Consider the following 57,671-nt stretch of genomic DNA (forward strand, 5'->3'; position numbering starts at 1 on the left):
GGTGCTGCGCAAGTTGTGCAATATGCTCGACGCCAATACCGCAGCAACCGCCAATGATAGTTGCGCCAGAGGCCTGCCAGAGCTTGGCCCACGTCAAATAATTCTCAGGGGTAGTGTCTTCACGTATTTGGCGCAGTTGAGCATTTGCTTGTTTATGGGTTTGTTTTGATACAAAAGCATTGGCATAAACGCCCAGCTGCAGCGGATTTGACGTTTTATCAATAATCTCTTTCGCAACTTGCAATGCTGAATCCATGACTTCAGGTTGACTACAGTTAAATAGTATGGCGTCGACATTCAATGCCATCATAGCCTGTACCGCTTCTGCTACTGAATCACCAGAACGCAGCATGGGCGTGCTAATGCCATCAGCGAGGATATCTAGTTGACCGTCGTCTAGCGTAAATGCGATCCAAATGGGTTTCTGTGCGGTCTCTTTTTGAGCAGCTGTGAATTCAGTAATCAACTTATGCCACGTTGACGCTTCAATGATACTGCTTTGAGTCTCCACTAGCCATATATCGGTATAGTCCACTTGTGCGGATAATAATGGACGCGCGATAGCAGACGCTGCCTTGGCATCGAACAAATCTGGGCGGTAGGAGCCAAACAGTGGCGGCAAACAGCCAGCGATTTGTACGGTTGCTGGACTATTATGCTCATTGCTGGCTGGCTTGTTACTTATTTGGACGGCTTCGAATGCGAGTTTCGCTGCCGTTTTTATGAGCTGTTCACCTTCAGTAAAAAACTTATCGCCTAAATGATAAGGGGTTACCGCATAGCTATTGACGGTGATGACCGCGGCACCAGCTTTTATGTAGTCTAAGTGGATATCACGAACACTAGTTGGCGCTAGACTCAATGCCAGCGCTGACCATTCAGGTTGGCGAAAAGGGGCACCGCGTCGCTCAAGCTCACGTCCCATCCCACCATCTAATATAGTCATTGGCGCTGTGGTTATGGATTGAACATCAGACTGAGCATTCATCACCTTAGGAAATATTTGAATGTCCATCATAACCTCACTTATAAAATAATTTAATAGACCAAAAGCTGCCACCATAACGTCTTATATTAAGGCAACACCACATCAATGATTTTCCAATCAATCAAGCCTTGGCGCTGCATTTTAATCGTGATCGGATAGCTTTTTACTTGCCCACTTATCGTAAAACAATTGATGCCACAATAGCTGAGGGTTGGTTTCTCGCTATCTGTCCCTTGGGCAGCTTGTTGCTCTAGCTGAGTGGCTTGTTTTGCCATCATTTGCTGCATTTGATTTTTAACCACCGCATTGACATCCCCGCGCTGGATAATCATATCGCGAATCAGCGTTTTTAAGTCGACTTGATTGCTCGCAATTGCCCATGCTGCTGCCAGCTCCTTAGTAGCTGTATTGGCTTGGCCTTGGGTATCGATCAATTGTTCTATATTTTCTGGGGTGATAGCACCGTCTACCGCTTGCATGATAAATTCATTGGCTGCTTGCGTCAGCGGCTCACCACCAAGCTGGGCAACTCCTAGATATTGCCCCATTGTATTGGCGAATTTGTCGGTCAATTGTGTTTTCATACTTGGGCGCAGCTGTTCGTAGTCAATTGCAGCCGCAACGGTCGCACCATCTTTGCCGTCATAAGCTTTTTTGAGCTGATAGGCGGTGTAATAAGGGGAGCCAGCATATATTGCCACTGCGATGACGACCAGCAACAAGAGTAATGTGGTCAGCTTTTTCATAAATATTCATACCTTTACAGAGTTTTCTAGCGTATTGATCACCGTTATTAAGGCGACAAATATTACCACGACTTAAGCGTATGTAGATATGAGAATATGACGTTGGCTTGTCGTTCTTATAAAAACTTATCAATATTATTATAAAGTTTTATAGATGTGTCTTACTATTTCCTTATAGATATAAGACAGGTAAAACTGATCGTATGAATTTTGCTGGTGAAGAGCTTGATAAATCACCATATCATCTCCATTAATAGCGCAAACTTTTATTAATTGATTTGGTTAAACAGTATCCCGCCGTTTTAGCTTGCAACATCCCGTTATCCCTTACTCTTTTCTTATCATTGTTTGCCACGTTTCATGTGAAACACGTGCTTGCGAATAACCATAAAAGATAGGCGTGATTATCGATAAGATTGCGAGCAGGCTGCGCTGTGAAGACGATAGGAGAACCCATGAGTAAGCGCGATTTTTATGAGATATTAGGCGTCAGCAAAACCGCAGATAGCAAAGAGATTAAACGATCTTACCGTAAACTAGCGATGAAATATCATCCCGATCGCAATTCTGACGACCCAAAAGCTGACGATAAATTCAAAGAAGCCTCTATGGCTTATGAAGTGCTCAGCGACACCGACAAGCGTTCAGCCTATGACCGTATGGGCCATGCTGCTTTTGAAAACGGTATGGGTGGTGGTGGCGGCGCTGGCGGCGGTAACTTCCAAGATATCTTTGGTGATATCTTCGGTAACTTTGGCGACATCTTTGGTCAATCGCGTGGTGGCGGTGGTGGTACTCGCTCACGTCGTGGTTCAGACCTACGTTACATGCTAGAGTTAACATTAGAAGAGGCCGTTCGTGGTTGCAAAAAAGAGATTAGCTTTACTGCGCCCGCGCCTTGTAATACCTGTGATGGCAAAGGTGCCAAAAAAGCTTCGGATGTGGTTACCTGCCAGATGTGTCATGGTCAAGGCCAAGTGCGCATGCAGCAAGGTTTTTTTCAGGTACAACAAGCGTGTCCTCAGTGCGGTGGTAGCGGGCAACAAATCAAAAACCCATGTCCCGACTGTCACGGTAGTGGCGTTAAAGACAAGTCGCGTAACTTAGAAGTTTCGATCCCAGCAGGCGTTGATGATGGTGACCGCGTACGTTTGGCCGGTGAAGGCGAAGCGGGCGGTGCTGGCGTACAAAACGGCGACTTATACGTCGAAGTGCGCGTCAAGCCCCATGATGTCTTTACCCGCCAAGGCGCAGACCTTTATATGGATGTGCCGGTTAGCATCACGGATGCTGCGCTTGGTAAAGAGGTCGAAATCCCAACCCTTGATGGCAAAGTAAATATTAAAATCGCTGAGGGTACACAAAGTGGTAAAATGCTCCGCGTTCGTGGTAAAGGCGTAACACCAGTGCGAACTACCATGAAAGGGGATTTAATCTGCCGCGTAGTTATTGAAACACCAGTCAATCTAACCCGTGAGCAAAAAGATTTGCTACGCCAGTTCCAAGATACGCTTGATGGCGATAGCAAGCATCAGCAATCACCGCACAAAAAGTCTTTCTTTAAAAAGATTGGCGACTTGTTTGATTAATTAAATAACCGATAACAGTTCCTTTTAAAAGCCCGTTTTATTAGTCTAAAGCAGTTAATCTAAGTCCATGAGTTTCACGTGAAACTTATGGACTTTTTTATGGTGGTCAATAAGGTACCAAAATCAATTCATGCTATGATATTAAAAGCGTTCAGCAACCGCTATCACCTTACAAAATCAGAAGTTGAATAATAAAAATTTTAGGATAAAAAAATGACTCAACAAGTAGATAATAAAATGGAAAATAAGATTATAAATATTGGCGTTATCGGTGCCGGTGGTCGGATGGGTCGTATGCTCATCGAAGCGGTACAGGACAATCCACAAACCAAGTTGAGCGCTGCTATTGAGCGTCAAGGCTCAAGTTTGGTCGGCGCTGATGCTGGCGAAGTCGCAGCTGTAGGGCTTTTAAACGTAAAAATAGTTGACGATTTAACCGCAGTAATTAATGATATTGATGTGCTGGTAGATTTTAGCTTGCCCGCTGCCACTGAACAAAATATGCAGATTTGTGCTGAGCATAAAGTCGCTATGGTCATTGGAACTACCGGCTTTAATGAGCAGCAAGAACAAGCCTTAGCCGCAGCCAGTAAGAAGATTGCTATTGTCTATGCGGGTAATTATTCTACAGGCGTTAATTTATCATTGAAGCTGTTAGAAATGGCGGCCAAAGCTTTTGGTACTGATGCTGACGTTGAAATTATTGAAGCCCACCATAAGCATAAAATTGATGCGCCATCTGGTACTGCTTATATGATGGCAGAAGCCGTAGCGCAGGCGCGTGGTCAGAATTTAAAAGATGTAGTGGTATATGGTCGCGAAGGACAAACGGGCGCACGCGAAACGGGCACCATTGGTATTCACGCGATTCGTGGCGGCGAGATTGTCGGTGACCATACAGTAATGTTCATCGCTGATGGTGAAGTGGTCGAGATTACCCATCGCGCGCGCGAGCGCATGACTTTCGCTGCGGGTGCCATAAGAGCCACCACTTGGATAGTTCAACAAGAAGCTGGCCAATATGACATGCAAGATGTGTTGGGCTTGAATAAGTAGGGTTTAAATGAGTAGGGTTTAAATGGCTATGGTTTATATAAGTAGTTAAGTTCACTAACTGTAAGCGAGATTGTAATGATAGATAACGCCAGTATCACCATTAAAAACTTTAAAAGCTATAAGGATGCAACCTTACCGCTGTCCCCTCTGACTTTATTAATAGGCGCAAATGCGTCAGGTAAGAGTAACGCTATTGAAGCCTTTCGTTTTTTGAGTTGGGTGGCTGGTGGTGAGCGTCTGTCTACGCTAAAAAATAGGGTCAATGATAGTGATAAGGTTGTTCGAGGCAGTATCAAAGATTTGGCTTTTAATTATGAAAATAGCTTTTCTCTATCATTCAATTACGGGTCTGACACTAGTTACTGTGGTGTATTCTTAAATGAAGACAATCAACTCTATCTAATAGCAGAGACTTATCAAGAGAAAGACAACAAAATTTTCTTTCATAGAAGTGGTAAGTATACGAAACTAGCTTTAAGGTATCTCGATGCCTCTGATGTTGTAAAAATGGCGTTTGTTAAAGATATTCTTGAGGTAAATAACAATAAAGACAGTTGGATGTTTCAAAGAGTTGATAACTTTGAAGTAGCAGCTAATTTTCCGGAACGTGATTTATCTGTTTTATCTATGAGAAGTTTCTACGAAGTCATTTGGAAAGGTTTTTATGATAAAACTAAGGTTAGTCCCATTAATATAAACTCTCTTGATGATTTATCGCATTTTTTAACTCATACATTTTTTTATGATTTTGTGCCTAGCGCCATGCGTCAGGATAGCGTAATGGAGAAAATACTAAGTAATAGTGGTTCAAATTTGGCAGGTGTTTTATCTTACCTTTGCAAAGAAAACTTAGGGTATAAAGAAAAAATTCTACAACTGGTACAAAGCCTACCTGAGCAAGATATTACTGATATTAAGTTTTATACCGATAAAAGAGAGCGTGTGGAATTCTTATTATATGAAAATTTTGGCGATACATCTACTGAACGCACGATGGATTTATTATCCGATGGTACTTTAAAAGTACTAGGTATTGCAGCGGCGCTACTGTCTGTGCCTGAAGGTTCAACGGTAGTCATAGAAGAGATTGACAATAGCATTCATCCTACGCGAGCTCATGAAATACTAAGCTTGCTGCGCCAATACGCCGAAGAGCGTCAGCTTAATTTATTACTATCGACGCATAATCCTGCCTTAATGGATGCGCTACCTGATGAAGCGCTCGCAGATGTTGTATTTTGCTATAGAGACCCTAATGAGGGCGACAGTAGATTGGTGCGTTTAGGTGATTTAGATGATTATCTTGGTTTAGTGGCTCAAGGAACGCTTGGTGACTTAGTGACGCAAGGTATTGTTGAGCGTTTTGTTAAGCATCCAACCACCCCAGAGCAGCGTAAAAAACAAGCATTAGATTGGCTAAATCAGCTACAAGGAGCTGATTAAATGGCGGATATCTGCTTATTGGACACTAGTATATTATTAAATATTTTAGATGTTCCCAATAGAAACCAACAAAGAAAACCAGTTCTTGACGATTTTGAGGTCTATATTAGTACTGGATGTAAATTTATTATACCGTTAGTGGTGGCAGTAGAAGTCGGTAATCATATTAGTCAAAATGGTGATGGCACAATGTGACGCGAAACTGCCAAGCGTTTTGTAGATATGATGCAAAGTACTTTTAGTGGTCAATTACCGTTTAAAATTAGCGACTTTGACTTAAAAGTAGAATGGCAAACTTGGATTACTGAATTTATTAATAAAGCAGGGCAAAATAAAACAGCTACTAAGCCCAACGAAGGTATGAGTCTGACAGATTTATCTATCATAAAAGAATACGATGCCTTACAAGCCAAAAATAGAGCTAACAGAAGCAAGCACGTTAACGTATTTATTTGGTCGCTTGATTCGGATTTAGAAGCTTATGGACACTCTTATTGAAACCTTGCAAATCCTAGTGTTAACAGTAGTTGTAAGCCTTACCCTCTTTTCCCCAGCCCAAGCTGCTACTTATCAAACTTACGTCATCCACACTTACGGCGGGTCAGCGCTGCTCCCTGCCGTCCGCCAACAGTTAAATGCGAGTCATGATGGCGGTACGGTTGCCACTTACCAAGATAAACTGGTGCTAAATACGACTCCTACCAATTATAAAGCCGTACAGCAGCTACTCACTCAGATTGATGGTCAGCCGCAAGCTTTAATGGTTTCTATAAAAGTAAGCAATAATAGCAGCGCCCAAAGTAATATCAATCAAGGCCGCGTGATTATCAGTAATCGAGGCATTCAAGGCGCAGGCATTATTAACCAAAGTAATAACCAGCAGCAAAATAATAGCTTATACCAAGTACAGACTTTGTCCGGCAGTGCTGCCAGTATCAGTACTGGCACTTTATGGTCACTGACTCAAAATTATAATGATAATTACTATTCATCCTATAATCGCCCGTCAGGACAGATTATTATTCAACAGCAAATTTTATTACCAACAACGCAAGGCATCCAAGTCAAACCAAGACTGCTACCTAATGGACAAGTCGAGGTTAATTTAGCACAAGTTGAAGAAAAGTTAGTAAGCGCTAATTCTTCTTATAATCAGAATAGCCCTAACCGTAATGGTTATTCTAATAATGCCATTAACCGTCAAAGCTTAAATAGTACTATTATTGTCTCGCGTGGACAATGGGTTAATATTGGGCAGATATTACAAAATGCGCAAAATCAAAGCTCAAATTATGGTGGTAACAGTACTTCATCTGCGAATAACAGCACGCCCATTTGGTTATTAGTGCAGTAGTTTTATATCAATAAATAATTAATATTTCACAAAAAAGCGCCGTACTGTTATTCGCAGTACCGCGCTTTTATTTTGCAAATGATATTGAGATTGACCCCAATTTACTTACTTAATATAAACGACTTCTAACGGTGGAAAGCCATTAAATTCTATGGCAGAGTAAGAGTTGGTATAAGCGCCAGTTGTTAGCCAGTAGATTTTATCACCAATCTCAAGCTCTTCGGGCAGTTGATAGCCCGTGTCTTCATACATGATGTCGGCTGAATCACAGGTGGGTCCTGCCAATACGACCGTCCCTGGACTGTTTGAGGTTTCCATCTTCGGAGTATAAACTGGGTATTTAATCGCCTCACCCAAAGTTTCAATTAACCCTTGAAATAGCCCAACATCGGTATAGACCCAACGCTTCAAATCAGTATGCGACTTACGTGAAATGAGCACCACCTCACTGACCAACACCCCTGAACCACCTACCAAGGAGCGCCCGGGCTCAAGGATAATCTCCGGCATCTCGTCAGCATTGTAATCATCGCTCAAATAGCGTTTGATTTCTTCTGCATAGACCTGCACAGGGTTGACTTCACTAAGATAATTAGCAGGGAAGCCACCACCCAAATTAATCATTTTTAGCTTGATATTTTCTTCGTTGCGCATCCAATCAAACATATATTTAACTTTGGCCAACGCATCGTCCCATGCTGCCACATCTCTTTGCTGGCTGCCCACATGGAAAGAGATACCGTAGGGTACCAGACCCAAATCACGCGCTTGAATGAGCAAGTCAATGGCCATATTCGGATGGCAACCAAACTTACGGGACAGCGGCCATTCAGCAGTATCTGAGCCTTCTACTAAGATGCGGACAAATATCTTCGAGCCGGGTGCATATTTAGCAATATTCTTCAAATCCAGTTCCGAATCGGTGGCATATAGCTGCACGCCTTTGCTATAAGCGTATTCAACGTCACGGGCTTTTTTAATGGTATTGCCATACGAGATACGCGCGGCATCAACGCCGCAGGCGAGTACCCGATCAAGCTCGTAGACGGAAGCACAATCGAAGTTTGAACCCAAATCTGCCAGCACGTTAATCACTTCAATGGCAGGGCTAGCTTTCATCGCATAGTGAATTTTTGCCGTAGGAAACAGTCCTACCATCTCGTTATATTTAGTTTTGATACGCTCTAAGTCCACCACCAAAAAAGGAGTTTCACGACCTTCGGCAGCTTGAGTAAATTTCTGCCAGCTGGCAGGGTCAAAATATTGGTCAATTTTGATCATGATAATGAACCTTTACTATAAACAATAAATGAGGTGGGCAGTGAATATCTAAAGCAATACCCTAAGCATTGACAGGTTGTGGCTGCTTATTGGCTAATCTTTCGTCCTGTTCCTGCTTTTCTCGTATTTTAATAACTTTGCGCACTTTATCGCGGGCGCGGGTTTGTTTTAGTTTCGATAAATAATCTACAAATATCACCCCATTCAAATGATCCATCTCGTGCTGGATACACACTGCTAGTAAACCCTCTACCTCTTTATCAATTTCTTTGCCATTCTCATCTAAAGCTTCAATACGTACTTTATTAGGGCGATCGACTTTATCATAGACATCCGGTACCGACAGGCAGCCTTCTTCATAGGGCTGCTTCTCTTCTACCAAAGGCGTGACCTTTGGATTAATAAATACCATTGGCGTGTCTTTGTCTTCTGACAAATCCATGACAATCAGTTGGATATGCTGATCGACCTGGCTGGCGGCAAGACCGATACCTTGCGCGTCATACATAGTGTCAATCATATCTGTAATTAAAGTTTTGATGTCGTCAGTAATCTTTTTGACCGGCGTGGCAATGGTGCGCAAGCGCGGGTCAGGATAGTTCAAAATAGGGAGTAATGCCATATGGCTCACCTCAGGAATACGTATAGAATAGGAAGATTATTATAGGATAAATGGGGACAAAAGTAATATTTATCAATGATTTTCAGAACGTATCACTATAAATGTTATTGATTTGACGCTTACGAATTATAAATGTTATTGAACAGGATTTGAAATCAGTCCTTATCTATTACAATCACAACAACTGGGTTCAGTCATTAAAGTTAGTATGACGGAGTACAAAATTATAAAGTGCCTAGCAGTGTCAAATTGACAAGATATAAAAAAAGGCCTTATAAGAAATAAGGCCTTTTTTGTTTATGCTATGAGTACCAATGAGATATGTCTTATATACGACGTTTGCTCATGATCATCTCGTAGATGAAGAGGATGATAATTGCACCAATCACTGAGAATATGAGTCCAGTAAAGCCACCATCAGCATTGATACCTATGAGACCTGCTACAAACCCACCCAGCATCGCACCCACGATACCTAGAACAATGGTCATAATCCAACCCATTGGGTCGCTGCCTGGTTTAATCGCACGGGCTAATAGACCTGCAACCAAGCCTATGATAATCATCCAAATAAAGCCCATTAGTATTCTCCTAAAGTATTCATTGTAAGTTATATTTTTATTTATCATGTACTGCTTACTTGATGAGTTCATTGTAATCAATCAAGAAGCCAGAAAGTACGCGCGAAGTGTTATCTGTGTAGGTGCTATGTCATGAAATTAAGTCATTTGCTATTATTCAGATAGTTTAGGTAAATGAAAGGTTACCAAGGTAGGCTTAAGGATAACGGAAAAAATATTATTTCCTTATTTCTCAATCATGGAATATGAAAATAGCGCCGTACTTTCAATCGAAAAAGGCGCTATTCATAGTTTTGGTATCAGTCATTTTCTTAGAGCGTTATAACGCTTAAGTAAATTGTTTATGTAATGCTGTTAATAAGCGTTCATGAATCCCTTCAAAGCCACCATTAGACATGATAATAATCGCATCGCCTAGTCGTACATGAGCGCTCATATGCGCAATGATGGCATCGACACTAGGCATGACTTGTTGATGGCTCATATCTTTACTTCCCGTATTAGCACGGTCAATTACCTCTTTTAGTCCCCACTCAAGACCGGTGGGCTCATACCAAAGTGTCTGATCTGCCAGTGCTGCTGACTGTGCTAGGCTATCTTGGTGGATGCCCATTTTCATAGTATTGCTGCGGGGCTCGATAATCGCCCAAATACGTCTGCCTGCCAGTTTCTTTTTAGCACCGTCTAAAGTGGTGGTAATGGCGGTCGGATGATGAGCAAAATCATCAAATACCAAAATGTCATTAACGTTACCGATAAGCTCCATCCGGCGTTTAATACCTGCAAATGCTGATAGAGCAGCACACGCCGTCTCGATACTGACACCAATATTATAAGCCGCAGCCACGGCTACTAAAGCATTATTCACATTATGAACACCACTCATCGACCAATCAACGGTGGTTGCCGTATTAATAAGAGTATCAGTGTCATCAATAACAAGGTCAGTAGTGAAAAGGTCACTATCCGTATTTTCATTAAAGTGAATCTTAAACTGACTGCCATCTTCGGCAATTAGCTCAGCTTGCCAGTCGCTACTACCCGTCTCTATAGAAACGTTGTCGTCGATAGATGATTGAATGTCAGTGACCGCCGTGCGCCAAATAGGTGTCCAAACGCCTTTAGCCAACGTCTCCTCTAAGCTAATCGTTGCCGCTGGCATAATGATTTTGCCCGTGCTTGGAATCATGCGTACCATATGATGGAATTGTGTCTGGATAGCATTAAGGTCGGCAAAAATATCGGCATGGTCAAATTCAAGGTTATTTAAAATAGCGGTACGCGGACGATAATGAACAAATTTTGAGCGTTTATCAAAAAAGGCCGAGTCGTACTCATCCGCTTCAATGACGAAGTAGCCTGACGTCTTTGCACCTGTATTTTTATCCTCAATAGTATGAGCACCCAAATAGCTGCTATGTGCAAACACCTGTTGCAAGCGCTTATCAGTGGTATCAACCAACGGCACGCCGCCAATTAAAAACCCCGCATCGATGCCTGCATAATGGAGTATCCATGCGAGCATGGTAGTAGTGGTGGTTTTACCATGCGTACCAGCAACGGCTAAGACGTGACGCGACTGCAAAACTTGCTCAGATAAAAACTGCGGTCCTGAGGTATAACGCAGGCCTTGGTCTAACATATATTCAATCACTTCCATACCACGCTTCATCGCATTACCGACTACGATTAAGTCTGGTGCGGGCTGCAGGTGCTGAATTAGGTAACCTTCTTCAATTGTAACGCCAGCATTCTCAAGTTGGGTGGACATTGGCGGATAAATATTGGCATCCGAACCGGTTACGGTATGTCCAAGTTCCCGCGCCAGCAACGCAAGCGATCCCATAAATGTGCCACAAATGCCAAGAATATGAATATGCATAGACGTTCCGCGCTAGGTGAGAGAAGTATAGAAAGTAAAAACGAATCGCACTTATTGTAAAGTAAAGCCTAACAGATGACCAATAAAAAACGCCTAATAATATAGGCGTCAATATGGGGTTATTATTTAAAATCTGATGTCATTTACGCGATAAAGTGTAGTCAGGATCGGGTGTTTTATTCTTATCCAGCATCACCAGATGATTGTCCTGTATATGATAGATTTCGATAGCCTTGTCTTGATAAACAATGGTAATAATAGTGTTGTCTTGACGATAAACGCCTGATTCAACCAAAGGCACATGCGGAGACTGTGGATTTTCATAGATACTGGTTTTCAATACTGAACCATCAGCGAACAAATTAAGTGTCAGAGAGATCCCATCACAGAATGAGCAAGGCAACATTCCCTTATAGTCCCCAATCAACGTGGCCTGTAATGTACTATCACTGCCTTTCTCTGAAACCATCGGCACACGCCGCGTACGAGCACTATCATCGGTTTTAGCAATAGCAATCAGTGATTGACCTTCGTCCTTATCATCCCTATCTTCATCAGCGTCAACATTATTATGTTGCTGCAACTCTGGCGAAACGTCTCCAGATTTAAGCGTTCGTATTATAGAGTCGTTTGCTACTTTAGTATTTACTGAGGTATCAGCAGTAGATTGGCTATCGCAACCCATCAGCATAATACAAAAAGACAGTGGCAGCACTAAGCGTCCACAATAACGAGAGGATATCCCAACGGCAGTAGATTTAGAGAACGTAGGAAGTGTAGAAGCGGAATATATCATTATCATACCAACAGCAAGTAAATATGACGCTTATATTCAGCCAAAGCATAATATAAGTCCAAATTTAGATAACTCGTAGAAAGTGTTACAAGGTATCAAACACTGAAAGCCATTATGTGGCCTTTTTGTTGTCGGTATGAAAAGTTTGTATTAAATAGTCTATTAGCTTAACTAGTAGACTACTTAATATCATAAAAGCCAAACAGTAACGGTTAACGTGTATGCAGAGTAGGAGAGATAGGACGCAGGATACGCCAAAATATCAGTACATGGACAATCAATAACGCGCTGAAAAATATCAAAGACTGCTCAGGAATACTGAGTCCTAAAAAACGCCACTCGACCAAAGCGCATTCACCAGAGCCAGCAAGTACTTCATTTAACACTTGTTGCATGGGCAAGGTATCAATCCAATAGTCCAAACCTGGGCCACACGAGGGTACTTGATCGGCTGGTAAATGCTGCAGCCATACGTGCCGAGCTGCGACCCCAGTTGCCCAAACAATACCTGCTAAACTGCCAAGCCACAACAGTAGCTTGATGAGTGTCGATTTAGGATGCCATAGCGCGGCAATCAAGGCAAAACCGCCCATGACCATGAGTCCGATTCGCTGAAAAATACATAGCGGACAAGGTGAGAAGCCCATATAACGCTGCAAAAAAAACAGCGCAAAGCTCATGCCTATGATGGTTAGCAGGACCAAAAGCATTTGTAAATGGCGGTAAGTGGTCAGTTGTGACATCAGAAAAATGCTCTCAGAATAGGGTTACGATAAGCTTACCGTTTAGAATTCTATAGCCGTATTAACGATATTGTTGTAAATACTCCATAAAATCTTCGGTTTCTGCCTCTTCGATTTCTGCTTGTTGCAAGATTGATTTTTCTGCTAACACCTCATACTTCGCTTGAGTTTTTGGGCTGAGCGTTTGCTGCAATAGTGAGTTACGATGCTGCTGTGCTAAGGTAAATCCAAGCTTCCACAGGCTGCCTAAGCGCTCGCTATCAGCGGTCACTTGGGCAGAAATAGTGGATTCGGAATGGCCGGCTTTGCCTTGCATTAAAGCGACTGCCGCCCGATAGTCGTTACCGCCATAATGAGCATCTAGCATAGCGGCTAGTGGGCGCATACGACTTAAATGTTCCAGCATCCAACCTTCTAACGGTTGCTCAACGCCATTATTGAGGATATGCAGACCATCGCGGCGGCCTTCATTGACGACACGCTCAAGGTTAATTGCTATCTCTTCTTCTTCTGCTGGGAACAACTCTGGTGACTCATTAAGCAGACAATATAATGCCATTACTTCTAAGAAACAGGCACTAGATAAGCGGATACCGACATCACTATAAGGATCTAAATCAATGGCGCGGAATTCAACATAAGCAATACCGCGACGCTCAAGTGCTTCGGTTGGCGTTTCACCGCGCTCAGCAATTTGTTTAGGACGAATAGGGCTGTAGTATTCATTTTCTATTTGTAGAATATGATCATTAATTTGAATCGGATTGCCATCGCTGTCATTTAAGCCCAATTTTTGGAAGCTTTCATGCGGCGTTTGAATCGCGCGGCGTAGACCTGCAACGTATTCAGGGAGGTGGTTATAACGGATATCAAGATGTTCTTGCACACTATTAGTATAGCCAAGCTTACCCATGCGCAGACTGGTGGCGGTAGGCTTATAATAGGTTGAGTTATTCATCAATATCAGATCATGCTCGCGTCCCGCGATAAAGCATGGACACACACTAGGGCTTGCCCCTAGTAAATACAGTACCAAGCTGGTTAGGCGCTTAAAGTTACGAATGAGCCCTAAATACTTATCATTTTTAAATTCTGTTAGGGTCTGTTTATCAGTTTCTAGTGCTTGGGTTTGCCATATCTCAAATAAGCCATCACCAAAGGACAAGTTATAATGTAGTCCCGCAATCGTTTGCATCCGGCGACCATAACGAATGCCAAGCCCACTCCGATAAAGGGTTTTAAGCTTACCTGTATTCGAGCTACCATAATCCGCCAGTGGAATATCTTCATCATTAGCCGATAACATGCAGGGCATAGATAGGGGCCACATCAGCTCTTCTTCAGGCAACGCTTGATAGACCAACACGTGCAATTGACGTAGCATATTTAACGTGTCTTTCGGTGTTTCTTTTGGGTCGGTAATGAGCTCAAGCAAACTTTCAGAATAATCAGTCGTGATAGACGGATGAGTCAACTTCGAACCAAGTTTTGCCGGATGCGGTGTCTGTGCCAGATAGCCATCTGGTCTAACGCGTAGCCCTTCTTTTTCGATACCGCGCAACATACCCATCAAATGCTTGTTATCAAACCAGCTGGGAATCTTAAAATTAGCAAACGTAGGGGCAAAATTACTCATAGTAGTCATCTATTGTTATTTATTATGGTAGAGCAACGATTGGTTAGCACTTGCTCTGAATATTTGGGCTTTAAATATTTGGGCTTTAAATATTTGGACTCTGAATAGTTGAGGCTTACTCAGGATAGAGGGCAATACAGTATAATTGATGTACTCAGTTTAGCCCAAAGCAGGGTTAAAAACTACGCGCAATTACAAAATCAGTAACCTTCACTTACGGTGTGCTTACTGATGTCTAGTCCATCATACTCACCTTATTAGACCGTAACGCTATTGGAAAAGACAACTCATAAAGTTAAGAAAGGCGGTGGGTTGAATTCATGAATAGCTATATAAAATACTAGAAATATTCCAGCTGTAAATTAACCTACAAAAAAGCATCTACCTTAAGATAGATGCTTTTTCTATTATCGCATAGCCTAGTATTAAGGCAATATTGCACTAAGCTTACGAGAAGTCGAGTTCAGTCTCAAAGCTTTTTAGGTTGTGACGCGCCATAGCAAGGTTAGATTTTTGGCGATCGAGTACCAAATATAAGAATAAGTTACTATTACGTACGAGCGGACGCAGCAAATGATACTGCTTACCTAGCGTAATTAAGATGTCTTCAATATTCTCATTAATACCCAAAGCATCAGATACTTTACGTTTGGCGCGGAGTACTTCTGTGTTACCAGCCGCAGCAAGCTCAAGGTCAATACCCGTGCCTGTCGTGGCCAGCGCCAATCCAGATTCGCAATCAACCAGAGCCGCTGCAATAAAGCCGTCAATTTCGTTTAATGGATCGAGTGATAACTTAGCCATCGTGCTGTTCCTTGAAGAATATATAAAAGAGTATTGAGTTTTTTTGAATCTTCACTAATGAGTAGTAACTTTTAATATTTATAGAATAAATATTAAAAGTTACTACTCATTAGTATCGCTAATCAATTCGTGGCAATATTTAAGCACAAAACAACAATAACACAAACAATTACCGACTAACTGCGCTTTTGTTTGGTTAGTCGGTCACAAATAATGATAGTCAGTGCGATTTTAAACCAAAGAATTCTGTTTTTGCTGCTATGCCGCATCCAAAGCAACCATCATGACAAAGGGTTGTTAATAGACAGAATAATAATTACTAGCACTGTTGATTACATAATAACTGTTAGACGCAGAGTGATGACTTAAATAGAGAAGGATGAGCCACAGCCGCATGTAGTCGTGGCATTAGGGTTTTGTACTACAAAGCGCGCACCCTCTAACCCTTCAGTATAGTCAACGGTAGAGCCTTGCAAATATTGATAGCTGAGAGAGTCGATAACTAAGGTCACATCACCATTATCGAAATTAGCATCATCTTCATTGAGCTCATTAGCAAAGTTAAAGCCATAAGAAAACCCTGAGCAGCCACCACCGGTGACGTACACACGCAGCATTAAATTACTGTCGCCTTCTTCTTCACGCAGACGGCGTACCTTTTGCGCGGCGCTGTCAGTCAGATTTAAAATGGTGGGATCTACAGGCTGGCTGGCGCTTGGATTGTATTGGTCGGTTGCTGCGTTCATATTTACCTCAGTGTCTGTTATCAAATACGGCTATCAATCAAATATGGTCGTTCTTTACTGTTATTTTCTATTAATGCGAATTCTTTTTAATGATAAGTCGTCTGCTGACCTTAAATAGGTGCTATTTATAGAGAGTAATTTACGGCTAGATAATTGCATTGATTAGGGGCGGTGTTCATCATGAAAAATTATGAGAAAGAAGTTAGGCTAAAAATAAGGCTACTGGCCTTTAACTGCCTGATGTCAATAGTGTTTTGACAGTATATCATAATTGGGGTGCTGATTGATTTGTCAAGGATAGTAGCGCTCTTGGTTAAAAGAAAAGAATAAGATGGTTACGATATGAGCTTAGTTTATCTATAATAAACGCTTAATTATGAAATACTTATTTAATTGTTTGCCTATCGTCTAGGGGTTTGAAATAATAGCGCGCAGTTAATACGCGTTATGCGTATTTTATTTATGAACTTGTTATTGTTAACCATACATTTTACAAAAATCTTGAGATGAAAAAACCCTATGATCGAATTTAAAGACGTTGGTGTTCGCCGTGATGGTCGTGAATTATTTGCTGGTGCTAGCTTTCAGTTGCATCCAGGTCACAAAGTTGGCTTAACGGGCAACAACGGAACCGGTAAATCCACTTTGTTTGCCTTGTTATTAACGCGGATGGGCACGGGTGATACGGAGGTCACGGTAGATCGCGGTGAAGTAAGTATTCCAGATAGCTGGCATGTGGCGCACATGGCGCAAGAAGTGGGTGCAAGCACACAAACAGCAATTGACTATGTGCTGAGCGGTGATGAGCAATGGTATAAAATCAATGAAGCGTTAAGTGATTTAAGCACCGTTAGTGATGACCAAATTGGCGTATTGCATCAGCAATTTGATGAAATTGATGGTTATCGCACCCCAACCAAAGCGGCACAAATTATGGCGGGTTTGGGCTTTAATACCAGTCAGCATGAATTGCCAGTAGAAGGCTTTTCTGGTGGTTGGCGTATGCGCTTAAATCTAGCCAAAACCTTGATGAGCCGTGCAGATTTAATGTTACTCGATGAGCCGACCAACCATTTGGACTTGGATGCTATTCTTTGGCTTGAGACTTGGATCAATGCATTTACTGGTCTGGTTATCGTTATCTCGCATGACCAAACTTTCTTGGACAATACCGTTGGTCATATATTGCACGTTGAGCAAAAGAAAATCACTTTGTATACCGGCAATTATCAACAATTTATTCGTACCCGTCATGAACGGATGGCGCAGCAGCAGCAGGCTTTTGAGAAGCAAGAAGCGACGAAGGCACATCTAGATGACTTTATCCGCCGTTTCCGCGCCAAAGCCAGTAAGGCTAAGCAAGCGCAGAGTCGTATCAAACAGCTTGAGCGTATGAGTGAGCTATCACCAATGATGGCGGATAATCCGTTCTCGTTTCAGTTTTATGAGCCGGCCAACATGAGCTCGCCATTGATTGAGCTCACCAATGCTGATATTGGTTACACCGACACACCGCTACTGCATAACGCGAATGTGCAAGTAACGCCTGATACCCGTATTGGTCTACTTGGGATGAATGGTGCAGGTAAATCGACTTTAATTAAAGCACTGGTCGGTGAGCTTGGCGTACTATCTGGCACTTATAATGTCTCAGATACGCTTAAATTAGGCTATTTTAATCAGCATCAAATGGATGCTTTAGACGCTGTCGCCACCCCGTTACAGATGATGCGCCGTTTGGCTGGTAAAACATCAGACGCTGAATTGCGCTCATTTCTGGGTGGTTTTGATTTTCGTGGCGACCGTATCGATACGCCAAGTGAGCTGTTTTCAGGTGGCGAGCGTGCGCGTTTAACCTTAGCTTTGATTGTTTGGCAACGCCCTAACGTACTAGTGCTTGATGAGCCCACTAACCATTTAGACTTACAAATGCGCCAAGCCCTAACCATGGCATTACAAGGTTTTGAGGGTGCTGTAGTACTAGTCTCGCATGATCGTGAGCTGATTGCTAACGTCTGTGATGAGCTGTATCTGGTACATGACGGTATCATCGAAGAGTTCGATGGCGATATCAATGACTACGGTAAATGGTTATCCGATAAACGCAAGGAAGCCAACAGTTCAGATAAAGGCGCTGATAAAAAAGGCAAGAATAAAAAAGCCAAGAAAAAGTTCGTGAATAAAGACGACGTTTCACGTGAAACAGATGCTAATACGAACGGTTCTGAACCTGATAACTCAAAGCACGCTAAAAAAAAACTAGCAAATCCTAAGTCAAATACAAGCACGACCACTGAATCATCGCTTACAAAAGAAGAGCAGCGCAAACTGGCCGCTGACCAGCGCAAGCTTACGGCGCCTGTTCGCCGTGAGATTGAGAACACAGAAAAGGCTTTGACTAAAATTGACGATAAGCTAGCAAGTTTAGAGGATAAGCTTGCTGACACTGACCTTTATGAAGAAAGCCGTAAAGCTGATTTAATGAGCCTACTTGATGAGCAAACGTCATTACAGCAGCAGCATAGCGACCATGAGGAAAGCTTATTGCTGGCAATGACGACCTTAGAGGATATGGAAGCTGAGTTTAGCTAAGCGGATAAATAGCTAAAATTGAGGAAGTGAGACATAAAAAGGGGAGAGCGCAAGCTCTCCCCTTTTATTACTTTATGACGCTACCCAGTTATTGTCTACGGTATTTGCCATCACCGTAAGATAATACCTGCAAACTGGTCGTACAAAGTTGACAGTTTATTTTACCAGCAGCGGCTCTAGATAAATCAAGAATTCGACCGCGAATAAAAGGTCCTCTATCTGTAATTTTCACTATCACGCTCTGCTTTGTCTTCTGGTTGGTCACTTTCACCTTTGTACCAAACGGCAGCGTTTTATGCGCGGCAGTTAAGGAATTCATATTAAAGATACTACCACTAGCGGTACGTTTACCATGAAATTTCTTGCCGTAATAACTGGTGTTAGCGGCAAAAACGCTGGTACTTAATAATAGTGATAAGGTGATAGCCAAAGACTTGATCAAATAAGACATTTAATACCTTTTTGTAATGTATGAGATAGACAGATGGGCTTGCCTATGTTATCCATATTCGCTATGAGTATGAATAATATACATATTTTACAACAGCAAGCTTACCATGGCCTTACAGACGTGTAAAAAACCGCCAAGTTCAAATGCTCCTTTCTTATTGACTAAGCTCACATTGTGGCAACAATGATTAAAAAGTAATGATGCTAGAATTATCATGACTTACTCTGGTGATAAGGTTACAAACACCCAAAGTCACCTACATAAATTGAATAGATGAACCGCTGATGTTGCTTAGCATTACTATTAGTAAGGCTTCATCAGCAATAGTTTTAATATACAGACTATAGCTATATAGACTTTAGTATCATATCGTTGAAAATTTGCATAACCCCATAATTAAAAAGCTTGCACCTATCTTAAGGGAAAACCACAATGGCAGAAAAAAACTACTATGACATTCTAGGCGTTAAAAAAGACGCGACAGATGCAGATATTAAAAAGAAATACCGTAAGTTAGTGCGTCAATATCATCCTGATGTCAGTGATGATCCTGATGCTGATAATAAGATTGCCGTGATTAACAACGCTTATGAGACCATCAGAGACAAAGAAAAGCGCGCTGAATACGATGCTATGCTTGCCAATCCATTTGCAGGCCAAGGCGGCGGTGGATTTGGCGGACAAGCTGGCGGTGGTCAACGCTGGAATGATATGAAAGGTCAGTTTGGTGAAGGTGAAGCCTTCGGTGGTGGCGGATTCCGGTTTGATGATATCTTTTCAGCTTTTGGGGGTGGTGCACGCGGTCAAGCTGGTGGTCAATCACAGCGTGGCGGTTTTGATCAGTTTGGCGGTGGTTTTAGCTCGCGGGACAGCAAAGGCCAAGACCAACATGCGGAAATTAATGTTGATTTGGCATCGGTTTACAATGGCGATGAATATAGCATTAAGTTGAATGTCCCTGTCCGTCAGATTAATGGTAGCGTGGACTATGAAAATAAAACGCTTAAAATCAAAATTCCTAAAGGCATCACTGACGGCAAACAAATTCGCCTGACAGGACAAGGGGCTGCTGGCAGTGGTAGCGGCAAAAATGGCGATTTGTTTTTAAAAGTTAAAATTATCCACGCCAGTAATATGCGTTTAGATGGTGCGAACGTGTACCAAACGGTAAATATTACCCCGTGGGAAGCGGCGCTCGGTGAAAAAATTAACGTCACTACCCCAGCAGGCACTTTAGGCGTTAATATTCCAAAGAATACAAAATCTGGTAGCAATTTGCGTCTCAAAGGCAAAGGTATTCCTGCCAAACAAGCGGGCGATTTATACTTGACGTTGAATATCGTTAATCCGGACGTCAGCACTGATGCGGCAAAAGAAGCTTATGAGCAACTCAAACAAGCCTTTTCTGACACCACTATTAGCCGTTAAAAAAAGTCCTTAACAATAGCTTTAATAGCCATAATAGAGATAACGAGCACACGCTAACGATGACATAAAGAGCAAACGAGGATAATAATGATGAAACACTCGCCTGAATTAACTGACATTATCATGAGCTTAGATGAGCTGATATCCGCCTGTGGTCAAGAGCGCCAATGGGTTATCGCTTTGATTGAGGAAAGTATTATTGAATATGACGTGCCCGATAGTGAACAGTTTAGTGGTTATCAGCTGACCACGGTTCGCCGTGCGTCTCGTCTTAGCCGTGATTTTGACGCCAGCGTCCCCGCTCTCGGTCTTATAATTGAATTATTAGATGAGATTGAGCAGCTGCGCCAATTCAAGCGCCAGTATGACGCTGATAACGCCATGATTGAAGTAGAAGTCAGTAGTTTAAAGTAGGATGATTAATCTATCGTTAATATTCAAATAGATTAAAAGCTGATTTCAAACTTTATTCATAGCTATTGCTTTAATAAAAAAATTATCAATAACGGACAACATAAAAGGGCAATCGATGCCCTTTTTATTTTATCAATAACTTATTCAAATTGTTACTTAAACCATTCCGGTCCTCGTTAAATCATAGCGTTCCGATGATTACTTCGCCCTAAATCCATTGTTTTTGGCGGTCCACACGATTGATAAGCCAAGTAACGCCAGCGCGAGCACTGCCCACGGAAAGGACACTGCGCCAATACGCTGCAATAGCAGCGCACCTGCCACCCCGCCGCCCGCGACTGCTAAATTAAATATCGTCACAAACATCGACTGTGCCACATCGGCATTCTTACCCGCTGCCCCTGCCAAAGCGGTTTGTAGTAGTATCGGTGCGCCGCCAAAGGTGAGCCCCCATATCGCAATGCCCACTAGAACAAGTGCCGTTGAGCCGCTGGAAAAGCCCAATATTAAAGCCGCTACTGCAAATCCGCTCAGACTTATCAAAGCCATGGCACGTAGCCAGTGATCGACTAATAATCCAGTCAGCCAGATTCCTACCATAGCCGCAATGCCGAACAGTAGTAGCACTACATCCACGCGCTCTGCCAGCCCGACTGATACTAAAAATGGTTCGATGTAGGTATAAAGAAGATTATGAGCGGTTATCCAGACGAATAACGTTAGCAGCACTGGACGGATACCTGGCATCAAAAAAATGCGCTTAATGGGTAAGCGCTGTTTAACTGACTGACCTTCAAAGTCCGGTATCGCTAACCGTATCCAGAATAGCAATAACAAGGTTAGCGCTGACATGATCCAAAAGACCCCACGCCAGTCAAATAGCAGACCCAACCAAGTTCCTAATGGAATTCCGAGGGCCAGCGCAATAGGTTGACCCACACCTGTAATGGCCAATGCCCGCCCGCGCATATTGTCTGCCACCATACGAAGCACATAACCAGGTAACAACCCCCATATCACCCCAGCTGCCATCCCTGCGGCAAAGCGTGCCACTATAATAATGCTATAGCTACTGGATAAAGTTGTGACAATATTAAATACTAACAAAGCCCCGACCGCCAACATGAACAGCCGCCTGCGGTTCCAACTGCGGGTAGCAGCGATAACGGGGATAGCGGCTAGCACTGAGCCTAGCGCATAGAAAGTTATTAGCTGACCAGCAAGCGCTTTTGATACGCCTAAGGACTCACTTATTTGTGGTAGTAGACCTGCTGGCATGGTTTCGGTCATGATAGCGAGGAAACCTGCCAAGGTGAAGGCCAGTAGCTTCCAGATAGGTAAACCAGAAACAGCAGGGGCGGACACTTTATGATCGTTGTTACTCATATAGTCAGCGCTCCTATTGTTATAGCGACTATAGAAGTTATACCGTTTGTTTTCATGCGGATAATATAAGGCATGTGGGTTATACGAGTAATACAGGATATATTGAAAGTGAAGCTGGCAATGTTCATTTTTCTATTAATGCTCATGTTAACTTCTTTTAATAATAGGTAAAAACCCCTTTCCATAACTGGTTAGGGTAGCAAGACATTATGGTCTTTTATAAATAGAGGATATTAAGCACTAAAATTGACGCCGACAAAGCTATAGAAGCTAAGAGTAAGGTAGGCTAGTCCGTGTAACCAGAATCTGTAAACAGATTTTATAAACAGACTTGGTAAATATAGTATGTATTGTCAAAACAGGTGCAGTATAACTGTGTTTTCAAAACTTACCCACTATGTCCTGTACCATTTTGTTAAGTACGAAACCCTTACTACATATGATGATTTGTTTATTTGTTACAATAGTTTTGGATTAAATACTAGTAAGAGAATTACGAGTTTTAGGCAAAAAAAAGGGCAGTTAGTGCCCTTTTTTTTATTAATTTTTTATCACTATAAATAATAGTTTGTTAAATATTAAGTCTACTTAACGCGCATATTTAGGGTCAGCTGCTGCCGTGAACAGCACATCAGTCGATGAGTTCAGCGCCGTTTCAGCTGAATCTTGCACCACACCAATGATAAAGCCAATCGCCACTACTTGCATGGCAATATCGTTAGGGATACTAAATAAGCTACTGGCAAGTGGGATTAATAATAATGAACCGCCAGCCACACCCGATGCACCGCACGCGCTAATGGTCGCGACGATACTTAATAATAAGGCGGATGCAAAGCTCACTTCGATACCCAGTGTATGCGCAGCTGCAAGCGTTAACACGTTAATCGTAATTGCCGCGCCTGCCATATTAATAGTCGCACCCAACGGAATAGTGACTGAATACGTATCTTCATGCAGACCAAGCTTGCTTGCAAGGTTCATATTAACTGGAATATTTGCCGCTGAGCTACGGGTAAAAAATGCCGTGATTCCTGATTCACGCAAGCAGGTAAATACCAGCGGATATGGGTTTTTACCCGTCTTAACAAAGACGATTAATGGATTGGCTACTAAGGCGATAAATAGCATACAGCCTACCAATACCTCTAATAATCGCCAATAGGTGGTCAACGCATCAAATCCGGTTACCGCCACAGTATTGGCAACTAAGCCTAAAATACCGAATGGTGCTAAGGCAATCACCCATTTCACCACTTGTGAGATGGCGTCGGCAAAATCGCCGACCACTGTGCGCGTAGCGTCACTAGCGTGCTTGAGAGCAAAACCAATAATAATTGCCCACGCTAAAATACCAATATAATTGGCTTCAGCGATGGCGTTGACGGGATTGGCGACCAAGTTAAGTAGTAAATTGGTCAGCACTTCTTGTAGGTCAGCAGGTGGCACTTGCTCAATAGTAGCATTGATTAATACCAGCTTGGTGGGAAATAACATACTTGCGACCACCGCAGTCAGCGCGGCTAAAAACGTGCCGAACATATACATAATAATGACGGGTTTGACATAGACCTCATTACCACTACGATGCTGGCTAATCGCCGCCATGACTAAGACAAACACCAGTACCGGTGCCACAGCTTTTAGCGCCCCGACGAATAAAGTACCGAGCAAGCCCAAGGCAATGCCAATATCGGGCGCCAGCCAACCGATTAACACCCCTAATATTAAGCCAAGAATAATCAGCGGTACTAGCCCTATTCGCTGGTACATCGCAATCAATGAACGCATCACTCCACCTTTAACTGAGTTAGTAAAAGTTTGATAAAGACCATTAACGAAAAATAAGTCATATCAATACTATAATAATCGGCAGATGGTAGCATTATTTCAGATATTCGCCTACTGTAATAAGGCAGGTGCATGCGTTCAAAGGCCGTGATGGCAAGTTTGAAATGTGAGATGAAAGAGTCTGTTAGAGAACGAGTTAAATAAAAAATATAGCTAGATAGAAAGGGAGTTAAGTATCGTTATGGAAGACAGGAAAATATGTCAGCTATACTTTAAAATGCGTTAGCTCATAGTTTAAATTTTGATAGTGCTTATATTTATCGCGTCCTTCTTGCACACTTGTGGTATCAGGCTTGATAATCTCAAGCACCCGCGTTGGTTGGGCATAGTTGGTGGCGCTCATAAAATCATTGACTGGACGCGCCGTGGTATTAATCACAATACCTTTAAATGCTTCTGGCATATAAGTGCTGAGTAGCACCGGTGCTAAAGGCTGTTCTTTAATAATGACTTCTGTTTCTGTATCAATAGCCTCAGCATCGTCTGTAGACCTGTCACTTTTATCATCTATTAAACGTTGATGGGGAATAAAGCTGGTAGCATTCTGTGCCCAAAGCGCTTCATCAAGTTCACCAAGCAACATCTCATCATCAGCAAGGATGAGTAGCGATTGGCTGCTTTTGTTCAGGGCAGTTTGGGTTAGCTGACAAATAAAGCCCAAGATATCTTGGGCTTTACTGTTGCTTAATACATAAAAACTAATTTGCATGAAAGTTTAAGCCATATCAGCGCTGTTTTTTAAGTATTGCATGAATAACGGTACAGGACGACCGGTTGCTGCTTTATCAGCGCCAGAGATCCAAGCCGTACCCGCAATATCCAAATGCGCCCACGCTTGACCGTCTTCAATAAAACGCGCTAAGAAGCAAGCAGCAGTGACGGCACCAGCGGCTTTACCACCGATATTTTGGATATCAGCAATCGGCGAGTCGATTTGCGGCTGATAAGCATCATCTAACGGCATGTGCCAAATCAAATCACCCGACTGCGCACTGGCATTTTCTAGGGCAAATAACACATCTTCATCATTACTGAATACCGCTGAACGCACGTGACCAAGGGCAACCACACAAGCACCAGTCAATGTTGCAACATCGATAATGGCGGATGGGTTATAACGCTGTACGTAGCATAAGGTGTCGCACAACACCAAGCGACCTTCTGCATCAGTGTTTAGGATTTCAACGGATTTGCCGTTCATAGCTTTCACGATATCACCGGGACGGGTGGCGTCACCTGATGGCATATTTTCTGCACACGCAAGAGCGCCAACCACGTTAATCGGTAGACGTGCTTCGCATAGGGCTTTAATCGTACCTAATACTGAGGCTGCTCCACCCATATCAAATTTCATCTCATCCATCGCCGCACCCGGTTTGATGGAGATACCGCCTGAATCAAAGGTCACGCCTTTACCGACTAATACGATAGGCGCATCGTCATTGTCGTTATTGTCAGCTTTTTTACTTGCACCTTTAAGTGGTAGTTTATTGGTAATCGCTTTTAAACCACTGCTAACTTTTGCGGCATTGGTGCTGGCTTTTTTATTAGCAAATGGCGCACTGGCGTTGGCGCTGAATTTAGATTTGCCTTGATACTCCATAATGACCAGCTGACCTTCTTTGGTTGAGCCTTGAGACACGGATAAGAAGCAACCCATACCTAGCGCTGACATTTCTTTTTCACCCAGTACCGTTACCTTTAATAGGTCAGGATAGGTTTTGGCCAATTCTTGGGCTTGCTCTGCCATATAGGCTGGGAAGCAGATATTGCCCGGCTCATTGGCGACGTCGCGGGTCAGACTTTGACCAGCAAATACTGATTCAGCAAAGTCTAAGGCAGGTTGCAGGGCTTTGTCAGCTAGCAAATAAGTATCTGTTAATACTGGTGTGGTTTGCTCAGATTTGTATTTCTCAAAGCGGTAGCTTGCTGCCAATAGGTTAAGGGCAAACTGACCGAACTCGTCTTCTTCTAACGCGTTACCTAAAGCAACGGTGATAGAAGCCACACGTTTTTGTGTCGAGGTATAAATAGTTTTAGCGATTTTTTGCAGAACCGTTTGATTGAGTTTGTTTTGGCAACCGACGCCCACCAATAATAACTGGACTGGGTTTTGTTTGGCCGTTTTTTTATCACCAGCTAAGGCATAATCAGCAACGGTCTCACAGGCTTTGCCCTTAAAATGAGAAACCTCAATCAGCTGTTCAATACGGGCTTGATAGTCAGTTAAAGCCGTTTCAGCAAGTATATTTTTTTTATCGTCAATTAAAACTACGAGGCAAGAGGCGTCTTTATCGTTGGCTTCTTTTTTAAGAATTTTTTTAGTATGGGTTTGGGGCAAATGCTGCGTTAATTTAATATTCATATGTTGTTATCCTTATTAGATGAATGTGTTTTTTAAAAGCGTGGGCAGGCTACCTACGGTATGGAAGTTAAATAGGTCAGCCTATCAAGCAAGCATCGTAGTGTAGCATATCAGTGCTAAGTGCGCAGTGAGCAAGGGTTAGGTAATGTTTCCAGAGCCTGTTGCTCTCCTATTTTCTTTAGTGTCATTTATTATTAACTTTCTTATTCGGCAGCAGCGATTAACCGTTAACCAGCTTATCAGTTGTTACTAAAGCTGCAAATCTATCTTGCAGTGCGGCCATAGCCGCATTATGTACAGCATCCGCTTTTATCACGTCGCCTTTAACATCAGGTAGGTCGCGAGTGGCGCAGGCATCGTGGCAAACAAAACTTTCAAAGCCCAAATCAAAGGCTACACGTACACTGGAGCTGACGCACATATGACTCATAAAACCGGCAAAGACAATTTGCTGTTTGCCAGCAGATTTTATAAGTTCTTGCAGAGGGGTGTCATAAAAGGCATTGGGATGCATCTTGACGATGGTTTCTTCGCTATCAAGTGGTTGCAGGCTATCAACAATATTTACCTTTGATGATAACGGGTCAAATACGTTGTCATTATCCTGACCATGATGGGCAATATGGAAAACAGGAATGCTATCTTGGCGGGCTTTATCAAGCAGCAGTCGCGCATTGGCAGTCGCGCTGGCACCTAATTCCCCTAAAGGCATCGCACCATCAACGTATTCATTCTGAAAATCAATTAAAACCAGCGCGCAGTTTGACCAGTTAACGGTGCCAAATTCACCACCGCCAAGTTTAAGTAAAGTAGAAGGAGTAGACATTGTATTCTCCGTTAAGTAATTCATATCATAGGAAGCAATAAGTGCTATGGGTCTAAATTCTAACAATTAATCGTAATACTATGCAGTGCATGATACGTACAATATACAAAGCCGCTTGTATGGTAGGGAATAAAATACAGTGAACCCTTAATGGTGACCTCCTTATTCGTACCGCAATGCTTTAACCCTTGCCGTTAGGTTTTGCCTCAATCAAGTTAACTGTCCGCCAATAAGTGCGCAGACGGCAAGGCTTAGGTAATGTTTTCAAACACATTGCAGCGTCATTTTTCACAAAAACATGCTAGCATTAGCAGTTATGCCTATTAGCCTTTTTTGTGTCCTGATAGCGCTTTAAAATCCAACCAAAATTTCTGACAATTTCCACCAATTTTGATATAGGCGCGACTAACCGTGTCATTGCCCACTGCTAAGAGTACCTATCGTGATATTACGCCGCTATATGACCCAACAAGTTGCTTCAACCACCGCTTTGGTATTGGGGTTTTTGGTGGTACTCATGCTTGGCGGTCGTCTGATACGCTATTTCGGTATTGCCGCTGAAGGCAACTTAGATATCAGCTTATTATTTACCATTATTGGCTATAATTTGCCGTACTTTTTAGAGCTAATTCTACCATTAGCATTTTTTATTGCGCTGATGCTGGTATTCGGGCGCTTATATGTCGATCAAGAAATGGCGGTTATCAATGCCAGTGGGGTTTCACGCGGGAAGCTTGCGCGGTTAATGGTACCGCTGATATCAGTATTGTTTGTAGGTGAGGCGGCATTATCTATAGTCGGTAAACCTTGGGGCGTGCGCTCCTCTGAGACCATCTGGCAAAAACAGGCTTTGACCAGTGCCTTTGATTTAATCCGGCCGAATGAGTTTATTAGCAGTGGCAATTATCATCTGTTTGTGGGCAGTCTGAGTGAAGATAAAACCCAGCTACAAGACGTGATATTGATTCAATCCGAACCAAAAGAAAAAGGTTCGGGCGCGAAAAATACCGACATAAACAGCAGCAATGCTGACAATACTGATGCAGACCTTACTACCACTAATTTGGATGATAAGTTACCTAAAGAATTGGTTGAGCGTCTTGATGGCAGTAGTACATCGATTAGTAAAGATACCATTACCTTAGCTAAGCGGGCGGAGCAAGTTGAGAATGGCGCAAGCGGCGTGACTCAGCTGGACTTATTTCAAGGGCGCCGTTATGAGGTAGGGGCAGGCAGCCGCAAGTATAATCAAGTTGGCTTTGATCGCTATCGCATTACCTTATCGGAATCCTCTAAAGAGGTAGTGACCGAAGACAACATCGAAACCCAAGCCATTATACCGTTATGGCAAGCCGCGACTGGTAACGCAGAAGTGGGCAGTGTCAATGCCATGCGTGCTGCCCAATCTGAGCTGGGTTATCGCTTGGCGTTACCATGGCTGATGATTATTGCGCCGATGCTAGCTGTGCCACTGGCGCAAGTACGTCCGCGTCAAGGGCGTTGGCTGCGTTTATTCCCATCGATTTTATTATTTGTCAGCTGTGCTTTAGGGGTTATCTCACTGAAAAATGCCGTGAGTAAAGGTAGCGTTAATGTATGGGCATATGCATGGCTGATAGTAGGGTTTATGGCCTTGGCGCTGTATCTAAACTGGGGCAGCCGTATCCAGCATCGTCTGCGCGTACGGCTCAAAGACAAACAACAAGAGGCTCTTGATACGCCAAATGGCTCACACGGAGGGCAGTTATAATGCGCTCCTTGTTCTCAAAGTCTCACACGGTTCACTCACAATCTGCCAATCTACAAGTGCTGGGACGTTACGTCAAAGTTAATGCACTACTGGCCATTGTCGCGGCTATATTGGGACTGTGGGCCTTACAAGTTTTATTCTCTTACTTGTCCGAGCTTGATTCGCTATCAGACACTTATACTATGTCCGATGCGCTTAAATATATCCTATATCGCTCGCCCTACTTTTTAGAAGAGTTTATGCCGACCGGTGCGCTATTAGGTGCGGTAGTTGGTTTAGGGCTGCTGGCCAATAAAAGCGAGCTGATAGTCATGCGCGCCGCTGGGGTCAGTATTTACCGTATTGTCGGATGGGTATTACAGCCCGCGTTGGTATTTGTATTATTGGCACTGGTAATCAATCAATTTGTACTGCCGCATAGCAATCAGCTGGCCAATGAAATCAACAATAAAGACAGCGGCTCACTGGTCGCCTCAGTGCGCGGTTATTGGACGGTACAACCGCGCTTTAAAGTGACTGATAGCACTGATAATGTTAGCAGCGTTACTACTAATAACTCTAGTAATAATGTTAATAACAGCGCGGATACCGCAAACGTACAACCGGATGGCAGTGATATTCTTTATATTGATTATGCCGATGTACAAGGCAATATCGGCGAGGTCAAGCGTTGGCATTTGGACAATAATGGCAATCTACAAACCGCCGTTCATGCCGAAGGCGGGCGCTATGCTGGCCGTGAAGTCATGAACGAGGCCAGTGCGATTGCTAGCGAGCAGTATCGCTATGAGTGGCAACTGCGCAATATGACCAAACTGACTATTAATGAAGGCTTTGATAGCACCCAAGCCAAAGCAGCATCAGATACCTTAAGTCTGCCATTTGCACCGGAGTCGGTTTATCTGCTCACGCGGGAAGCTGAAAACTTATCACTTACCCAACTGTATGAACACCGCCAGTTTATGCGTCAGCAAGGTAAACGCTCATTAACCCACGAGCTGGCATTTTGGCAAAAGCTACTGTCGCCTTTATCGATTTTATCGCTAGTGATTGTTGCCTGCTCATTCGTCTTTGGCTCATTACGCACCCACAGTTTAGGACTGCGCATTGTGGTGGCTTTATTGTTCGGCTTACTGTTTAGCTATGTTCAGGACTTGGTCGGCTTTGTGTCGTTAGCTACTGGGTTCTCTCCGATGTTGATGGTGCTGTTACCGATTATTGGCAGTACCATGTTGGGTGGCTATTTGATAAAACGGCAAATGTAAATTGGTAGATTTTTAGGGATTTAAGTATTAAAAAACCCCGCTAAATTCATTACGATTTAGCGGGGTTTTTTTGATTTAACGTATTGGTTGAAGCTTTACTTAAACCTCGTTACTCAACAATAGCTTCTTAATCTTTGGTCGCCATCGTAATGGTATAAGTTTTACCTTGCTTCACTTTTTCGCTATTACCAAACACTTCAGTAAATGAACGTTTCATAAATTGACGCAAGCCGTTAATCGTTACCACATAAAAGCGTCCGCCTTTACGCATCCGTGCATGGGCATCAAGAAAGTAGAGATAATGTTGCTCTTTGCCTACTTTGGCAGGCAAGTTTGACATGACTAAGCTAAAATCTTTTGCCTTATCGACATGATTAAAACCGTTTGATAAGTGCACATCGACATTAGACAAACCGTTTTTTTCGCAATTTTGGCGCGCATATTCTACCGCCATAAAGTCTTTATCAATCAAGGTATGCTGACCGTTCGGACACTCGCGCGCTGCCGCCATACCCAATACGCCATAGCCACAGCCCAAATCTATCGAATCATCGTCCTGCTGAAAATCCACATAATCAAGCAGCATCAGGCTACCATCATCAAGCTTTTGTGGTGAAAAAATGCCCCACGTGGTCGCAAAATCAAACGGCTTACCCAGCACGTCTTGACGAAAATTAATGTCTTCGCGCCAGTGTTTGGCTTTTTCTAATAAATCGCTAGGTGGTCTATGGCTCATGGTTTTCTCGGATAATGGATAAGTAAAAGGTAGTGCGCGATAGAATAAAACAGCGCGCACTTTATGACGGGTATTGTAACGAGAAAAGGAGAGGTTTGCACTCACGCTGCGCTGAGTAACCGTAATTTCTATTACTCTATATATCTAACATATTCAATAATACCTACTATTTCATCATAGTAGTTACTGTCATGGTTGTAATTTAAAATAGTGTTTCTGAGAGCTGAATCAATATCATTACATCCATTGCTAATGAAGTTTGAGACTGTTTCTTCCCTATACTTAGCTATCAGCTTATCAGTACCTTTTTTGACACTTTCAAAATCAGAAAGATATGTATCCGATTGAACCTGCATGATTCCAGTAGTCTTTATCTTTCCAGTGAAAAAAAATGTTCTTTCAAATAACCTATGTAGTTTACTTCTGTTAAAGCTCTCATATATTAATACCGCATATACTAATAAGCGTTCAGTAGTATCTACTGTTTCACTATCTATTATATATCCATATTTCAGTTCAAACTGAGAATACCTTGTTTCGATATATCTATCTTTACGCAGACTATTATCTTCTTTAAGCAAGTCAGCGTCGTTAATAGCTTTATAGATAAAAGCGATTATTCCTAACCACATCGCTGTAGCTACTTCTTGTTTATCGGGTAGAAGGTATACGCCTTCTAAAATTAATTTTATATAGACAACATACATTATGAAAAGAGATATAAGAACAACAACTATCTCTCTAGACCAATTAATTAATTTTCCTCTACCAGAAAAGATATTAAATAGTGTCCTTAGAATGAAATAATAAGGAACTACCATATAGATATTATTATTAAGACTCTTAAGGTCTGATATATAAAATAAGTAGGACAGTATAAAAGTAAGAAAAATAGGAGAAAAAGATTTATAGAGAATATTGAAAAAAGGAGAGGTGTCTTGAGTATCAAAAGACAAACTATAATACCCAGATTTTAATGACTGTTTACCAAAGAAATTTATAATGATGAAAAATAACATAGCTAACAGTATATGAAAAAAGACAGCCATCACTAATTTCCTGTGGGTTCAACTCAGACGATTTAATTCTAATTTAGATACTTATATCAACCCCGCGGATGATGCTCCGCATGCAACTTCTGCAATCTAGCCGTCGCCACATGCGTATATATCTGGGTGGTTGATAAATCACTATGTCCCAGTAATAACTGTACGCTACGTAAATCTGCACCATGATTTAATAAATGGGTAGCAAAGGCATGACGTAAGGTATGCGGCGATAAGTCTTTATCAATACTGGCAACTTTGGCGTATTTCTTTAGCAGATACCAAAAGTTTTGCCGGGTCATATAGCCACCTTGTGTGGTCAAAAATACTGCTTGGCAGTTGCCTGCTTTTAAATGGGCAATTAAATCCCCGCGCCCATGCGTGAGATAATCCTCTAACGCTTCTGCTGCATATTCTCCTAAAGGCACCAAGCGCGTTTTATTGCCTTTCCCTGTGATTTGTAGCCAGCCTGAATTCAAATTAACTTGTTCAATAGATAGATTAACCAATTCACTAACTCGCAGACCGCAGGCATATAACACCTCTAACATGGCTTTATCACGCAATCCAAGTGCAGTGCTACTATCGGGTGCAGCGAGCAAGTTATCAATATCAGCTTCTGCCAAGTCTTTAGGCAGTGGACGACCAATCTTTGGGGTTTTGATACGCTCGCACGGATTGTCATCGCGTAGATTACTGGCAATCATCCACAGATAGAACTGACGCAGACTGGAGAGCATACGAGCTTGGGTACGTGGGGTTTTGCCGTCTTGGGCGAGGATGGATAAACAATGTAATACTTCATCGGGTTGCCACAGTGTCAGTGCCTTATGTGATGTCAGCTCACAGCGCCGTAAATCTCGGATATAAGCATTGCGCGTACGCGTCGCCAAACCATGAGCGAGCATCGCCTGACGAAACTCAGTCATATAAGTCGGCTCGTCATCGATTGCCAACGCTTTGGGCTGGCGCGGTTGCAGCGCACGGTCGCGGCTCATAGGACAATACTCGGTAGTTGTATTTGACAGGATAAGTTGATTCGTTTAGAAAATTATCGCCTAACTTTATCGCTTAATACTATTAATAAAGAAATAATAAAGTGTTAATAAAATTTTGTTAGGAGGTTTTTAAGTTTCAGACACCAAACACCATAAAGAAGTGATTTCGCTACTTCTCGCAGCAAATAGCGGGTCAGTCTCGTCTTGGCTGCGACCATGTTTAGGTTGGGTATCGAGACGGTATTTCACCTCTAAACCAGCATCTGCAAACCAGCCCAACAATTCATCACGACTACGCAACTGTAAATGTTCCGCTAAATCTGAGAGAATCAACCAAACCTCTCCCTGCGCTGCTAAGTGCTGTTTTGCACCATGCAAAAATCCACGCAACATGGCACTATTAACATCATAAACGGCGTATTCTAATGGTGAGGTGGGCTTAGCGGGCAACCACGGTGGATTACAAACAATCAGATTAGCCAATGGTACATCCGTCGGATATAAATCCGCTTGCTGCAACTGCACAGCAGATAACCCTAAACGCGCAAAGTTTTCACTTGCACAAGCCAACGCCCGTGGATTCAAATCGGTTGCAATCACTTGTTTAACACCGCGCTGCGCCAAGATAATGGCCAGCAAACCAGTGCCGGTGCCAATATCGAAGGCGATATCATGCACAGTAGGCAATGGCGCATCGAGCAACAGCTGCACGTATTCATGACGGGTTGGCGCAAAGACGCCATAATGTGGGAAAATCGCTAGGTCTAAACTGTCAATCTGTACGCCTTTTGCGCGCCAACCCGCTGCACCTAACGCCCCTTGTAGGTCACGAAACGAGAGTAAGCACGGCTCATCCAACTGGCCAAAAGCAGCTTTACAGGCGGCGCTCACGTCAGAAGCGCGACGTAACTGGCTGACATAGCCAGCATCAAGCGCTAATAGTAAACGGCTCAATATGCGCGAACGTTGGGCTTGGGCTTGGCGTTGTTGATGAAATAAATTAGGTATCATCAAAACTTCATCTTTAGATTTAGCAGACTTATTCTTCTTGGCGGCTTTACTAATTTTGCGCTGCTCACTGCTTTCAATGCGTCGAGTGAGGGCTTGCAGTAATTGCCGCGCATTCTGAAAGTCACCTTGCCACAGCATGGACGTGCCCGCGCAAGCCAAACGATAGGCCTCATCGGCGGTGGTTTTGTCATCAACCAAAACAATACGTGCAGGCGGCACTTGCTTGCTCTCAGATAACCACCGCGCCTGACATAAGGTTTCGTTCTCAAACCACTGTACATACTGCTTTTCTGTTGCTAACACGCGACCTACCTTTAATATGAGCTTGTGAATGATATGTTTACCATAACGCCATGATAGCTTGGCGTTAGATTAAGCGCTCTTTTTCTTGACCAAATAACGATAGGTTGGCGCGTCATTTAACGTTTCTTGATGGACGAGGGTGTGTCCTAAATGCCGACAGAAATTAGGAATATCGCGAGTAGTAGCGGGGTCAGTGGCCAATATTTCAATAATATCACCGCCATCAGCTTTACGGACGGTTCTATGTAACATCATCACTGGCTCAGGACAAATCAGTCCTTGGGTGTCCAAATGATGATTGATAGAGATGTCTAATATAGAAGTTGTCATAGTCGTGGCTTTAAAAAGTAAATGAATAAATGTAAATAGGGTTGAGCGTGCGATCGATCTCAAGCATGGGTTTTATTTATAGCGACGGACTCTCTAAATCATCAGCTGTTTCGATGATTTCATGGTCATCCACTGCTAAAAAGTCAAAAAAGCGCTTAAAACTCACTTTAAATAAGAATGCCACGCCCAGCCAACAGGACAGCCCAAGCCAAGCGGTATCGGCAAATAACAAACCGCCAATCAATACGATGGCGGAAACCCCAATCGTCATTCTCACCATCGACGCTTGATTGAGACGATAGCGATAAATAATAAACGCATCATAAAGAGTAATGGGAATGGTCAGGGCAATCAGTACGTATGGCAGATTAAAAAATAGTCGATATAGCAGCTGGTTGTCATGGAACATCTTGATGCTGGCAATCGTTCCAAAGACCACAAAGGCAAAGATGGCGGCATAAATTAGGTACACCGCAATTTGGTTCGCGCGCTGTGCGCCTTTAATGCGGGCAATAGCAAGTGGGGCGAAACCATGTTGTGAGGCAGGTTGCGAAGATTGGTCTGGGGCAGTGGTCATAACAAGCAGCCATCTTTTGGGTAGATATTATTAAGAGAGTTATAAAGGTGCTTATAGTTATCGGTAGTTATAAGTGATAGCTAGTATTTATTAAGTAACTTGTTAAATAATAGCTATCACTATTTTTATTCAATCTGGTTTTATAGCATCAATCGCCAGTGCACTATTAGGGTCAGCAAAATAAGTCGATAGTAAAATACAGGCGGAGATATCATCAATCGGGTCACGCTCATTTTTAATCCAGCCTTGCTCCCACGCAATCTCACGTGCGCCCACTGAGCTTAGGCGCTCATCGCAATGCATCACTGTTGCCGGAATATGCTGCTCCATCAGTCGATGTGCCAAACGCCGCGCAAATTTATGGGCGCGTTTGGACAACATGGAGCTGCTGCCATCCATATTCAGTGGCAATCCAACCACTACAGTCGTCACGCCCCAGGTTTTAATAATACCAAGCAAATTATCCCAATCCGGTTGACCGTTATTCATGGCTAAGATGTCAAACGCGCGCGCGGTTTCGGTGATGGTATTGCCGAGCGCCATGCCCATTTTTTTGACGCCATAATCTAGACCTAAGATAAGATGCGCTTTTGGCACTGGCTCAGCGCTATCAACGAGCAGCTTATCACTTTCTGCTATAATTTTCGTTGCGCTACTACTTGCAAAGTTGCTATCTACAAAGTTACTATCTGAGAAGTTATTATCTGCCATAGTCATAGTAGTGGCTTTATCCTATGTTTATTAAACTGAGGAGCTTTAACTTATAGTTTTAGCTTGTTAACTATGCCAACAGTTATTTATCGACACTATTTATTGAAGTTAACCATTAGGCATGACCAATATCGCTGCTTAAATAATCGAAATTCACCCCAATTTTATCAGCGGCAACTTGCCAGCGTTCTTCAAAAGGGGTGTCAAATAATAAGGTTAAATCAGCAGGGCAAATCAACCAATCGCCATTATTAATTTCATGATTAAGCTGCTTTCTGCCCCAGCTGGCATGACCCAAGCACAGCTGATAATGACCGATTCCTTGACCTGCTGCAATACGCTTAAGAATATCTTGGCTGGTCGTAATGCAGACGTTTTCTGAGATAGCAAAAGAAGACGCCCATGTCGGCTGACCGGTATGTAGTACAAAGCCTACTTCAGGGTACATAGGCCCGCCGTCTAATGCCAAATCTTCCATCACTTGTGCATCAGTAACTTCAATGTCCAAATCCTCTAGCAGCTTACCCACACGTGCCTGCCCAAGGGGGCGATTGACCATCAAGCCTAAAGCGCCCTGCTTATCATGGCGACAGATGTATATGAGCGCCTGCTCAAACCGTGGGTCTGATAGCTCAGGCGCTGCAATTAAAAAGTGATGGGTCAAATTAGCTTTAGGCATAGAGGCTGGCACTACATAAAAGAGGGGGACATTACTATATGGCGATACTGGCTAGGAAAGCAACAGACGTCTGTTACAGTTACGGATTACTAACCATTTAAATTTTTACAGCCGTCAGTAGGCTGCGGGCATGTTCACGCGTGACTTCAGTAATGGTAACGCCACCTGACATCCGCGCCAGCTCATCGACTTGCGCGCTATCAGTCAGAATAAGCAACTCGCTTTGGGTTTGTTCATGATGATGTTTTTGCACTAAAATATGCTGATGCGCTTGAGCAGCGACTTGCGCTTGGTGGGTAATCGCTAATAATTGCTGGGTTTGCCCAAGGGCACGTAATAGCTCGCCAACCACTTGCGCGGTGCCGCCACTGATACCGACATCGACTTCATCAAATACTAGCATAGGTTTTGCTGCATTATTATCGCTACTGGTCGCTTGTAGCACTTGCATTACTAAGGCCATGCGCGATAACTCACCTCCTGAGGCAATTTTATATAGTGGCTGCATTGGCATGCCAACGTTGGCACTATATAAGAGATCAATATCGTAACACCCTTGCGCATTATAATGCGCTGAATCCGCTTTTTTGCTAAACACAAATTCGCAGCGGGCATTTGGCAGTGCAAGCGGTTGTAATTGTACTATAAGCTGCTTACATATTGCAGGCGCTGCTTGCGCGCGTGCTTCATGCAACTGAGTGGCTAGGGTTAGATAATTCTGCCATGCCTCATCAATTTGTGCAGCCAGCGCATCACTGCTTGGTTCATTCTCTAGCTGCTCTAACTGTTGCTGCCAGTCCTTTGCCTCATTTATTAAATCCCCTGCTGGCAAGCTGTGCTTGCGTGATAAGCGGTGGCCGAGACTTATTAAGCTATCCAGTTCTTGCAGACGCTCAGGATCAGGCAATTGCTGTTCCGCATAGTCTGCCAGTTGGGCAGTTACTTCAGTAATTTGTTGTTGGGCTAAATGCAGTTGCTCTGACGCTTGTCCAAAGGTTTGGCTCATCTCCATTTGCTGGTCGCAGAGCTTAATAGCCTGACCAAGCAAAGTCATCACGTCCGGCTCATCAGTATCATTATCGAGTAGATGCAAACCTTGACTGGCCTCTGTCATTAACGCTTCAATATTAGACAGCTCTTCATGCTCTGCCTCAATTTCGTGATAGTCAACGGCGAGTAGCGGGGTAATATCAGCCAACTGACTTTGTAGTAGCTGCATTCTATCTTGGCGTTGCGCTTCGCGATTGGCCAAGTCATCTGCTTGGCGTTTGAGCTGTTGATACTGCTGATAACTCGTGGCTGTCTGTTGCGCTAAGGGGGTTATCTGTGCCATGGCATCCAACCATTGCACTACGAATTGCGGTTTCAGCAACGCTTGCTGCGCATGTTGGCTATGAATATTTACCAGCAACGCTCCTAAGCTTTTGAGCTCCGCTAGGCTAACGGGTAGTCCGTTAAGCCACGCTTTTGAGCGTCCACTACTACTCAGCTGCCGCCGAATGAGCACTTCCGGTTCTTCTAAAATGCGCTCATGCGCCATGAACCAGTTATTGACTACTGCATTGTCTTTGATATCGAATTGGGCATAGATATCCGCATGTGCTGCGCCATGTCTGACCATGGCACTGTCTGCGCGCTCGCCCGCACATAAAGACAATGCATCTAACAGTAAAGACTTGCCTGCGCCCGTTTCACCGGTGATCACATTAAAGCCATCAGCGACATTGAGCTCGTGTTCAGCGATCAGCGCAAACTGGGATAAGGTTAACGATAACAGCATTAAAGCCTCTCATGGCAGACAATTAACCGCAATAAAATCTTATAAATAGCTATGAAAATAGATTCAAAAACAGGTCAGTTAAGTGGGAATTACTGGTCAGTATATAAGGTTAAGTGAGGTTAAATACAAATTAAATAACTATTTAAACGTTAATAAACAATGAATAAATAAATTATCAATTATCAGCATAACGGTTGCCATAGTCGATAAGCAGTACTGAACACTATAAGCATTATAAAATATAAAATATAACGGTACTTAGTCTTTCATTCTAAGCTATTTCACCTTCTTATTTTAGAGTATTTACTTTTGATAAATGAAGTAGATAACTCCTTATTATTGCAGCTGATTAATAGGATTATAGGTCACACGTTTTAAGCTCTAATAGCTATTTTCAGATGTGCTGTAACAAACTTTACAGATATAATGTGGTAGCATAATCTCACCTAATGATAACTTGTGACACAGCAACCAGCCATATGACATTATTTAATCAGCTCTCAGAGCCTTATCGTAATAGGCTTGATAGTAGGGATGTTAAGTAATAATTAGGTAAAAGTTCAGAGCCACACAACCAATCAATCACTTATTTTTTAGTTTAGCAATAATTATTTGATAAGGAAGTCACTATGACAGCCGCACAATTTACCAACGTGACAGTCAATGCCCATGCCACTATATCGTATGATGGGCGCTGTTCCAGTCATACTATTATGTTCGAGGATGGTCGGCATAAAACTTTAGGCGTTATTTTACCGTGTGACAATAGTGTTGAGTACTATCACTTCAGCACCAATACCTCCGAGCGCATTGAGATTATTAGCGGTGAATGTGAAGTCAAAATCAACGGCGATGAGGATTTCAGCTATTACCGCGCCGGCCAATCCTTTGTCGTCGAAGGCAATAGTAGCTTTAATTTGCGTACTGAAGAGATTATCCAGTATGTTTGCCATTTAGAAGGCTAAAGTATAGAAAAACAGTCATCATGAGAGTAGTGTTAGATAATTAATACCTTTGAAGCTACAGAGTGTTCTCTTAATTATTAGAATATTATAAGTTATAAAACGATAAATAAAATTATGAAGATTTTGCTTATATCTCTTTAATCAGAGTACTTATAGCAGTCGTTTACCTTCTATCGCATTCAGCGATATCTTTTTTTAATCAGCAGGCACGTTATGGCAAAACCCAGCTATTTTTATGGTATTCATGCGATTGAGGCGTTACTTGAATATCGTCCTACGGATGCGCTCAGCCTATTTGTGCAGCAAGGCCGCGAAAGTGACAGTCATGTACAAGCAATTATGGCGCAAGCACAAGCAAATGGCGTCAGTCTTCAGCCGACCCAAAAAGACAAGCTGACTCAGTTATGTGGCAGTCCGCAGCATCAAGGTGTGGTCCTGCACGCACGTCCGTTAGCCTTTGCTGATGAGGCCATTTTAGATAAGATTATCACTCGCGATCAGTGCTTATTGCTGGTGTTAGATCAAATTACCGATGCCCATAATTTTGGTGCCTGTCTGCGAACCGCTGTCGCTATGGGTGTTGACGCTGTTATTTGTCCCAAACATCATGCCGCCAGTTTAACTCCGACAGTCGCCAAGGTGTCAGTAGGGGCTGCTGAGATGATGCCCACTATTAGTGTGACCAATTTGGCGCGCGCATTATCGCATATCAAAAATGCGGGTGTATTCGTCTTTGGGACGGCACTAAATGCTGATGCCAAGCCAATACATGCAGCCGACTTGACGGGCAAAACAGCTCTAATCATGGGCTCAGAAGGAGAGGGCATGCGCCGTCTAACGACTGAGAGCTGTGATGAGCTGGTATATATTCCAATGTCTGGCAATGAGCATGGTAATTTGCAGAGCCTTAATGTCAGTGTTGCAACCGGTATGGCGCTGTACGAAGTTAATCGACAGCGTACTTTAGCTGCTGCGCAAGGTTAAGATAAGTTTGATGGAGGGGCTGCAACTGCAAATGTAGGGTAGCCACATCGCTTTCATTGACAATCACATCATCAGCATGATGATTGCGTGCCTCGCGGTCTAGCTGATTGGCCATAATAGCTCTAATTTTTGTCGCGCTTTGCTCATCGCGTAAACTGGCGCGTGCCAGCTGTGTGTCCTCGGCGACATCAATGACTAAAATGCGCTGGCATAAATTGGCCAATCCTGCTTCTGCACCCTCAATCAGTAGCGGCGCTGACAGCACGACATACGCTGAAGTACACGTAAGCAACTGCTCTTTTGCCGCCTCACGTATCGCCGGATGGGTGATAGATTCAAGTTCCATGAGGGCATCAGGATGCGCAAACACATAATTGCGTACAGCCGCGCGATCCATCTCTCCTGCAGGATTAAGCACCCAATCCCCAAATTTTTTCTGTATTTTATGCAGAGTGGCACTGCCCTTTGCAACGACCTCATGAGCAATCACATCAGCATCGATAATGTCAATGCCTTGCAGTGCAAACCAGTCACTAGCTGAGGACTTGCCGCTACCGATGCCCCCAGTCAGACCCACAACTAAAGTTTTACTTTTAGTTTGCTGACGTATTAAGTTGTTAGCGACTGATTGATGAGACGATGAATCAAAGTTTATTGACATAAGAGTGGCTTATTTGGCGGATAGAATAAATAACAAAGACAACTAATAAACAGAATAGATTGGTATGGATAGGTGATAAATCAATAACAAACATCGCCTTTAAACGTACATTCCCATATACCAGCTGACAATATCTGAGCCATATAATAAGGCAATAATACCCGCAATAGCAATATATGGACCAAACGCAAAGGGCTTACTTTCACCTTGTTTTCTCATCAAGATAATACCAACTATCGAGCCGAGTAGGGAGGAGAGTAAAATAATTAAGGGTAACATCATAGGGCCAAGCCATGCCCCTAATACGGCTAATAACTTAAAGTCTCCTTGCCCCATGCCATGTTTTTTAGTAATCAGATAAAATATTTTGACCACTATCCACAGCGATAAAAACCCAAGTAATAAGCCCCAAATAGATTGGGTTGGCGTTACAAACCAGCCTTGTGAGTTAACGGCTAAGCCCAATCCTGCCAAAGGAAAAGTCAGGCGGTCAGGTAACAGCTGAGTATCAAAATCAATGCCAGTTAGGGCAATCAGTGTCCAAACCAGTACCAAGGCAGACAGCCCAGTAGCCGTGACCCCAAAATGATAAATAACCAGACCTGAGAGCAGCGCAGTGACCAGCTCTACAACAGGGTATCGTATCCCAATAGGCGCCTTGCAGTCTGAGCAGCGCCCGCGCAAAACTAACCAGCTTACTAAGGGGATGTTTTCAACCCACTTAATTTTATGTGCGCAGTGTGGACAGCGTGAGGCGGGTAGACTCAAACTAATAGGAATGTCACTAGCAACGACGTTGGTCAATGCCGTTGTATGCTCAGCTGGCATGTCAGATTCATGCGCTAAAAACTGGCTGCATTCTTGCCGCCATGCATAGTGCATCATCAGTGGTATGCGGTGAATAACCACATTTAAAAAGCTGCCCACACAAAGCCCTAAAAGGGTAAATACGACGAGCGCCACGCTCATATTGTTTTGTAATAATTGGATCAATTGCATCAAGTGACTGTCCTTTGTTTTACTATCCTACTACTGAGCCCATCTGGAAGATAGGCAAATACATAGCGATGACTAAGCCACCAACCAAGACCCCGAGCACGGCCATAATCATGGGCTCCATTAAACTGGTCAAACCATCAACCGCATTATCGACTTCGTTTTCGTAATAGACCGCTACTTTATCGAGCATCTCCTCTAAGCTACCAGACTCCTCACCGATACCTACCATTTGAATCGCTAAGCTGGGAAATAAGTTAGTAGATCGCATTGAGAACTGTAGCTGCTGACCCGTAGACACATCATTTTTGATTTGCTGGGTGGCATTATAAAACACGACGTTGTTGGTTGCACCAGCGGTCGACTCTAGCGCATCAATAAGCGGTACCCCAGCGGCAAAGGTGGTGGCTAAAGTACGAGCAAAACGCGCGATAACCGCTTGATAAGCAATGTTGCCAAATATAGGCGCTTTTAACGTTGCCCGATCTAAAAAGTCGCGGAACTTCTTTGAACGCTTTTTACCTTCAGAAAAGCCAACAATGGCTCCCCCGATAAGAATAATTAAAATAAACCACCATGACTGCATCCATTCAGACATGTGCACCACCATCTGGGTAAAGGCGGGCAATTCAGCACCAAAAGATTCGAACAGACCAGAGAATACAGGGACGACTTTAATCAGCAGAATCATGGTAACAATGACCGCCACGATAATGACTGCCATTGGATATTTTAAAGCTTTTTTAATTTTAGCTTTAAGTAGCTCACTTTTTTCTTTATAAGTGGCAACCCGCTCCAACATGGTCTCAAGCGCCCCTGACTGCTCACCAGAATCGACCAGTGAGCAAAATAGATCATCAAAATAGCGTGGATGTCGACGTAGTGCTGAGGCAAAAGTGCCGCCTGCTTCGATATCGCCTTTAATTTGTAATACCAGCTCTTTCATACTGGGGTTATCTAGTGAATCCGCGACAATCTCAAACGATTGGGTCAAAGGTACGCCAGCTTTCATCATAGTCGCTAGTTGCCGCGAAAAGATAGCAATATCAATGGGCTTAATGGATTTCTTAAAGGTATATAATGGCTTAGGTTTTTTCTTAATAGATTTAACCGTGATGCCTTGTTTGCGCAATGTTGCCTTTGCCAGCTCCAAATTTCGACTGGTAGTCTCGCCTTTTACTTTTTGCCCACGGCGATTGACCCCGTCATAAACAAAGTCTAATAGCATGTCGGTCTTCACTTTTGCCATATCCCTACCTCAAAGGTTACTTATTTTGCTCGGTATTTTTGCTTAAGAAGTCTGCTTACTATTACTAATAACCGCTATTAGTAACCGTTAAAAACTAACGTTTGAAGACCCTTACTCAAGCCAAAGTGATGAACCGACCGCTATGTATTATCTGACAATTATTTATCTGATTGCTGTTTATCTGACTGCTACTTATACAGTCTTATTTGTACAAAGCTAATTATGAAAGGCTGTTGTGAGTTAACTCTATTTTAAGCTAAGCTATTATGAACACTATTCTAGTCTAATGTAGCATTAACTATAACTATCGCGCTTTATTTTAAGCGCTGATTGCTACTCAGAAGTAACGCGCATCAGCTCTTGAATACTAGTGACCCCTTGCAACACTTTTAAAATACCGGAGCGACGCAAATCACGAAAGCCGTTTTTGAGCGCCGCATCTTTAATATCAATTGCATTACCATCTTCCATAATAATACGAGAGATGTCAGGACTAATTTTCATTACCTCATAAATACCGACTCGGCCTTTATAACCATCGCGGCACTCACCACAACCGATCGGTTCATAAATAACGTTGTCTGGATTGTCCAAGTCGACCTCACTAAAGCCAAGCTCCAGCAAGCTTTTTTGCGGAATGGTGATAGGTTTTTTACAGTTTTTACATAAGCGTCGTGCTAGCCGTTGAGCGATAACTAAGTTTACAGAAGTAGCAATGTTAAATGATGCCACGCCCATATTACGTAGACGCGTTAAGGTTTCAGGCGCAGAGTTGGTATGCAGGGTTGATAGTACCATGTGTCCCGTTTGTGCCGCTTTAATAGCAATTTCTGCGGTTTCAAGGTCGCGAATCTCACCTACCATCACAATATCTGGATCTTGACGTAAGAAAGATTTGAGAGCGTTTGAGAAGGTAAGGCCTACTTTAGGATTAACGTTGACTTGATTAATACCTTCAAGGTTAATCTCGACTGGATCTTCGGCGGTTGAGATATTAGTCTCACCGGTATTGAGGATATTAATACCGGTATAAAGGGAGACCGTTTTACCCGAACCGGTAGGACCCGTTATAAGAAGCATACCTTGCGGCTTGTGCAACGCTTCTAGAAACATCTCTTTTTGATCCGGCTCGTAGCCTAACGCTTCAATACCAAGCATCGCTGAAGAGGGATCTAAAATACGCAGAACGATTTTTTCACCGAATAGCGTGGGTAAGGAGTTTACCCGAAAGTCGATGGCTTTATTTTTGGAGATTTTAAGCTTAATACGCCCATCTTGCGGTACACGGCGCTCGGAGATGTCCATTTGTGACATAACTTTGAGACGCGCTGCAATTTTGCCAGCAAGTTGTACGGGTGGATTGGACATTTTTTGCATCACCCCATCGACCCGAAAGCGTACTCGATAGGACTTTTCATAAGGTTCAAAATGCAAGTCGGACGCTCCCATGCGAATAGCCTCAACCAGCATTTTATTGACAAATTTTACGACTGGTGCTTCATCGACACTATCACTAAGTTTGGTTTCACCCTCATCGTCTTCACTATCTTCAAAGTCGACCCCTAAGTCACTATCGGCAAAACTACCGAAACTTTGCATAGTATCAGCAAAGACACTGTCGATACGCTTTTTAAGCTTATCTTCTTCAACCACCACCGTTTCAACAGACAGTCGTGAGTTAAAAGCTATGGCATCGATCGCATCAATACGTGTGGGGTCACTAAGCGCCACAAACAGGCGCTGACCGCGCTTAAAAATAGGCAGAGCATTAAACTTACGGACGATTTTTTCATCAACTAAGTCCTTGGGTATGCTATCGCTACTCAGCGTGTTCAGATCAAAGAACGGATCATCGAACGATTGTGATAGTAGCTGCGCCAAAGCATAAGCATTGGCCATTTTATTGTTGACCAGATACGTCACCAGCCCGATTTGCTGCTGCTGGGATTCCGCTTGGGCCGTTTTCATTAGCGCTTCACTGACGATACCTTGACTGATTAACTGCTGCGGCAGACCACCAAACTTACTGTTTGTAGTAGACATAAATCTCTCTTCCTAATACTGGGTATGCGACAACACGATAAATATATTAAAAGTAATAAAGTTATATGCAAGAAACATGACAATTAAGTCAGTAACTTATTCTTAGTAACCTTTAAATAAAAGAGCTAAAGACAGCTTAAACAAGGAAAATCGTCATCACACCAGCATATTTATAAGTTTAGAAACAGCGAAACGGCATGTCAGCACAGTGGTGATTGATTAAAGCCATGATTGAATAGTGCCTATACTATAGCACTTGGCAAATATTTGTTATACTTGCGCGCATATCAGCCGTATCGGCAATGACAATCCACACAAGAGAGATGAGTGATGCAAGCTTGGGTAATTGGTAATTGGAAGCAAAATCCAGCAACAAACCACGATGTTAATACACTAGTAGATGCCTTATTAAAGGCGACTAGCAAGAATAATGCTGCTGCTAGCGAAGCAGCGATAACCCCTGCCTGCCAATTAATGGTTGCGCCCAGTTGTATCCATTTGGCAAATGTTAGCGACCGCCTGCAAGGCTCGTCACTATTGTGTGCCGCGCAAGATATCAGCGCCCATAGTCATAGTACCGGAGCATATACCGGAGACTGTTCCGCCCAACAAGTGGTCGATGCTGGTGCGTCGTGGACGCTATTAGGACACTCTGAGCGCAGGCAATACCATCAAGAATCCAATGATACCCTCGTACAAAAACTCGATAATGCGTTGGCCCAAGGTTTAGGCGTTGTACTTTGTGTGGGTGAAACCCAAGTGCAATATGATGATAAGCAAACCCTCGAGGTATTAGGCGAGCAACTGTCAGTCATTAAAGCGTTGCTGGCTCAATCATCAAACCAAGAACCTGAATTTGCGCAAATGCTAGCGCCACATTTGATTGTTGCTTATGAGCCTGTGTGGGCTATTGGTACTGGCAAAGTACCTACCGTGGCGGAAGTCAGTGCCACGCACGACTATATTAAGCAAACCGTTGCCAGTTTCGCAGCGCCGCTTACAAACGTTAGTGTATTATATGGCGGTAGTGTCAATGCCGATAACGCAGATGATTTTGCTGCAAGCCCTATGATAGATGGGGCATTAGTCGGTGGTGCTGCGCTAAAGGCTGACAGCTTTTTGGCAATCGCAGCTGCCTTCACACGAGCTAAAGCTTAGCCTACTTGCTAAAGTTCAGCTCATATAATCTTATACGCGTTACTTACGGCATCTAAAAACGTCCTAATAAATTGTGATAAGTGTGTTTAACAGTGGCCTTGCAATCGTGTACAATGCGCCTTATTTAATCGTTTCATACTTTAATGTCAATGTATTGACCCAAAGATTTAATAACCGTTATCAGTCGTCATTACACGGCAAAAGAGGACACCATGTATACGTTTATATTAGCCCTGCATATTATTGTGGCGATTGCCATGACCGGCTTGATTTTGATACAGCATGGTAAAGGGGCAGACGCTGGGGCTTCTTTTGGTGCAGGTTCTTCAGGAACTGTATTCGGCGCTGCCGGCACTGCCAACTTTTTGACTCGTGCTACGGCTGTATTGACTGCCATATTTTTTGTGACTAGTATGACTTTAGCAGTACAGGCTCGTAAGCAGGCAGAAGACCAATTTCGTCTAGACGCGCCAGTTTCAGCGCCGCAAACGCCACGTCCGTTGAATAAAAATTCTCAATAACAAAATATGTTTATGTTAGGGCTCTAAAGTCATAAATCTTCTATATTCGTATTGATGTTAGTGTTTTTGATAGTCGTACTTGCTATTTCAATCCGTTAGTTTTACAATGCTTGCCTACTTTTAGAGCACCTTACTTACCCGTTGCCATCCTCATGGTTCAGCAGATAAGCATAAAAGCAGTGTCACAAAAGAAAATACAGCAGACCAAAGTAAAGCACACAGTAGTAATAAGCGATTGTGGTGGAATTGGTAGACACGCCATCTTGAGGGGGTGGTGGCGCAAGCTGTGGGGGTTCAAGTCCCCCCAATCGCACCAAGTTTTTATACGCTACACAGCGTTGGGTCAGATGTTATAACAACAAGATTTTTAATTTAAGTTTATTTAAAATAAAGATTGACAGTTGTATAAAACTTACCTATAATGTGCGTTCTAGATTGATGCGGGGTGGAGCAGTCTGGTAGCTCGTCGGGCTCATAACCCGAAGGTCGTTGGTTCAAATCCAGCCCCCGCTACCACTTTTATACTGATATTTTGTAACCTAAATTTCTCAGTGCTGATAAGCCCACCATTACGTTTGTGGGTTTTTTTGTATCTGAAAGTTAGTGTTAATGCGGTATCTATCCTACTTATGTTAAGCTCTATAGCTATAGAGTGCGATAATCTCCGTTAGTTATTTCATTGTTCGTCAGAGCCAATTCCCTTTACTTTGTTATATTTGCAGCTGCTTTCTTTTAAAATAACATTGCTGATGTTTATATTATAATAAAATTTCCCTGTAACTTTTAAGAAGTCTTTAAATAACAAATACATTATTGGCAAATATTAAAAGTAACGATGTATAACCCTTTAAAAATAGTTATCAACCCATTATATAAGTCACTTGGCACGACTGATAAGTGAATAGGAAGATATAAATAGATTATGAAACTTTCAACCAAAGTTGCAGAATTGACAGCCATTATTGCCCCCGCCGTTGCGGCATGTGACGTTGCATTATGGGGTGTAGAGTTTGCACCACAAGGCCAGCGTTCTCTGCTGCGTATTTATATTGAATCGTTGCCTGAAGAGCAAGCGCAAGACAAGCATGTGACAATTGAAAACTGCGCAGCGGTGAACCACCAAGTCAGTGGTATTCTTGAAGTACATGATCCTATTGCAGGAGAATATATCTTAGAGGTATCGTCACCTGGGTTTGATCGAGCGTTTTTTTCTGATGAGCAGATGCATCATTATATCGGACAGACAGTCAGCTTACGCTTAATACAAGCAATAGGACAAGGCGATCAAAAACGCCGAAAAGTCACGGGTATACTAGATAGTATAGATACTACGAGCTTAAAGATGACGACTACTGATAATGAGCAGTTTGAGATTGATTTGAGTAATATTGATAAAGCCAATTTAATTTATGAAGACGCTTAGCATTATAGGCTGAGCACTATAGATAAATTACTCAATCTTTAAATTGCGTATGGCTTACGGTTGCAACATAAGATTAATACATAAATTATAAAATTTAAGCCAATTATAAAATGATAGGACAGGTATAGCATGAGTCGTGAAATTTTAACGGTTGTTGAAACCGTCAGTAATGAGAAAGGCTTAAATCCTGAAGACATCTTTGAAGCCATAGAAGATGCTCTGGTAGTCTCGACCAAGAAAAAAGTATATACCGAACAGCCAGAAGTTGAGGTGAGGGTCGCGATTAATCGTGAAACTGGTGATTATGATACTTATCGTTATTGGACAGTTGTGGCTGATGAAGACCACGAGATGCCAGCTTGTCAGCTTGCTATTACAGATCTTGATCAAGAAGAGTGGTCAATTGGTGATATCAAAGAAGAGCAGATTGATTCTATTGAATTTGGGCGTATTGCAGCGACTCAAGCCAAGCAAGTTATCATTCAAAAGATTCGCGAAGCTGAACGTGCTTTAGTAGCGGATGCTTTTGAGCCCCGTGTTGGCGAGATGATGTATGGTGAGGTCAAAAAACAGACGCGCGATGGTTATATTATCGATTTAGGTGACAATGCTGAAGGTTATCTGTCACGAGATCAGATACTTCCACGTGAGCAACTGCGTGTAAAGTCACGTATTAATGCCATTTTATACCATGTTAATCGCGAAAACCGCGGTGCACAGTTATTACTATCTCGCACCCATTCTGAGATGCTCTCAGCCCTCATGCAAAAAGAAGTGCCTGAGATTGCTGAAGAGATTATTGAAATTCGTAACGTCGCTCGTCTGCCGGGTACCCGTGCTAAAATAGCCGTTAAAACCAATGATCATCGTATCGATCCCGTAGGTGCTTGTATCGGCATGCGTGGTACGCGTATCCAAGCCGTTCAGCAAGAGCTTGATGGCGAACGTATTGATGTGGTGGTCTGGTCAGACGATCCAGCCCAGTACATTATAAGCTCGCTTGAGCCGGCTGACGTGAGTAGTATTATTCTCGATGAAGACACCAAAACGGCTGATATTGTTTTTGCAACCAATGATCAGTTGGCACGTGCGATCGGCTCTCAAGGTCAAAATGTGCGTCTAGCTTCTGAGTTGACCGGTTATAAACTCAATATGATGCTAGAAGAAGAATATCAGCAGCGTCAAGAAAATGAATCAAAAGCCTTCATTGATCTATTCTATGAGCGTTTAGAAGTAGATAAAGATTTAGCTCAAGCGCTAGTAGATATTGGTTTTACCAGTATTGAAGAAGTGGCGTATGTACCTGTTGAGACCTTTTATGATATCGAAGGTTTAGATGACGAAGCGATTGATATGATTCAAGAGCGTGCTAAAGAAGTCGTTATTGCAGATGAGCTAGTCAAACAACAAAATATGAAAGAGCCAAGTCAAGAGCTGCAAGATCTTGAAGGTATGACGGTCAGCTGGGCTTATAAAATGGCACAAAAAGACATTATTACCGTTGATGATTTGGCTGAACAAGCAGTATTTGATTTAGAAGATATTGAAGGCTTAGATGCTGAAACAGCAGGACAGCTCATTATGAAAGCTCGGGAATCTTGGTTCAATGAATAGGCGTTAACTGCATATCGCTGTCTTTTGGTGATATGCTAGCGACAATATAGGGCTGGTATCGTTTTCATGTTAATAAACAACGTAAATATCAGTCTTAACGCAATCATTTGTAGCCAAAAATTGAATTGAACATATAGCAAACAATAGACAGTAGGTGATAATCAATGGCAGATAAGACCGTCAAAGAACTGGCAGATATGGTAGGCAAAGCCGCAAGCGCTGTAAAGCAGCAATTAGTGGATGCTGGGCTGCCTGCTCGTGGGGAGGATGACTTAGTCACCGAACTTGAGCAAGAGAAGTTGGTGACGTATTTAAAACAAAGCCACGGCCAGCAAGATAAGCGCCGTATTAGTCTAAAATCTAAGACGACCAGTACTGCGCGAGTGACTGGCTCTTCAGGTAAATCGAAAAGCGTTAATGTTGAAGTACGTAAAAAGAAAGTTTTTGAGAAGCCTGATCCAGAAAAGATGGCTGAAGAGCTGGCAGCACGCGAACAAGCACTGATTGAATCGCAAGCACGTACCGCTAAAGATGCTGAAGAACGTGCGGTTACTAAGCAAAAAGCGGAAGAACGCCAAGCGGCAACGTTAGCCGCAATGCGTACCAGCTTAGGTTCAAGTAAAACCTCAGGCGGTAAAAGCGCTAAAGTTTCTACGTCTTCAGTAGTGGTCAAAAAAGGTGGTAAAGCTACCGTTGAGATCAAGCCTAAAGAACAAGTGAAGAAGAAAGTCGCTGCTACTAAGCCAAAAGTTGAAACCGCAGTTGAGCGTAAAGCACGTGAAGTGCGTGAAAAAGAAGAAAATCGTTTACGTCAAATCGAAACAGAAACGCGCCAAGCACAAGCTAAAGAGGCGCAAAAGCGTACCCTTGAGCAGATGCGTAAAATGGCGGGTAAATATACGGATCAGCCTGCTGCTGAAGTACGTAAAGATGAACCACTGGCTGAAGGTCTGGTCGGTGATGCATTAGAAGAATCATTTGAGAAAGAACGTCGCGAAATTAAGCGCGGTGCTAGCAGTACTGGTGCCCGTGGTCGTCGCCGTAAGAATCAAGATGAGCGCGAGATGAAAAACCGTAACAGCGGTTTACGCTCAGCGCAATCATCACAGCATAAGTTTGAAAAACCGGTTGAAAAAATCGTTTATGATGTTGAGATTAGCGAGCAAATTGCTGTAGCAGATCTTGCTCAGCGTATGGCCGTTAAAGCTCGTGAAGTCACTAAGCTATTAATGAAGATGGGTGAAATGGCGACTGAGTCAGATACCATCGACCAAGCGACAGCAAGTCTGATCGTAGAAGAGATGGGTCACAACCCAGTACCTGTTAGTGATACTAAGGTTGAAGACGATCTTCATGATGCGGTTGATGAGCGTAGTAGTAACGTTCAAGCGCGTCCACCAGTGGTTACCATCATGGGTCATGTCGACCATGGTAAGACTTCGTTACTTGATAAGATTCGTGAAACTAAAGTTGCAACTGGCGAAGCTGGTGGTATCACGCAGCATATCGGTGCCTATCACGTCAAAACTGCTCGCGGTGTTATTACTTTCCTTGATACCCCAGGCCATGCTGCCTTTAGTGCGATGCGTTCACGCGGTGCTCAAGCGACGGATATTGTGGTATTAGTGGTCGCTGCTGATGATGGCATGATGCCGCAAACGGAAGAAGCAATTGACCATGCTCGCGCGGCTGGTACGCCGATTATTGTTGCGATTAACAAGATGGATAAGCCAAGTGCAGATCCAGATCGTGTATTGAATGAATTAACTGCCAAACAAGTCATTTCAGAAGAATGGGGCGGTGATACCCCCATGGCGCGTATCTCAGCCAAAACTGGCGAAGGTATTGATGAGCTTTTAGAATATATTAGCTTAACAGCGGAGCTAATGGAATTAGAAGCGCCGCTAGACGGTGCTGCTCAAGGTGTGGTCATCGAATCAAGACTTGAGAAAGGCCGTGGCCCTGTGGTCAGCGTACTGGTTAAAAAAGGTACCTTGAAACAAGGCGATTTAGTATTAGCGGGTGAATATTATGGTAAAGTTCGGGCAATGACTGATGAACATGGTAAACGCATTCAATCAGCAGGCCCCTCTATTCCCGTTGAGATTTTAGGCTTGCCCGAAACACCAGCGGCTGGTAGTGAGTTCTTGGTCGTTACTGATGAGAAAAAAGCGCGTGAAGTGGCAGACTTTAGAGCCAACCGTGAGCGTGAGCAGCAACTTGATCGTCAAAATACCATGCGCTTAGAGAGCCTATTTGAGCAAATGGAACAAGGTGATGTGTCGTTCTTGAATATTGTGCTAAAAACTGATGTTCGCGGTTCGCTTGAAGCCTTACTCTCTGCATTAAACGAGCTATCCACAGATGAAGTGAAGGTTCGAGTCATCAGCTCAGGCGTAGGTCCGATATCTGAATCTGATGTGACCCTTGCAGAGTCTAGTGAAGCGGTCTTGTTAGGCTTTAACGTCCGTGCCGATGCGACTGCGCGCCGTAAAGCAGACGCTGCTGACATGGATATACGTTATTACAGTGTAATCTATGGCTTAATCGATGATGTAAAAGCAGCAATGAGTGGTTTACTTGCGCCTGAACATCGCGAGAAAATCTTGGGTATTGCTGACGTTCGCGAAGTGTTCCGCTCTAGTAAGTTCGGTGCAGCTGCTGGTTGTATGGTGGTTGAAGGGACGATTTATCGTAACAAGCCAATCCGCGTCTTGCGTGATGACCAAGTTATCTTTACTGGTCAGTTACAGTCATTACGTCGTTATAAAGAAGATGTTAACGAGGTGCGCACTGGTATGGAATGTGGTCTTGCCGTTCGAGGCTACGATGTTGAAGATGGCGATAAAATCGAAGTCTTTGAAATCCAGCAGTTTGAGCGCACTATCTAAGCACGCAACAAGCCTAATCAGCTGAGCATCTTTAGCCTTGCTGACGGATATCACGCTGTATTTAGGCCTAACAGGTTCATCCTGCTAGGCCTTTTTTATTATATATAACAAGCCTGTAATGCTTATATTAAAAAATATATTTACTAGCAACTATTATTTATTATCGATTCGATAGTAAACCTCTACCAAATTATGACTAAGAAATAGGATAATAATATGAACCAACGCTTACAACGTTTAGCGGACCAAATTCAGCGCGAGCTTGCTGTTCTTATTCGTGATGCAGTGAACGATCCGCGCCTGACCGGTTTTGTGACCATCTCTAGTGTTAAAGTCAGTCCTGACTTGGGCTATGCAGATGTTTATGTCACCATCATGGAACCTGAGCTCAACGATGCTATGAATATGACTGATCATGAGCAGAGTGTGCAAGTTTTAAACAAAGCAGCTGGATTTTTGCGTACAGAGCTAAGCCATAGCCTAAAAACCCGCACCACCCCGCGACTGCGTTTTCATTATGACGAAGTCACCGCCCGTGGTAACTATATGATGGATTTGATTAGCCAAGCGGTTACTAAAACTGAGAAAAACGAAGCTGAAGAGCAAGAAACAGAACAGCAACAAACAGAACAGCAACAAACAGACCAGTAAGAAATAAAAGAGTAGTGACCATCATGTCCATATCGCCGAACCAAGCAAGTACAAAGCAAATTAAGACAAAGCCTGCCTCTAAACAAAAAATTTCTGGCGTTATTTTAATTGATAAGCCTATGGGAATGACCTCGCAGCAAGTAGTATCCAAGGTGAAATATTTATTTAAATCACCTGTGTATGACAGTAAGAAAGCAGGGCATACCGGAACGCTTGATCCCATGGCAACTGGACTACTGCCAATTTGCTTAGGGGAGGCGACCAAATTCAGTCACTATCAGCTTGACGCTGATAAATCCTATCAAGCGACGATATTGCTTGGGGCTCAGACTGACACGGGCGATGCTGATGGCAAGATTACAGCTGAAATGGCTATTCCAATCTTTGATCAGGACTTACTAGAAAGTCTTTCTCAGCAATTCTTGGGTGCTCAGCAGCAGATTCCACCGATGTACTCTGCGCTCAAAAAAGACGGCAAAAAGCTTTATGAATATGCACGTGCTGGCATAGAGGTTGAGCGTGCGCCTCGAGACATAGTGCTTAAGGCGGTTACTCTAACAGTGATTGATGAGCGCCAGATTCAGCTGACGGTCACTTGCACTAAAGGCACCTACGTGCGCGTGCTAGCAGAGGATATTGCCAAAGCATTAGGAACCTTAGGACATCTAACCGCATTACGTCGTCTCCAAGTCGGCGAGTTTCGGCTCGAAGAGGCAATCACTGTGGCGCAATTAGAAGAGCAAACGCCAGACAGTCGGAGGGCGCAATTGCTACCGGTAGATGCTTGCGTAAACATTAAGGCTGAATTGATGCTAACGGCTCTACAGGTTGAGCGCGTACGCCAAGGCCAGCGTCTGAATGTATTTGACCAGCTTACAGCTGAGTTGCAAGACTATATTTTGAATACTTTGCAAACCACGCAGTTAGAGACAAGCGTCGAAAGCGTTGTCCAAAATATGGATATTCTTGATAGTAACGATAGAGAAGATGCTCAGGGTAGCCTTGCACCACTGCTACAACATGAACAACCAGTAGATATTCGCCTACTTAATGACCAAGGTCAGTTTATCGGCTTAGGCGCGGTCAGTCTTAACGGAAGGCTGCAACCTAAGAAGCTTATCCAAATATAGTGCCAGCTATTTCATAGAACCATTGTTTTAATTCACTAACTTAACCACCTCATAACTTACTAGCGTCTTACATTAATCACATACTGTCACATTTAATTGCAGGTTTCACCTATCGTGAAACCTGCTTTTTTTATATGATAATCAAATCAACAACAGCGAATTCTAGAAAATAATAAAAATAAGTCAATTTATAAATACATACGTATAATTATATAAGGAGTTATATGAAGACGATAGCTTTCCTATTACACAATAACTTTGAACAAGCAGAATACGAAGACGTTAATAACCAACTTAAAGAGAAAGGTTATAAAACTATTCTTATTACTACTAATAAGGATAAAGAAGTCCAAGCCATGAATCAAGATGTCAATAAAGGTGATACTTTTACTGCCGATATCTTTTCAAAAGATGCCCAGGTCGCTAATTACGATGCGCTAGTAGTTCCAGGTGGTACTGTAAATGCTGATACCATACGTGGTAATAAAGAAGCCCATAATATAATTAATGCTATCAATGATGCAGGTAAACCACTAGCTGTTATTTGTCATGCTCCTTGGACTCTCATTAATACTGGCATTGCTAAAGGCAAAACTTTGACTGCTTATAGTACTTTGCAAACTGATCTTGAAAACGCTGGTGCAACTTTCGTAGATAAAACTGTACAGGTAGATGGGAATTTGATTACATCACGTAATCCAGATGATATTAAGAACTTTGTTGACGCCATTGATAAAGCGCTATCTGCATAAATAATATTGACTGTACCCAATAATATTTTTCTATCAATCCTTAAGAAATTAAATTTTAAACCACTTAACTATAACGAAAAAGGAAATTACCATGGCTAACCCTAATCCAAATGACACAAACTTTGAGCAACAACGTTCTGACGCAGCTGAAGCCTCATTGAAAAATCAAACTGAAAGTAACTACACTAAAGATACAGAAGCTGCCGCAGATCGTATCGCTGACAATGCAGAAGAAGCTAAGAACAAGAAAGAAAAGTAAGTTTTAGTTCGTTTTAGCAGCATGTATTGTTCACATAGATTCTTAACCAAAGATGCTGACTATTTATTTGGTTGGCATTTTTGGTGTTGAGCTCTTCAAAAAATGAACGTCATTAATAAAATAGACTAGGAGATATATCATGGATAAGCCTGAGAAAGACATGGATGCGCAAGAAAAGAAAATACAAAAGCTAGCTGATGATATTGACCCTAGTGAAGATATCATTCCTGATAGCCTAGCTGAAGCAACAACTGCGCCCTTAGCTGATGAGGCGCTTGGCGGCAATGCTACGCAAGACGACATTAAAAAAGATAAATAAGTTTGTAAGGCCTTTTAGGCTAACATCTTAAAGCTTTACTATGAAATACTTTCATGTAGAAAAGCTTTTATGCAAGTTGTTCAAGTACGACAATATTATCGATATTTCTGTCAAAAAAACTACTGAAAACTAACATGGAAATTTGCTGTTAGTTCAGCGGTTTTTTGTTATAATTGCGCCACGCCAATATATGTGTTTGCTGGCCACTAGGTCAACTCTAGTAATGCAGGGTTGTCCTGAATGGCAAGCGGACTATTTTATTTATACTATTCTACTGTTCCATAACGGCTCAAACTCACTGAGTACCTTTGGAGCTTATAGCATTGCCGGAGAAACTTATGCTAACTAACACTGACCGCGAACAAATCATTGCTCAATACCAACGCGGCGAAAACGATACAGGGTCACCTGAAGTACAAGTGGCTTTATTAAGCGCGCGTATCAATGATTTACAAAGCCATTTTAAAGCACATAAAGCAGATCACCATAGCCGCCGTGGTCTTATCCGTATGGTTAATACCCGTCGTAAATTGCTTGATTACCTAAAAGGTAAAGATTTGGGTCGTTATACGACTTTGATCAGCCAATTGGGTCTACGTCGTTAATTTATCGACATTGATGATAACGTTGTTCAAGCTATCGGCTATTAAATAAGATCAGGTATGCTACACATTTGCATCACAAAGCTGAAGTAAGACAAAGGTTATTATCGATATGAATGTTGAGCAGTACAAAAACGGTGTGGAATAGATTCACACCGTTTTTTTTGTGGTTGTAAGATTGATGTGGGAAAGTCTCAATCTTAGAAACTGTAAGATAAGAAAGTGAGCCGTTCCTACAATTTTGCAATTAATTGGTCAATGTCTGCAATTCCCTGTAAAATAGTGCACTGTGAATTTCTACAGTATGGTGACTATGTCTTTAAACATAGACGATCGTCAAATACCTATTACTATGCTAACAGGCAACTAAATACAGACTTTATTAATATTCGTATAAATAGGCATAGAAAACAGAATTTGTATCAACAAGGTACCGTAGTACGATAAGTAAGTGGTAATAGTAGAGGCCGTTATAAGCACAGTGCTTATTAACACTCATCCTAGTTATACCGACTTTACATATAATAGTGATAACAGCAGAATACAAAAGATTTCAACGATCAATATTAGATTGCCAATGCAATCGATATTATTCTCGTCACTCAACATTAGGAACAAGACTATATGACAAACCCATCAATGTTTAACACCATTAAGCGTGAATTCCAATACGGCGACCAGCAAGTT

The 57,671-nt window shown here is 42.8% G+C and carries 55 protein-coding genes and 2 tRNA genes (2 of these 57 running past the window's edge); 27 read left to right on the plus strand and 30 right to left on the minus strand.

The features are described 5' to 3' along the window. On the minus strand, nt 1-946 hold the 5' portion of the coding sequence (locus ES754_RS07055) for a homocysteine S-methyltransferase family protein (protein ID WP_201538846.1). The gene continues 17 nt to the left of window position 1, outside the view; 946 of the gene's 963 nt are visible here — the first part of the coding sequence; its start codon is at nt 944-946; the stop codon falls past the left edge of the window. 128 nt (nt 947-1,074) lie between these two features. Beyond that, the gene (locus ES754_RS07060) at nt 1,075-1,734 is read right to left on the minus strand and encodes a DUF2939 domain-containing protein (RefSeq protein WP_147223502.1); all 660 of its coding nucleotides are present in this window, start codon (nt 1,732-1,734) and stop codon (nt 1,075-1,077) included. 455 nt (nt 1,735-2,189) lie between these two features. On the opposite strand from ES754_RS07060, the gene dnaJ reads away from it, so the two are divergent. The 6 genes from dnaJ to ES754_RS07090 all read left to right on the plus strand — a co-directional run bounded on the left by dnaJ (nt 2,190) and on the right by ES754_RS07090 (nt 7,176). Next, a complete protein-coding gene (gene dnaJ, locus ES754_RS07065; protein WP_147223503.1) occupies nt 2,190-3,323 on the plus strand; it encodes a molecular chaperone DnaJ in 1,134 nt (377 codons plus the stop codon). Nucleotides 3,324-3,536: 213 nt separating this feature from the next. Further along, the gene (dapB, locus tag ES754_RS07070; protein ID WP_147223504.1) at nt 3,537-4,379 is read left to right on the plus strand and encodes a 4-hydroxy-tetrahydrodipicolinate reductase; all 843 of its coding nucleotides are present in this window, start codon (nt 3,537-3,539) and stop codon (nt 4,377-4,379) included. Between the two features lie 75 nt (nt 4,380-4,454). Next, the gene (locus ES754_RS07075; protein ID WP_147223505.1) at nt 4,455-5,822 is read left to right on the plus strand and encodes an AAA family ATPase; all 1,368 of its coding nucleotides are present in this window, start codon (nt 4,455-4,457) and stop codon (nt 5,820-5,822) included. Continuing rightward, nucleotides 5,823-6,017, plus strand: coding sequence for a hypothetical protein (locus ES754_RS07080; protein ID WP_147223506.1), 195 nt, complete (start codon nt 5,823-5,825; stop codon nt 6,015-6,017). Between the two features lie 27 nt (nt 6,018-6,044). Continuing rightward, on the plus strand, nt 6,045-6,320 hold the full coding sequence (locus ES754_RS07085) for a hypothetical protein (RefSeq protein ID WP_147223507.1): 276 nt from the start codon (nt 6,045-6,047) through the stop codon (nt 6,318-6,320). Continuing rightward, nucleotides 6,304-7,176, plus strand: coding sequence for a type II and III secretion system protein (locus ES754_RS07090; protein ID WP_147223508.1), 873 nt, complete (start codon nt 6,304-6,306; stop codon nt 7,174-7,176). The genes ES754_RS07085 and ES754_RS07090 overlap by 17 nt, the downstream gene beginning before the upstream one ends. Nucleotides 7,177-7,281: 105 nt before the next feature. Here ES754_RS07090 and ES754_RS07095 read toward each other — a convergent pair whose 3' ends face one another. From ES754_RS07095 to erpA, 9 genes are all read right to left on the minus strand, one after another. Beyond that, the gene (locus ES754_RS07095; protein ID WP_147223509.1) at nt 7,282-8,457 is read right to left on the minus strand and encodes a type III PLP-dependent enzyme; all 1,176 of its coding nucleotides are present in this window, start codon (nt 8,455-8,457) and stop codon (nt 7,282-7,284) included. 61 nt (nt 8,458-8,518) lie between these two features. Beyond that, nucleotides 8,519-9,079: a peptide deformylase gene (gene def / locus ES754_RS07100; protein ID WP_147223510.1), complete on the minus strand. Its 561-nt coding sequence runs from the start codon at nt 9,077-9,079 to the stop codon at nt 8,519-8,521. Between the two features lie 326 nt (nt 9,080-9,405). Next, nucleotides 9,406-9,660, minus strand: a complete 255-nt coding sequence (locus tag ES754_RS07105; RefSeq protein ID WP_147223511.1) for a GlsB/YeaQ/YmgE family stress response membrane protein — start codon at nt 9,658-9,660, stop codon at nt 9,406-9,408. Between the two features lie 328 nt (nt 9,661-9,988). Beyond that, complete coding sequence (gene mpl / locus ES754_RS07110; RefSeq protein ID WP_147223512.1) at nt 9,989-11,542, minus strand: UDP-N-acetylmuramate:L-alanyl-gamma-D-glutamyl-meso-diaminopimelate ligase; 1,554 nt, start codon at nt 11,540-11,542, stop codon at nt 9,989-9,991. 139 nt (nt 11,543-11,681) lie between these two features. Beyond that, nucleotides 11,682-12,338, minus strand: a complete 657-nt coding sequence (locus ES754_RS07115; protein ID WP_147223513.1) for a copper resistance protein NlpE N-terminal domain-containing protein — start codon at nt 12,336-12,338, stop codon at nt 11,682-11,684. Nucleotides 12,339-12,550: 212 nt separating this feature from the next. Continuing rightward, nucleotides 12,551-13,081, minus strand: a complete 531-nt coding sequence (locus tag ES754_RS07120; RefSeq protein ID WP_147223514.1) for a disulfide bond formation protein B — start codon at nt 13,079-13,081, stop codon at nt 12,551-12,553. A 61-nt stretch (nt 13,082-13,142) separates the two neighbouring features. Then, complete coding sequence (gene gshA / locus ES754_RS07125; protein WP_147223515.1) at nt 13,143-14,717, minus strand: glutamate--cysteine ligase; 1,575 nt, start codon at nt 14,715-14,717, stop codon at nt 13,143-13,145. Nucleotides 14,718-15,164: 447 nt separating this feature from the next. Beyond that, complete coding sequence (locus ES754_RS07130) at nt 15,165-15,521, minus strand: roadblock/LC7 domain-containing protein (protein WP_147223516.1); 357 nt, start codon at nt 15,519-15,521, stop codon at nt 15,165-15,167. A gap of 365 nt (nt 15,522-15,886) precedes the next feature. Further along, complete coding sequence (gene erpA / locus ES754_RS07135) at nt 15,887-16,267, minus strand: iron-sulfur cluster insertion protein ErpA (protein ID WP_227677855.1); 381 nt, start codon at nt 16,265-16,267, stop codon at nt 15,887-15,889. Between the two features lie 519 nt (nt 16,268-16,786). Between erpA and ES754_RS07140 the strand changes: the two genes are divergently transcribed. Then, a complete protein-coding gene (locus ES754_RS07140) occupies nt 16,787-18,859 on the plus strand; it encodes an ABC-F family ATP-binding cassette domain-containing protein (RefSeq protein WP_147223517.1) in 2,073 nt (690 codons plus the stop codon). Between the two features lie 88 nt (nt 18,860-18,947). Here ES754_RS07140 and ES754_RS07145 read toward each other — a convergent pair whose 3' ends face one another. Then, nucleotides 18,948-19,310, minus strand: coding sequence for a septal ring lytic transglycosylase RlpA family protein (locus ES754_RS07145; protein WP_147223518.1), 363 nt, complete (start codon nt 19,308-19,310; stop codon nt 18,948-18,950). Nucleotides 19,311-19,742: 432 nt separating this feature from the next. Here ES754_RS07145 and ES754_RS07150 point away from each other — a divergent pair, with 432 nt between their 5' ends. Continuing rightward, nucleotides 19,743-20,738, plus strand: coding sequence for a DnaJ C-terminal domain-containing protein (locus tag ES754_RS07150; RefSeq protein ID WP_147223519.1), 996 nt, complete (start codon nt 19,743-19,745; stop codon nt 20,736-20,738). Between the two features lie 90 nt (nt 20,739-20,828). Then, nucleotides 20,829-21,152, plus strand: coding sequence for a chaperone modulator CbpM (locus ES754_RS07155; protein WP_147223871.1), 324 nt, complete (start codon nt 20,829-20,831; stop codon nt 21,150-21,152). 198 nt (nt 21,153-21,350) lie between these two features. On the opposite strand, the gene ES754_RS07160 is transcribed toward ES754_RS07155, so the two are convergent. From ES754_RS07160 to ES754_RS07180, 5 genes are all read right to left on the minus strand, one after another. Beyond that, the gene (locus tag ES754_RS07160; RefSeq protein ID WP_147223520.1) at nt 21,351-22,538 is read right to left on the minus strand and encodes an MFS transporter; all 1,188 of its coding nucleotides are present in this window, start codon (nt 22,536-22,538) and stop codon (nt 21,351-21,353) included. A gap of 588 nt (nt 22,539-23,126) precedes the next feature. Further along, nucleotides 23,127-24,329, minus strand: a complete 1,203-nt coding sequence (gene sstT / locus ES754_RS07165) for a serine/threonine transporter SstT (protein ID WP_147223521.1) — start codon at nt 24,327-24,329, stop codon at nt 23,127-23,129. 265 nt (nt 24,330-24,594) lie between these two features. Continuing rightward, complete coding sequence (locus ES754_RS07170) at nt 24,595-25,098, minus strand: DNA polymerase III subunit chi (RefSeq protein ID WP_147223522.1); 504 nt, start codon at nt 25,096-25,098, stop codon at nt 24,595-24,597. A 6-nt stretch (nt 25,099-25,104) separates the two neighbouring features. Beyond that, the gene (locus tag ES754_RS07175) at nt 25,105-26,754 is read right to left on the minus strand and encodes a leucyl aminopeptidase (RefSeq protein ID WP_147223523.1); all 1,650 of its coding nucleotides are present in this window, start codon (nt 26,752-26,754) and stop codon (nt 25,105-25,107) included. Nucleotides 26,755-26,974: 220 nt separating this feature from the next. Next, nucleotides 26,975-27,580 carry a cysteine hydrolase family protein gene (locus ES754_RS07180; RefSeq protein ID WP_147223524.1) on the minus strand — a complete coding sequence of 202 codons (606 nt, stop codon included), beginning with the start codon at nt 27,578-27,580 and terminating at the stop codon, nt 26,975-26,977. A gap of 460 nt (nt 27,581-28,040) precedes the next feature. Between ES754_RS07180 and ES754_RS07185 the strand changes: the two genes are divergently transcribed. Beyond that, nucleotides 28,041-29,330 (plus strand): LPS export ABC transporter permease LptF, encoded by a 1,290-nt coding sequence (locus tag ES754_RS07185; RefSeq protein WP_147223872.1) that lies wholly within the window; start codon nt 28,041-28,043, stop codon nt 29,328-29,330. Next, a complete protein-coding gene (gene lptG / locus ES754_RS07190; protein WP_147223525.1) occupies nt 29,330-30,595 on the plus strand; it encodes an LPS export ABC transporter permease LptG in 1,266 nt (421 codons plus the stop codon). Before ES754_RS07185 ends, lptG begins: the two co-directional genes overlap by 1 nt. A gap of 127 nt (nt 30,596-30,722) precedes the next feature. On the opposite strand, the gene ES754_RS07195 is transcribed toward lptG, so the two are convergent. From ES754_RS07195 to recN, 9 genes are all read right to left on the minus strand, one after another. After that, nucleotides 30,723-31,331 (minus strand): class I SAM-dependent methyltransferase, encoded by a 609-nt coding sequence (locus ES754_RS07195; RefSeq protein WP_147223526.1) that lies wholly within the window; start codon nt 31,329-31,331, stop codon nt 30,723-30,725. 131 nt (nt 31,332-31,462) lie between these two features. Continuing rightward, entirely contained in the window at nt 31,463-32,380 is a 918-nt protein-coding gene (locus tag ES754_RS07200; protein ID WP_147223527.1) for a hypothetical protein, read from the minus strand. Between the two features lie 56 nt (nt 32,381-32,436). Next, nucleotides 32,437-33,375: a site-specific tyrosine recombinase XerD gene (xerD, locus tag ES754_RS07205; protein ID WP_147223528.1), complete on the minus strand. Its 939-nt coding sequence runs from the start codon at nt 33,373-33,375 to the stop codon at nt 32,437-32,439. Between the two features lie 129 nt (nt 33,376-33,504). Then, complete coding sequence (locus ES754_RS07210; RefSeq protein WP_147223529.1) at nt 33,505-34,689, minus strand: methyltransferase; 1,185 nt, start codon at nt 34,687-34,689, stop codon at nt 33,505-33,507. A gap of 69 nt (nt 34,690-34,758) precedes the next feature. After that, on the minus strand, nt 34,759-35,019 hold the full coding sequence (gene tusA / locus ES754_RS07215; RefSeq protein WP_147223530.1) for a sulfurtransferase TusA: 261 nt from the start codon (nt 35,017-35,019) through the stop codon (nt 34,759-34,761). Nucleotides 35,020-35,095: 76 nt separating this feature from the next. Next, entirely contained in the window at nt 35,096-35,596 is a 501-nt protein-coding gene (locus tag ES754_RS07220) for a hypothetical protein (protein ID WP_147223531.1), read from the minus strand. Between the two features lie 129 nt (nt 35,597-35,725). Then, nucleotides 35,726-36,307, minus strand: coding sequence for a Holliday junction resolvase RuvX (gene ruvX, locus ES754_RS07225; protein ID WP_147223873.1), 582 nt, complete (start codon nt 36,305-36,307; stop codon nt 35,726-35,728). A 115-nt stretch (nt 36,308-36,422) separates the two neighbouring features. After that, nucleotides 36,423-36,986, minus strand: coding sequence for a YqgE/AlgH family protein (locus ES754_RS07230; protein WP_147223532.1), 564 nt, complete (start codon nt 36,984-36,986; stop codon nt 36,423-36,425). A gap of 97 nt (nt 36,987-37,083) precedes the next feature. Further along, nucleotides 37,084-38,766, minus strand: coding sequence for a DNA repair protein RecN (gene recN, locus ES754_RS07235; RefSeq protein ID WP_147223533.1), 1,683 nt, complete (start codon nt 38,764-38,766; stop codon nt 37,084-37,086). A gap of 629 nt (nt 38,767-39,395) precedes the next feature. On the opposite strand from recN, the gene ppnP reads away from it, so the two are divergent. Both ppnP and rlmB read left to right on the plus strand, forming a co-directional pair. Beyond that, nucleotides 39,396-39,731, plus strand: a complete 336-nt coding sequence (ppnP, locus tag ES754_RS07240; RefSeq protein WP_147223534.1) for a pyrimidine/purine nucleoside phosphorylase — start codon at nt 39,396-39,398, stop codon at nt 39,729-39,731. 213 nt (nt 39,732-39,944) lie between these two features. After that, nucleotides 39,945-40,715 (plus strand): 23S rRNA (guanosine(2251)-2'-O)-methyltransferase RlmB, encoded by a 771-nt coding sequence (gene rlmB / locus ES754_RS07245; RefSeq protein WP_147223535.1) that lies wholly within the window; start codon nt 39,945-39,947, stop codon nt 40,713-40,715. Here rlmB and coaE read toward each other — a convergent pair. The 4 genes from coaE to pilB form a co-directional block, all read right to left on the minus strand. Then, nucleotides 40,678-41,376 (minus strand): dephospho-CoA kinase, encoded by a 699-nt coding sequence (gene coaE / locus ES754_RS07250; RefSeq protein WP_147223536.1) that lies wholly within the window; start codon nt 41,374-41,376, stop codon nt 40,678-40,680. The two genes, rlmB and coaE, sit on opposite strands and share 38 nt — an antisense overlap. Nucleotides 41,377-41,475: 99 nt before the next feature. After that, entirely contained in the window at nt 41,476-42,375 is a 900-nt protein-coding gene (locus ES754_RS07255; protein ID WP_147223874.1) for a prepilin peptidase, read from the minus strand. A 22-nt stretch (nt 42,376-42,397) separates the two neighbouring features. Then, nucleotides 42,398-43,621, minus strand: coding sequence for a type II secretion system F family protein (locus tag ES754_RS07260; protein WP_147223537.1), 1,224 nt, complete (start codon nt 43,619-43,621; stop codon nt 42,398-42,400). A 333-nt stretch (nt 43,622-43,954) separates the two neighbouring features. Next, nucleotides 43,955-45,664 (minus strand): type IV-A pilus assembly ATPase PilB, encoded by a 1,710-nt coding sequence (gene pilB / locus ES754_RS07265; protein WP_147223538.1) that lies wholly within the window; start codon nt 45,662-45,664, stop codon nt 43,955-43,957. A gap of 330 nt (nt 45,665-45,994) precedes the next feature. Here pilB and tpiA point away from each other — a divergent pair, with 330 nt between their 5' ends. The 14 genes from tpiA to pnp all read left to right on the plus strand — a co-directional run. Next, complete coding sequence (gene tpiA / locus ES754_RS07270) at nt 45,995-46,822, plus strand: triose-phosphate isomerase (RefSeq protein ID WP_147223539.1); 828 nt, start codon at nt 45,995-45,997, stop codon at nt 46,820-46,822. A gap of 212 nt (nt 46,823-47,034) precedes the next feature. Further along, nucleotides 47,035-47,343, plus strand: a complete 309-nt coding sequence (gene secG, locus ES754_RS07275) for a preprotein translocase subunit SecG (RefSeq protein ID WP_147223540.1) — start codon at nt 47,035-47,037, stop codon at nt 47,341-47,343. A 231-nt stretch (nt 47,344-47,574) separates the two neighbouring features. Next, nucleotides 47,575-47,659: transfer RNA gene (locus ES754_RS07280), tRNA-Leu, on the plus strand. A 123-nt stretch (nt 47,660-47,782) separates the two neighbouring features. Further along, nucleotides 47,783-47,859 (plus strand) — tRNA-Met (locus ES754_RS07285). A gap of 406 nt (nt 47,860-48,265) precedes the next feature. Then, entirely contained in the window at nt 48,266-48,766 is a 501-nt protein-coding gene (rimP, locus tag ES754_RS07290) for a ribosome maturation factor RimP (protein WP_147223541.1), read from the plus strand. A gap of 129 nt (nt 48,767-48,895) precedes the next feature. Beyond that, nucleotides 48,896-50,380 carry a transcription termination factor NusA gene (gene nusA, locus ES754_RS07295; protein ID WP_147223542.1) on the plus strand — a complete coding sequence of 495 codons (1,485 nt, stop codon included), beginning with the start codon at nt 48,896-48,898 and terminating at the stop codon, nt 50,378-50,380. A gap of 164 nt (nt 50,381-50,544) precedes the next feature. Continuing rightward, the gene (gene infB, locus ES754_RS07300; RefSeq protein ID WP_147223543.1) at nt 50,545-53,271 is read left to right on the plus strand and encodes a translation initiation factor IF-2; all 2,727 of its coding nucleotides are present in this window, start codon (nt 50,545-50,547) and stop codon (nt 53,269-53,271) included. A 216-nt stretch (nt 53,272-53,487) separates the two neighbouring features. Continuing rightward, nucleotides 53,488-53,922: a ribosome-binding factor A gene (locus ES754_RS07305; RefSeq protein WP_147223544.1), complete on the plus strand. Its 435-nt coding sequence runs from the start codon at nt 53,488-53,490 to the stop codon at nt 53,920-53,922. A gap of 23 nt (nt 53,923-53,945) precedes the next feature. Further along, nucleotides 53,946-55,052, plus strand: coding sequence for a tRNA pseudouridine(55) synthase TruB (gene truB / locus ES754_RS07310; RefSeq protein ID WP_147223545.1), 1,107 nt, complete (start codon nt 53,946-53,948; stop codon nt 55,050-55,052). Nucleotides 55,053-55,276: 224 nt separating this feature from the next. After that, a complete protein-coding gene (locus ES754_RS07315) occupies nt 55,277-55,804 on the plus strand; it encodes a type 1 glutamine amidotransferase domain-containing protein (RefSeq protein ID WP_147223546.1) in 528 nt (175 codons plus the stop codon). A 91-nt stretch (nt 55,805-55,895) separates the two neighbouring features. Continuing rightward, nucleotides 55,896-56,063 (plus strand): hypothetical protein, encoded by a 168-nt coding sequence (locus ES754_RS12090; RefSeq protein WP_170231092.1) that lies wholly within the window; start codon nt 55,896-55,898, stop codon nt 56,061-56,063. Between the two features lie 139 nt (nt 56,064-56,202). Next, nucleotides 56,203-56,382, plus strand: a complete 180-nt coding sequence (locus ES754_RS07320) for a hypothetical protein (protein ID WP_147223547.1) — start codon at nt 56,203-56,205, stop codon at nt 56,380-56,382. Nucleotides 56,383-56,720: 338 nt separating this feature from the next. Then, nucleotides 56,721-56,987, plus strand: a complete 267-nt coding sequence (gene rpsO / locus ES754_RS07325; protein WP_147223548.1) for a 30S ribosomal protein S15 — start codon at nt 56,721-56,723, stop codon at nt 56,985-56,987. A gap of 636 nt (nt 56,988-57,623) precedes the next feature. After that, nucleotides 57,624-57,671, plus strand: partial view of a polyribonucleotide nucleotidyltransferase gene (gene pnp / locus ES754_RS07330; RefSeq protein ID WP_147223875.1) — the 5' portion only. Its footprint extends 2,049 nt past the window's final position; 48 of the gene's 2,097 nt are visible here — the first part of the coding sequence; the start codon lies at nt 57,624-57,626; its stop codon lies off the right edge, out of view.

The organism is Psychrobacter frigidicola, assembly GCF_007997305.1.
In the GTDB taxonomy this organism is placed as follows: Bacteria; Pseudomonadota; Gammaproteobacteria; order Pseudomonadales; family Moraxellaceae; genus Psychrobacter; species Psychrobacter frigidicola.

Bases quoted from the DNA above. Each gene is read 5' to 3' on its own strand.
- ES754_RS07145 (WP_147223518.1), bottom strand. From the start codon at position 19,310: ATGTCTTATTTGATCAAGTCTTTGGCTATCACCTTATCACTATTATTA.
- ppnP (WP_147223534.1), top strand. From the start codon at position 39,396: ATGACAGCCGCACAATTTACCAACGTGACAGTCAATGCCCATGCCACT.
- xerD (WP_147223528.1), bottom strand. From the start codon at position 33,375: ATGAGCCGCGACCGTGCGCTGCAACCGCGCCAGCCCAAAGCGTTGGCA.
- ruvX (WP_147223873.1), bottom strand. From the start codon at position 36,307: ATGGCAGATAATAACTTCTCAGATAGTAACTTTGTAGATAGCAACTTT.
- ES754_RS07155 (WP_147223871.1), top strand. From the start codon at position 20,829: ATGAAACACTCGCCTGAATTAACTGACATTATCATGAGCTTAGATGAG.
- coaE (WP_147223536.1), bottom strand. From the start codon at position 41,376: ATGTCAATAAACTTTGATTCATCGTCTCATCAATCAGTCGCTAACAAC.
- lptG (WP_147223525.1), top strand. From the start codon at position 29,330: ATGCGCTCCTTGTTCTCAAAGTCTCACACGGTTCACTCACAATCTGCC.
- tpiA (WP_147223539.1), top strand. From the start codon at position 45,995: ATGCAAGCTTGGGTAATTGGTAATTGGAAGCAAAATCCAGCAACAAAC.
- ES754_RS07305 (WP_147223544.1), top strand. From the start codon at position 53,488: ATGAACCAACGCTTACAACGTTTAGCGGACCAAATTCAGCGCGAGCTT.
- sstT (WP_147223521.1), bottom strand. From the start codon at position 24,329: ATGCGTTCATTGATTGCGATGTACCAGCGAATAGGGCTAGTACCGCTG.
- recN (WP_147223533.1), bottom strand. From the start codon at position 38,766: ATGCTGTTATCGTTAACCTTATCCCAGTTTGCGCTGATCGCTGAACAC.
- ES754_RS07220 (WP_147223531.1), bottom strand. From the start codon at position 35,596: ATGACCACTGCCCCAGACCAATCTTCGCAACCTGCCTCACAACATGGT.
- nusA (WP_147223542.1), top strand. From the start codon at position 48,896: ATGAGTCGTGAAATTTTAACGGTTGTTGAAACCGTCAGTAATGAGAAA.
- gshA (WP_147223515.1), bottom strand. From the start codon at position 14,717: ATGAGTAATTTTGCCCCTACGTTTGCTAATTTTAAGATTCCCAGCTGG.
- rpsO (WP_147223548.1), top strand. From the start codon at position 56,721: ATGCTAACTAACACTGACCGCGAACAAATCATTGCTCAATACCAACGC.
- secG (WP_147223540.1), top strand. From the start codon at position 47,035: ATGTATACGTTTATATTAGCCCTGCATATTATTGTGGCGATTGCCATG.
- ES754_RS07185 (WP_147223872.1), top strand. From the start codon at position 28,041: ATGACCCAACAAGTTGCTTCAACCACCGCTTTGGTATTGGGGTTTTTG.
- ES754_RS07060 (WP_147223502.1), bottom strand. From the start codon at position 1,734: ATGAAAAAGCTGACCACATTACTCTTGTTGCTGGTCGTCATCGCAGTG.
- pilB (WP_147223538.1), bottom strand. From the start codon at position 45,664: ATGTCTACTACAAACAGTAAGTTTGGTGGTCTGCCGCAGCAGTTAATC.
- mpl (WP_147223512.1), bottom strand. From the start codon at position 11,542: ATGCATATTCATATTCTTGGCATTTGTGGCACATTTATGGGATCGCTT.
- ES754_RS07320 (WP_147223547.1), top strand. From the start codon at position 56,203: ATGGATAAGCCTGAGAAAGACATGGATGCGCAAGAAAAGAAAATACAA.
- truB (WP_147223545.1), top strand. From the start codon at position 53,946: ATGTCCATATCGCCGAACCAAGCAAGTACAAAGCAAATTAAGACAAAG.
- ES754_RS07260 (WP_147223537.1), bottom strand. From the start codon at position 43,621: ATGGCAAAAGTGAAGACCGACATGCTATTAGACTTTGTTTATGACGGG.
- ES754_RS12090 (WP_170231092.1), top strand. From the start codon at position 55,896: ATGGCTAACCCTAATCCAAATGACACAAACTTTGAGCAACAACGTTCT.
- ES754_RS07080 (WP_147223506.1), top strand. From the start codon at position 5,823: ATGGCGGATATCTGCTTATTGGACACTAGTATATTATTAAATATTTTA.
- ES754_RS07085 (WP_147223507.1), top strand. From the start codon at position 6,045: ATGATGCAAAGTACTTTTAGTGGTCAATTACCGTTTAAAATTAGCGAC.
- ES754_RS07175 (WP_147223523.1), bottom strand. From the start codon at position 26,754: ATGAATATTAAATTAACGCAGCATTTGCCCCAAACCCATACTAAAAAA.
- ES754_RS07160 (WP_147223520.1), bottom strand. From the start codon at position 22,538: ATGAGTAACAACGATCATAAAGTGTCCGCCCCTGCTGTTTCTGGTTTA.
- erpA (WP_227677855.1), bottom strand. From the start codon at position 16,267: ATGAACGCAGCAACCGACCAATACAATCCAAGCGCCAGCCAGCCTGTA.
- dapB (WP_147223504.1), top strand. From the start codon at position 3,537: ATGACTCAACAAGTAGATAATAAAATGGAAAATAAGATTATAAATATT.
- ES754_RS07140 (WP_147223517.1), top strand. From the start codon at position 16,787: ATGATCGAATTTAAAGACGTTGGTGTTCGCCGTGATGGTCGTGAATTA.
- ES754_RS07095 (WP_147223509.1), bottom strand. From the start codon at position 8,457: ATGATCAAAATTGACCAATATTTTGACCCTGCCAGCTGGCAGAAATTT.
- ES754_RS07170 (WP_147223522.1), bottom strand. From the start codon at position 25,098: ATGCAAATTAGTTTTTATGTATTAAGCAACAGTAAAGCCCAAGATATC.
- ES754_RS07115 (WP_147223513.1), bottom strand. From the start codon at position 12,338: ATGATATATTCCGCTTCTACACTTCCTACGTTCTCTAAATCTACTGCC.
- ES754_RS07200 (WP_147223527.1), bottom strand. From the start codon at position 32,380: ATGGCTGTCTTTTTTCATATACTGTTAGCTATGTTATTTTTCATCATT.
- ES754_RS07150 (WP_147223519.1), top strand. From the start codon at position 19,743: ATGGCAGAAAAAAACTACTATGACATTCTAGGCGTTAAAAAAGACGCG.
- ES754_RS07105 (WP_147223511.1), bottom strand. From the start codon at position 9,660: ATGGGCTTTATTTGGATGATTATCATAGGCTTGGTTGCAGGTCTATTA.
- tusA (WP_147223530.1), bottom strand. From the start codon at position 35,019: ATGACAACTTCTATATTAGACATCTCTATCAATCATCATTTGGACACC.
- dnaJ (WP_147223503.1), top strand. From the start codon at position 2,190: ATGAGTAAGCGCGATTTTTATGAGATATTAGGCGTCAGCAAAACCGCA.
- infB (WP_147223543.1), top strand. From the start codon at position 50,545: ATGGCAGATAAGACCGTCAAAGAACTGGCAGATATGGTAGGCAAAGCC.
- rimP (WP_147223541.1), top strand. From the start codon at position 48,266: ATGAAACTTTCAACCAAAGTTGCAGAATTGACAGCCATTATTGCCCCC.
- ES754_RS07075 (WP_147223505.1), top strand. From the start codon at position 4,455: ATGATAGATAACGCCAGTATCACCATTAAAAACTTTAAAAGCTATAAG.
- ES754_RS07180 (WP_147223524.1), bottom strand. From the start codon at position 27,580: ATGTCTACTCCTTCTACTTTACTTAAACTTGGCGGTGGTGAATTTGGC.
- rlmB (WP_147223535.1), top strand. From the start codon at position 39,945: ATGGCAAAACCCAGCTATTTTTATGGTATTCATGCGATTGAGGCGTTA.
- def (WP_147223510.1), bottom strand. From the start codon at position 9,079: ATGGCATTACTCCCTATTTTGAACTATCCTGACCCGCGCTTGCGCACC.
- ES754_RS07090 (WP_147223508.1), top strand. From the start codon at position 6,304: ATGGACACTCTTATTGAAACCTTGCAAATCCTAGTGTTAACAGTAGTT.
- ES754_RS07195 (WP_147223526.1), bottom strand. From the start codon at position 31,331: ATGAGCCATAGACCACCTAGCGATTTATTAGAAAAAGCCAAACACTGG.
- ES754_RS07120 (WP_147223514.1), bottom strand. From the start codon at position 13,081: ATGTCACAACTGACCACTTACCGCCATTTACAAATGCTTTTGGTCCTG.
- ES754_RS07315 (WP_147223546.1), top strand. From the start codon at position 55,277: ATGAAGACGATAGCTTTCCTATTACACAATAACTTTGAACAAGCAGAA.
- ES754_RS07230 (WP_147223532.1), bottom strand. From the start codon at position 36,986: ATGCCTAAAGCTAATTTGACCCATCACTTTTTAATTGCAGCGCCTGAG.
- ES754_RS07255 (WP_147223874.1), bottom strand. From the start codon at position 42,375: ATGCAATTGATCCAATTATTACAAAACAATATGAGCGTGGCGCTCGTC.
- ES754_RS07130 (WP_147223516.1), bottom strand. From the start codon at position 15,521: ATGGCTAAGTTATCACTCGATCCATTAAACGAAATTGACGGCTTTATT.